This is a genomic window from Acinetobacter sp. JADD-222 (assembly GCF_049310645.1).
Map to the genome: position 1 here is coordinate 57,672 of NZ_JBMOWI010000002.1, position 57,671 is coordinate 115,342.

Below are 57,671 nucleotides of genomic sequence, written 5' to 3' on the forward strand. Positions count from 1 at the left end.
TAGTTGCTGATGCATACGAGTCTAAAGTTGGTGAGTTAATTTACGGTGAAGTGAAAAAACAAACCAAAGATGGCTTCATTATCGACTTAGGCGACAACGCAGAAGCTTATCTTGCACGCGAAGAGATGATTCCAAAAGAAATTCTTCGTCCAAAACAACGTGTAAACGCTATTTTATATAATGTTAACCGTGAAGGTCGTGGCGCTCAGTTGTTGTTATCACGCGCTAAGCCTGAAATGTTAATTGCTTTAATGAAAAAAGAAATTCCTGAAATTTCTGAAGAAATTATTGAAATTAAAGCAGCGGCACGTCAACCGGGCGTTCGTGCTAAAATTGCAGTGAAAACAAATGATCACCGTATTGACCCTGTAGGTGCATGTATTGGTATGCGTGGTACGCGTATTCAAGCTGTACAACAAGAGTTAAATGGTGAACGTATTGATGTAGTGGTCTGGTCTGATGATCCGGCTCAATACATTGCTAGTGCATTAGAACCAGCTGATGTTTCAGGCATCGTGCTTGATGAAGATGCAAGAAGTGCCGACATTATTTTTGCAACCAGCGATCAATTAGCTCGTGCGATTGGCTCTCAAGGTCAAAACGTTCGTTTAGCTTCTGATTTAACTGGCTACAAACTCGACATGATGCTTGAAGAAGAGTATCGTGCTCGTCAGCAAAATGAAGCTCAGCAATATCTCGACATGTTTGTATCACGTCTCGATATTGAAGAAGATTTAGCAATGGCATTGGTGGAAATGGGCTTCACTTCTTTAGAAGAGATTGCTTATGTTCCTGCTGAGACTTTTGACGAAATTGAGCTTGATGCTGAATTGGTTGAGTTATTGCAAAGTCGTGCAAAAGAAGCAGCCCTTACTGATGCTTTGAAACAGCAAGAAAATATTCAAGAACCGAGCGCAGACCTTCTCACTATGGAAGGCATGACTTCTGAGATCGCTTACTCGCTTGCCGCTCGCGGTATTATTACTGTCGACGATTTGGCAGATCAGGCTACTGACGATATCTCTGATATTGAAGGACTTGGTCATGAAAAAGCAGGTCAATTGATCATGAAAGCTCGCGAATCATGGTTTAACTAGGAGATGAAATATGACGGACAAGTCGATTAAAGAGTTAGCTCTCAGTGTAGGACGTCCTGTTGAGAAGCTCCTAGAACAGGCTCGTGAAGCAGGTTTGCCTCAACGTACAGCAGACGACATTATTACCACTGAACAACAGGATACTTTGGTCAATCACTTGAAAAAAGTTCATGGTCAGGAAAGTGGTAACACAGGAAAAATTGCGTTGAAACGTAAAACAACCAGTACCGCTAAAGTTGCAAGTACTTCAGGTAAAGCAAAAACGATTAACGTAGAAGTACGTAAAAAACAGGTTTTTGCTAAACCAAACCCTGAACAAATTGCAGCCGAAGCTAAAGCACGTGCAGAAGCAGAAGCGAAAGCACGTGTAGAACAGCAAACGCGTGAAACTGCCGAGCAAAAAGCGCGTCTTCAAACAGAGCAAAAAGCTAAAGCAACTTTAGATGCGATGCGTGCTGCTCATCAACAAGATAGTGCTGCACAGACAGCTCCAAAAGCTGCTGTTGTAGTGAAAAAGCGTGGTGGCGGTACAGTAAAACCTGCGCCAAAACCAGCTGAAACTCCAGAACAGAAAAGAGCTCGTGAAGAGCAGTCAGCTCAGTTAAAAGCAACTGAAGAAGCTGCACGTCGTAAAGCGGCTGAAGAAGCTCAGCAACGTACACTTGAACAAATGCGCAAAATGGCGTCTAAGTATTCAAATGACGATGCTACTACGACAATTCGTGTGATTGATGATTCTCCACTTGCTTCAGGTCTAGTTGGCCAAGCTTATGAAGATTCATTTAAGCAAGAAGACCGTGAAATTAAACGCGGTGGCGCAACCACTAACCCACGTGCTGGGAAGAAAGGTGGCCGTCGTGGTCAAGAAGAGCAAAGCTTTGTTAACCATAACAAACGTGGTTTAAAATCAAGCCAAGCGAATAAGCATGGATTTGAAAAGCCAGTTAAAAAGCAAGTTTATGATGTAGAAATCGGTTCAAGCATTGTTGTTGCCGATCTTGCTCAAAAAATGGCGATTAAAGTACGTGAAGTTATCAAAACACTTATGAAAATGGGTGAATTGGTTAATCAAGATCAAGCTATTGATCAAGACACAGCGGCACTTGTTGTAGAAGAAATGGGCCACAACCCTGTTTTAGTTTCTGATACACAAGCGGAAGATAACTTGCTTGAAGCAGCTGAAGAAGCTCGTGGTGAGCAAACAACTCGTCCGCCAGTTGTTACCATTATGGGTCACGTTGACCATGGTAAAACATCATTGCTTGACCGTATCCGTCGTTCGAAAGTGGCGGCTGGAGAAGCAGGTGGTATTACCCAGCATATTGGTGCATACCACGTTGAAACAGACAAAGGAATTATTACATTCCTTGATACACCGGGACATGCGGCATTTACTTCAATGCGTGCACGTGGTGCTAAAGCAACAGATATCGTTGTATTAGTTGTTGCTGCAGATGATGGTGTAATGCCACAAACTGCAGAAGCAATTGACCATGCTCGTGCAGCAGGTACTCCAATTATTGTTGCAATCAACAAAATGGATAAAGAATCTGCTGATCCAGACCGTGTGTTAAATGAATTAACAACGAAACAAATCGTTCCAGAAGAATGGGGTGGTGATGTTCCGATTGCTAAAGTTTCTGCACACAGCGGACAAGGTATTGATGAACTCCTTGATTTAATTCTTATTCAATCAGAATTGATGGAATTAAAAGCATCTGCTGAAGGTGCTGCGCAAGGTGTTGTTATTGAAGCACGTGTAGATAAAGGCCGTGGTGCAGTAACTTCGATTCTTGTTCAAAACGGTACATTAAACATTGGTGACCTTGTTCTTGCAGGTTCGTCTTATGGTCGTGTCCGTGCAATGTCTGATGAAAATGGTAAGCCGATTAAATCAGCAGGACCATCTATTCCAGTAGAAATTCTGGGTCTTCCAGATGCTCCAATGGCAGGTGATGAAGTTCTTGTTGTAAATGACGAGAAGAAAGCGCGTGAAGTTGCCGATGCTCGTGCTGACCGTGAGCGTCAAAAACGTATTGATCGTCAAAGTGCTATGCGCCTTGAAAATATCATGTCGTCAATGGGCAAAAAAGATGTTCCTACAGTGAACGTTGTTTTGAAAACAGACGTACGTGGTACTTTAGAAGCATTGAATGCTGCTCTACATGAATTATCTACTGACGAAGTAAAAGTTCGTGTAATTAGCTCAGGTGTTGGTGCGATTACTGAGTCTGATGTAATTCTTGCTGAATCTTCAGAAGCTGTATTGTTAGGCTTTAACGTCCGTGCCGATACGACTGCTCGTCAACGAAGTGACCAAGACGGTATTGATATTCGTTACTACAGCATCATCTATGAATTAATTGATGATGTGAAAGATGCCATGAGCGGTAAACTTGCTCCTGAACATCGTGAAACAATCTTGGGTGTTGCGGAAGTACGTGAAGTATTCCACTCAAGTAAGTTTGGTGCAGCAGCAGGCTGTATGGTACTTGAAGGCACATTACATCGTAATAAACCGATTCGCGTATTACGTGATGATGTTGTAATTTTCCAAGGTGAGCTTGAATCTCTTCGTCGTTATAAAGACGTTGTTGATGAAGTTCGTGCTGGTATGGAATGTGGCCTTGCGGTGAAAGGTTATAAAGACATCAAACCACAAGATAAGATCGAAGTGTATGATGTTCAATTGATTAAACGGAGTCTTTAATGGCGGGTAGCCAACGCTTAAAGCGCATGGCGGATTCAGTACAACGTGAGTTGTCTGAGCTAATCCGTCAAGAGCTTAAAGATCCTCGCTTAGGTGGTCTAGTGACCATCTCTGCGGTGAAAGTCAGTGCGGATATGGGTTATGCTGAAGTTTATGTCACCGTTATGGGACGTGAACTCGGCGATGAGCAAAGTGAAGCAGCAAATAAAGAAACTTTAGATGTATTAAATAAAGCTTCTGGTTTCTTGCGTCATGAATTGAGCCGTCGCATTAAGACTCGTATTACGCCTCGCTTACGTTTCCATTACGATAAGACGAATGCATATGGTAACTATATGTTTGGTCTAATCGAAAAAGCGGTACAAGATTTACCAGAACGTAAGTCAGATGACCAAGAGTAATTAAAACTCAAAATAAAAAAGCCACCTTCGGGTGGCTTTTTTATTGATTCAATTTCTTATTCTTTAGGAGGTTCCATTGGTGGTTTGTTTTGTGAAAAGCGTTGACCAATTTTGTACCGGTCCCAAGGGAGCGGGCGTTCAATGGCTTCAGGTACTTCACCACTCAGTGAGCGTAAACGTAAATGTAGCGCAGCTTGAGCAATCAAATTAGCCGAAACTGGTGCGGTAATGAAAGCTAAAAGGGTAATGAGTAGCTCGGCAAAACCGAAACGACCTTGGAAAGCAAAAAAGATCATTGAAGCGATCAGAAAGCTTCCTAAGCCGAGCGTACTCGATTTAGTTGGCGCATGTAAGCGCATGAATAAATCAGGTAAACGGACCATACCGATTGAGCCAACTAACATGAAGAAGGCGCCAAAAACCAGAAAGACCGAAACAATAATTTCCATTGTAAATTGCATTTGACCTCTCCTTAATCGATAACATGACCGGTTGTGAAGTAGCGTGCTAAGGCAGCTGTAGATACGAAACCTAACATCGCAACCAGCAGTGCTCCTTCAAATAGAGAAGTCGTCATCCAATAAATGCCTAACACAACAATGAGGCAAGTTGCATTGAGGAAAAGTGTATCGAGCGCTAAAAGGCGGTCTACAATTGATGGGCCCATAACCAATCTAAAAAGGCAAAGTAGCATCGAGATTGTAACGGCAATCAAACTAATACCTAGAGCATAGGGTAGGATTGTCATGCATTTGCCTCCGTTTTACTTTTTACATCAAAAATTTCCATAAGAGGAATTTCATAACGTTCTTTGATGTCTTGAATATCAGATTCGATATTATCTGTGCTTAAAGCATGAACCAGAATATCCCCGCGTTCCTGATCGATACCCGCAGAAACCGTACCTGGTGTTGTGGTAATGATCATTGCCAGTAAGGTGTTGACCTGCTCATGTTCTGTCTCTAAAGGTACGCGATACCATTTAGGGTGTAATTTTTTAGTAGGTCCCAAAACAAGTTTTGCGACCTTAAAGTTAGAAATAATAATATCCCAAAGAACAACAAAACATAGTTTAACAGCAGGTTTCCAGTGAATATGCGGTGTGCGGGTAATAAACGGTTTGACTAAACGAGGGATGATTAAGCCCAAAAGCATCGCAGTCAAAAGATCACTCGCATCAAGACTATGCGCCAGCATCAACCAAAATAAAACGATGAGAACCGAAACAAATGGATGTGGAAACCAGCGTTCAAGCAAATGAGTTAACTGCATTGTTATGGCTCCATAGGTTTCAATTGACTTTCATCAACAATGGTAGGCGTTTGGAGTTTGTCCTGTTGCTGAATTTGTCGTTGTTTATATTCAGAAATATGTTCGCCATTGAACGTATCTTTCGAAATAATATCTGGAACAAGATAAGCATTATGATCCTCAACTTCACCGCCGTACTTGGTTTCCGGTAAGTAAGCTGGATCATATGGTTGCACACTGATGACTTCACCGTTTTGATCTACTTTAAGAATAGAGTGTTGGTAAAGTGCATGGTCCTGAATTTGTTGTGCGGTGCTTAATGTGTAATGCTGAATTGGTGCAGCAAAGACAACATAAGCGATTAAACCAGCCAGTAATAAATAAATGACTTGATCATTACGTGGTGGTGCGCGTTCAGGCAAAGCACGATAAAGAATATAAGCTGGATGGATTGGATCTTCTTCTGGAGGTGATGCGCGCCAGAATAAGATAAAACCAACACGTGTGAGTGCAATAATACTTAATAGGCTCACAACAAGAACAACACCAATAATCCAGCCTTGATAGCTAGCTTCAACTGTCGCTTGTAAAATGAATACTTTTCCAAGAAAACCACTAAAAGGTGGTAATCCAGCCATCATCATCGCAATCAAGAAATAAGTCAGCATAGCCGCTTTTTCTTGTTTGATTCTTGGGGCAACTTTTAAATGATCTTTAAAATCTCCACGTTGTGAAGTGATCCATCCACAAAATAGATAAAAAGCTGCGCCGATCAATGTACTGTGCACTAAGTAATATAAAGCACCAGACCATGCCTGCGTATTAGACATGGCAATTGCTGTAAGCAAGGTACCAATTGAAGAAAGGACCATAAAGCCGACAAATCGACGTAAACGATCTGCTCCAATTGCTGCAATCACCCCATAAAGAGAAGTAATTAAGCCAATAGGCAATAACCAGTTTTTTAAGATTTCTTGACTAAGCGCATCGTCAAATACTGTTCCATTTACACGTAAAATAGAATAGATCCCGACTTTGGTCATGATAGTGAAAATTGCAGCTACAGGCGTACTTGCAACAGCATAGGTTTTTGGTAGCCAAAAACCGACAGGAAGCATTGCTGCTTTAATACCGAAAACGACAAAGAGAAGTAACGAACCAGCGACTGCTAATTTGTGTTGATCTGCTTCAAGTGTCGGTATAAGACGTGAGACATCCGCCATGTTGAGGCTACCCACGCTGCCATAAATCATACCAAGCCCAATTAAGAAGAGGGCAGAGGCTAAAAGATTGATAATGACATAGTGAACGCCAAGCTGAAAACGAGGTTTGCCTTGTCCATGTAGGAGCAACACATACGAAGCCATCAACAGGATTTCAAAAAAGACGAAAAGGTTAAATAAGTCGCCTGTTAGAAATGCTCCACAGATTCCCATTAATAGAAAATGTACCATGGCATGGAAATAGCGACCACGCGTATCCCAGTTATCACTTGCATACCATAAAACTGGTACTGCTAATGCATAAGTCAGTGCCAGCATAAAAGCAGAAAGACGATCGAGTACAAGCACAATACCAAATGGCGCTGACCATTCACTTAATTGGTAAACAGTAATTTGCCCCGTGCTGGCGTAACTAAGATAAACAATAGCGGTAATTAATCCGGCAATTGCTGAGATAAGGCTAATGCCACGACGCCAAGGTTGGCGCCAGTCATCTTTTAAAGCACCTGCCCCAGGGTTACCTAACAGTAATAAGATAAAAGCAGTAAATGCTGGGATGAGAATGCTAAAAATAGGCGTGTGTTGTTGCCAAAAAGATAAAAAATCAAACATCACGGCTCATCCTCACGTGGGTCGTATGTTGGGGAAGCATCTTCTTTAGCATCAACATGATCACTACCTGATTCATAACGGCTACGTAGCGCAAGTTGTACAATAAACGCTGTAGTTGCAAAACCGATCACGATGGCGGTTAACACCAACGCTTGAGGGAGTGGATCGGTTATTTTTGTTGTTTCAGTTAAAATTGCCGGTGAGCTGATTTGTAATCGACCCATAGCAAATAAAAATAAGTTTACTGCATAACCGATTACAGCCAATCCGAGCACAACAGGGAAAGTACGAGCACGTAAAATCAGATAAATACCTGTGGCAACAAGTAAACCAATAGCAGAAGCCAGTAAGAATTCTAAACTGATCATGATGATTCCTCCCGATGTGGTACAGGACCGGACATACTCGAATGACGAGAGTCGCCTAATACAGAGATGAGCAACATTGTCGCGCCTACAACGGTGATATAAACACCCAAGTCAAAACTTGCAGCTGAAGCTAGATGTAGTTTTCCTAGAATTGGTAATTCAACATAGACATGAGCACTTGTGAGGAACGGACGTAACCAGAACCATGCTGCTATACCAGTCAGACCTGCAATCGTTAATCCTGTTCCAATCCAGACTTCGTAAAGGCGGCCAGACTTCGCTTTTAACAGCTGTTCTGCTTGATCTTGACCTAGTGCAATATATTGAATGATTAGCGCCATTGAGGTGATTAGACCTGCAATGAAGCCACCGCCTGGATAGTTATGTCCTCGCAAAAAGATATAAACACTGACGACAAGCGCTAGAGGTAATACCCAAGAGGCCGTAATACGGAACATAAGCGGAGAAGGATTAAAACGGTAGGTAAGGCCTTGCGTCATGGTGGTGCCGTGTACACGCATACCATCCATTAAACATAGGGCACCAATCGCAGCAATGCCTAATACCGTAATTTCACCGAAGGTATCGAAGCCACGGAAGTCAACTAAAATGACATTTACAATATTTGAGCCACCACCAAGTGGTAAAGACTGTTGGGCAAAGAACCAAGAAATTGAATTATGATCACGGGTTAAAATCAGCCAAGTAATCCAGCCAATTCCTAGTCCTCCAATAATTGCTAAGGCAGCATCTCTCAAACGTCTAGAACGACGAGATTCATACGGCGTGAGCTGTGGAAGTAAAGATAAGCTCATCAATAAAAGAACAGTCGTTACAACGTCTACTGTAATTTGAGTCAGCGCTAAATCTGGTGCTGACATGGTGACGAAGACCATCGTTACCACTAGACCAATTGCACCACTAATAAGTACTGCCTTAATACGCTCATGGTGGAACCAGAGCATCATCCAACAGCCTGAGAACAACGTCAGCCAAAGAACTACAGCAATCCATGGAGCATGGGTGAGTTCACGTGTACCTGTGCTCAGCCCTTGATTGAGTAAAGGCAGAGTGACCATGATGATGCTAAAAGCAATGATCCAGAACAAATAACTTTGCAATGAACCATTTTCAGTTTTTTGTTTGATTTTTCGGCTTGTAAGCAGCAGATGTTTTAAAAATAAATCAAATAAGATGCGGCCTTGTAATTTGCCTAGACGTGGGTCAAGGTCAATTTTACGAATCATGCCGTCTTTTGCTAAGGCAAAGTAGAACAGCGTACCGCCTACTAAAGCAATAATACTCATCACAAGAGGAGCGTTGAATCCATGCCAAATTGCAAGGTGTGTACCCGCAAATTCTGGTTGCATTAAGCTTGCTCTAGTTACGCTATTGACCAGTGGTTCTACCAATAACGAAGGCAGAACGCCAACCAAGATACAGAGCACAGCAAGAAGAATGGCTGGAGCACGCATCCCGATAGGTGGTTCATGTGCGTCTTTATTTGGCACTTGTTTGCCAATTGGGCCGTCAAAGAAGACACCATGTACTAAGCGAATTGAATAACTTACTGCGAAGATACCAGCCAGAGTTGCAATGATGCTGGCAAAGATAACCGTTGAACCTGAAAGATTTGCCAATAGCTCGGTAAAGAACATCTCTTTTGAAATAAAGCCGTTGGTAAGTGGTACACCTGCCATAGAGGCAGCGGTGATCATGGTGAGTGTGGCAGTGAAAGGAAGTAATTGCCAAATACCACTGAGTTTTCGAAGATCACGTGTGCCAGTTTCATGATCAATAATCCCTGCAAGCATAAACAGCGCTGCTTTAAATGTTGCATGGTTAATAATATGGAAAATAGCAGCGGCAACCGCTAAAGGAGAACCGATCCCGAGTAAACAAACAATAAGTCCTAAATGACTAATGGTTGAATAGGCTAACAGTCCTTTTAAATCTTCTTTGAAAATAGCAAAACACGCTGCCATACAGAGCGTAAATAGGCCAACAAACGTAACGATATTGTGATAGATCGCAGCGCCTATAAAGATTGGAAGTAAGCGGGCAAGTAGGAAAATCCCGGCTTTTACCATGGTCGCAGAGTGCAGGTAAGCGGACACTGGTGTTGGTGCCGCCATTGCATTAGGTAACCAAAAATGAAATGGGAACTGAGCACTCTTTGTAAATGCGCCAAGCAAAATAAGCAATAACATCGGAATAAAAAGAGCGTGGGCTTGGATCGCATCTTTCATGCCCATGATTTCGCTAATTTCATAGGTCCCAGTGATTTGTCCTAATAGAACAAATCCACCTAGCATTGCTAAACCGCCCATTCCTGTAATGGTGAGTGCCATCCGAGAGCCACGTTGAGCAGCTTCATAGTGACTCCAATATCCCACTAACAAGAAAGATGAAATACTGGTGAGCTCCCAAAAGACTAATAAAATAATAAGATTATTAGAGAGCGAAATACCCAGCATTGCTGCCATAAACAGCATGAGTAACGTATAGAGTTTACTTAATGAATTTTTAGGGCCTAAATAATAATAGGCGTATATATAAATGAGTGTACCGATACCGGTAATAAGTAAAGAGAATAATAAACCAAGAGCATCGAGCCTGAAGCTCAGATTGATCCCTAATTGAGGTAGCCAATCCCAGCTTTGTTGAATGCTTGCACCACCAAGCACAGTTTTAGCTTGAGTCAGTAATAAACCAAAACTGGTTAAACTGACTCCAATTGCCCCTAAAGCCGTTACTCCACGCGAGAACCGTTGAAGCAATGAAACAAGGGTGGTGCCTAATATTAACGGTAATAAGATAATTATCGGTAGCACACTCGTATCCATATGTGATTTAGGTCGAAACCTAAAGGTGAAATTTTAATTTCAGAATAGATAGGAATTCAAAGAGAGTTCCAAAGCTTATTATTCCGAAAACCCAACCAAATTAGAAAATAAAGCGAGAAACAAGTTGTATTGCGCAACTTGAAGAATAAAAACGCAAAATGAAATTTATTGTACACTAAAAAAGCATTGAAAATCTGATGTTATTACATGTAGTAACAACATCTAGTTATTTTCGTGTTTAAAAAACCTTACTCCACCATATATTTTGTGAGTGTGGTTTTTTTGATTATAAAACTCAAACCGAAGGGCTTTCTTCCGGTGCGTCTCCCGCATGAATCATCCTTAATAATTCATTTTTTTGTTGCTCATTTAAACCCTGAATCTGCTGAAATAAAACCTCAATCGGTGCTGGTGTTGGGTCTATTAAACTCAAAGGCTGTGCTTCTATAGATGGTGTTAATGGCTCGCTTCTTTGAAGTAAGGTGTAGATATGTTCAAGCTGTTGTTTGGTGGTGTTTAAATCAAGATGGCTAACTTTACCGTGCTCTAATTTTAGACATTGATAGGTTGAAGCATGTTCGAGTAACTCTTCGCGACTTCCTGTTGCAATAATTTGTAGGCGTGGGAATGCTTGATGAAGTCGATTTAAGATCTCGGAGCAATGTGTTGAGTCGAGCTGTGTATCAATCTGGTCAATGAGTAAAACTCCATCCCCCTCAAGACAAGGGTTTAGGCTTAAAGGATTGAGCAAACATAGTCGGCGGGCTATATCACCTACTAAAGCAATCCAGGTTTTTGTTGTATTTGAAAGCTGCTGAAAAGGTAAGGTTTGATCTTCATAGTCGACCATGAGTTGCAGTCGAGGCTGATATTGTAGATATAGATCTTTAAGCTCAGGCAGAACTATACTTAATGCATTCTTGAGGGCGTAGAGATTGGGGGAAGTGAGCTGTTTAGGTTGCCCAGATAATTCTTTTTGAAGCTCATTTAATAATTCTGTGTGATCTTGCTGATCTGATTGTTTCGATTTAATCCGTTGTACTAGATATGCAGCTTGAGCATTTTCGATATCACTAATTTCTCGTAGCCATTCAAAAAAGCGTGTAAAAGTTGTAAACGGTAGTGGGCTAATGTCATAGGCTGAAATGGCTTGAGTAATACCGGGTAAATTTTTATTAAGCAGATTAATATCATTCACAAATCGCTCGGCTGGGTAGTAAGCGATTAAGGGAAGCCCCTGTAATGGATCTTTTTTTATGACTTGTTGATAAAGAGCCATGGTTTGGTCAAGTTGCTGAGTTTCAACTTGGCTCACTCCAATCCCACTTGCATTTATGGTTTTAAAAAGTTTCCAGCTACACAGCGAAGAATCTACCTGCTGAGCAGAAGTACTTTCTGGCAGATGACCTATTTCTGAAGGAACTTGAATGGTCACTTCAATTTTTGATTGTAGACGCGACTGAGTAATGTCTTGATCAGGCATGACAATACCGGGACTACGCAAATCTTTAAGGCGAGCAGGGAGCCAAGTTAAAGCATGATAAGTATGTTTGAGTAACATACTTTTACCAGTTGCCTGTTCACCTAAAATTAAGGTGATTGGCTGTTTTTCATAGTGAAAGTGTATTTTAAGGTCGTGAAACAGAGCAATATGTTTAAATTGGACAGATTCAAGTTTCATAGGCTCACCTAAATATGAGCGCTTCAACCAACCGACTGACGAAGACTTAAAGGCGCCCTTAGTTTTAATTGTTGTATCAGATCATAAAGATGATGGATATTTAGACTTACTTTAGCACGAGTACAGGCAACGTACAGTAGTCTTAATTCTTCATCGGTAATCTTGTGTTCTAACCCATTAATTTTAAATTGATAGTCATCTTCAATATGAACACGGTTCCATTCTAAGCCTTTCGCTTTATGGGCTGTAGAGATGACATAGTCAGCTTGCTCAAGTGGTGTAATCTTTGCAAGCGCTTTTTTTAGTGGGTCAGTGCCGTGGTCATCCACCAGTTTAACCAATGGTTTAATATCACTACCTTCATTGGTTTCACAGTATTCATGAACATCATGCCATGAATTGAACCATGCTAATTCAGGCACATCAGTAACCCGTTTTCCTTGTTTTAAGAGGCTTGCAGCATCTACAAAACGGTTTAGTTTTTGATGGTCAGCTTGCAAACTCACTTTATCGCCGTGAACTAAACCTGCTAATAGAAGTTCCATAGCCCGAGCATTGGTACGGCATAAAATCGCATCACGCATTTTGGTATGCGGTTTATTTACGACGCTCGATTTCTGATTTGGATTACCAAGCAAAGGAACAGTTTCATTTAATCCGCCCAGCAATGCATTGGCAACATCGGCAATCGTTTCACCAAAACGAAAAGAAGTGGTGAGGCGAGACTCTGGCAAGGGTAATTGTTGCATCGCATTGATTGCACCACGCCATGCATAAATTTGCTGATGTGCATCTCCTACATAGATGACCTGCGTACTTTTTTGGCGAAGTAAAATACCCAACATTAAAGGGTCGGCATCTTGTGCTTCATCAAATAGTACATAATCGGCTGGAATGTTAGGTTCAGACAAAGCCCAAAGTTTGAGATAAATATCGTGACCAATTCCTGCCTGATGATTTGGATCAATGGATTCTAACCAACGGCGCTCTACAGCAGGGTAAAGATGAGTTTGTAGCTCAGTAATATCATCTGGATGTAACCAGTTGGGTGCCTGAATATGTCGAGGAGCAGGGTATTGCGAGCTGGTCGAGCAAAAATAGCTGACAGCATTGGCGACAAGACTTGCGAGGCGACTTGGCATTAAGACGTATTTTTCATAACGTCCACCCATCATGCGTCGCAAAGTTATAGGTTGTAGTCGATATTCTTTTGCAATAAAACTTGGGCTTAAGCGAGGTAAGCGTAATTTATCAGTCACACCTCGTGGCACACTGCGAAAAGCGAGGGAGTGAAAAGTACGACAATCTACATTACGATGAAATTTGTTTTGTGCTTCGCCTGCAATTGCTTTGTTAAAAGCCAAATACATACCGCGCCGTTCAGGCATGGCATCACTAATCATTTGTAACGTAGTAGTTTTACCTGTACCCGCATAGGCAATCACTTTAAATGATTGCCCAAGACGTGCGTTATCTATGGCAATAGCTTGCTCATAGGTGGCTTTAGGTTTTTCGATATTCGACACTGAGTGATTTTAAACCTTGTTGCGGTTAGCTTTTTCAACTAAACCAGATAAACCCTGACGACGAGCTAATTCGTCAATAATAAGTTGTGGATTAAGATCGAAATAACCCAACATGACAATGCTATGGAACCACAAATCGGCAGTTTCATAAATCAAGTCATTTAAATTGCTTTCTGTATTTTGAGCAGCGTAGTCTTTCGCAGCAATAATAGTTTCTACGCTTTCTTCGCCGACTTTTTCCAAGATTTTATTGATGCCCTTTTTGTAGAGGCTTGCAACATATGACGTATCCGCTTCAGCTTGCTTACGCTCTTGCATCAATTGCCCTAAGTGAGCAAGTACATCAACTTGTTCTTTCGTGTGAGCATGATCGTGGCTTTCAGTTTTGGCTTTATCGCCATAAATTGCAGTAGGGTCTTTTAATTGTGCATCGACAATTTCCCAGCCCTGTGGGGTAAGTTTACGGTAGAAACAAGACTCACGACCTGTATGGCATGCAATACCGCCGTGTTGCTCAACTTGTAATATGATTACATCGCCATCGCAGTCTAAACGAATTTCATAAACTGTTTGGAAATGGCCTGATTCTTCACCCTTGTGCCAAAGTTTTTGGCGAGAGCGAGAGAAATACACAGCCTGATTTTTTTCTGCTGTGAGCGCAAGTGATTCACGGTTCATCCACGCCACCATCAAAATACGTCCGGTTTGATGATGTTGAGCAATGGCAGGGATAAGACCTTGTTCGTTAAATTTTACTTCATCGAGCCATTGCGTGTTATTCATGAGGAATCACCAAAGAAATATGAACTATAAATTGATTTCAATCTGATGCTAAAAATAGCTTGTATAGTGTACGGCATCAACGTCGCTTTGCGGAAAAATTCTTTGTCCTTTTTGTCTTTGTCAGCGTAATGAATAGCTTGTAACACTTACCAATCTGTATCTTATTCAAATGACTAAGGCGTGAGAATATTTGAAATCTCAATCAAATTTTGATCTGGGTCGCGAATATAAACTGAAAGAATAGGATGCATTGCACCAGTACGCTCAATCGGACCTTCTTCAATTTGAATATTTAATTGATTAAGGTGTGCAACCACTTCTGAAATGGGAGTGTCTGAAATAAAACACAAGTCGGCAGATCCGGGAGTCGGCTGTAATGCCTTCGGTTCAAACTCGTTGCCTTGCTGGTGTAAATTTATTTTTTGATTTCCAAACTTTAGAGCTTTTCTATTACCTTTAAACGTGATGACTTCAAACCCCAATATGGTTTGATAGAAATGACAGGTAGTTTCAATATTTGAGACGGTTAAAACAAGATGATCAAGATGGCTGATTTTCATGTGTTAATCACTATTATTTGGTGGGATTAATAGTCAGACAAAGATTGGCTTTCTAAATGAAATGCACTGTTTTCTTTAGGCAATTGAGCGACTTGATCATAATCAAGTTGTTGGAATGGCCCTGTTTTTAAGCCTGAAATTGTAATTGCCATTTCTTTTCGAAAATAAGGGATTTGATACATCCACGGAAAAACTAAATCTCTTAAACCTCCAGCCCACCAATGATCAGACTGATAAAGTGGTGTTAATAAGCGACTAAGGAATTGATAAAACTGGGTGGATGAACGGCGAAGCTGGTGGTAGTGCTGCCAGAGCAGGGACCAATCAATATTCTGGTTTTTTTGAGCATGTTGCAATGATTGAGAGAAAGCCCAAGCATCCAATAATGCCATATTTGCACCTTGACCTAACTGTGGACTCATTGCATGAGCGGCATCGCCAATCACCCCAATTCGACCTTGACCAAATTGAGTCATAACGACATCACGGTAGTTTGCAGATAGCCATTTGGGCTGAGTTTGGCTGTTATACAAAATTTCTTTCAGCCATTCTGCAACTTTGGGCCAACGTTCTGAGACTTGCTTTAACCAAGCTTGTTTAGCCTGCTCATCTTGTAAAAAGCTTTGTAATTTTGGAGTAGGTAAACTCCAAAAAACACTTGAAAGGCGCTGTTGAGGTTCTGTTGGAACTGCTCCTGTAGGGAGAATTCCCATCATAATTTTCGAGCGATCATAAAATTGATGCAGAATTTCAGAATCGAGCACTTGGCACTCAGGCACGATACTCCACGCCGCACCCCAAGGGTAGGCTTGGTCAACCTTTACCCATGCTTTAGGTCTTAATTGACTACGAGCACCGTTGGCAATAAGTAGGCCATCAAAGCAAGCATCAAACTTTTGATTTTGATGACTTCCGAATAGCTGAACTTCATCGTTATGTTCTTCAAAACTTTCAACAGAGTGGTTCATACGCCAAGTAATTTGGCTTGAATATTCACTAAGCTTTTGAGTGAGCACATGACATAAAGTAGCTCGGTGTATACCTAAACCATAGAGATGTGCTGATGCTTCATGATAGTGACTGTTAACTAAAAGACGCTTGTCTGGAAGTTGTCCTTCTAGACCTGTGACTCTTGCACCTAATGTTAAAGCTTTGTCGAGCACACCTAAGTGTTCAAATACAGCTAAGCCCGCAGGTTGTAGTAATAAACCGGCACCTACCGGAGATAACTCATCAACTTGTTCAAAAATAGTAACGTTATTGCCTTGGCGGGCGAGTAAAATCGCAGTCGCTAAACCTGCTGTACCTGCACCGATAATGGCAAAATGAGGTGTTTTCATTGTTTGTTCTTTTGAAGCATTTATAGCTTCAATTTAGCAATGAACGAATAGCTGATCTATAAATTTTTTAAAATATTAAATTTTTCTCATAAAAAATCCCTTGCACTGGCAAGGGATTTTGAACTTATTTCAATACACGCCAAAGCGCTAGTAAACTACTCAGCACAATTAGAATAATCGAAACAAACCAAGGGCTAATAATTGCAATAGTCAGCAAAATCAGCATGGTACTACCGAACATCCAACTGCGGCGTTGTTGGTGTTCCATTTGCAAACGAAGTTGCTGAATTTCGCGTAACTGACGGTCTTGCCAAGCTGACTGATTTTTTAAACCATTTAAGCTATCAATAATTAAGCTTGGGAAATCTTGAGCGCCTAAAAGCAGGTCAGGTAATTGCTGGCCAAGCTCTTTTACATTTTTGACTGGGTTCATGTTGGATTTGACCCATTCCGTCAAAATTGGTTTTGCCAATTTCCAGATGTCGAGCTGCGGATAAAGATCAGTACCTAAGCCTTCTACATGCACTAAAGTTTTGAGTAGCAGCATGAGCTGTGGTGGTATCTCAAGATGGAAGCGTCGAGCAATATCCATGACTTGAATTAAGATACCCGCAAAATCAAGTTGATCCATTGGTTTAGACACCATTGGCCCAACAGTGCGTCGCATTTCACGTGCTAAAGCGTCTTGGTCTGTACCTGGTGGAATCCAGCCAGCTTGATGCACAATTTGAATGAGCTGCATAAAGTTGCTGTTCATCACAGCAAGCAGCATGCGGGCAACCGTCATCTGGTCGTGTTTAGATAGCTCGCCCATAATCGCACAGTCCAGTGCAATAAAGCGTGGATTGCTTGGGTTGATGGTTTCTACAAAGACATTACCAGGGTGCATGTCTGCATGGAAAAAGTTATCGCGGAAGACTTGCGTAAAGAAAATAGTTAATCCTTTTTCTGCAAGTTGTGCGCGGTCCATGCCTAGACGGTCAAAGGTTGCTGTATCTGAAATAGGAACACCAGTAATGCGCTCAGCTACCATAACATCTTTGGTGTCCATGTAGACTTCTGGCACATACATCATGGTTGAGCCAGTAAAGTAATGGCGCATACGACGTGTATTATCTGCCTCAATACTCAAGTCCAGCTCATTTAAAATGATCTGGCGGTAGTCTTGAATAATTTCGGTGAGATGCAACGCACGAGCAGCTTCAAGGCGGCTTTCTAGCGTGTTGCCTAACCATGCCAAAATTTCAAAATCTTGTAAGATTTGATTGCGAATGTCAGGGCGAGTCACTTTAACCACAACTTCGCGACCATCATGCAATGCAGCAGTATGAACTTGGGCAATTGATGCGGCAGCTAATGGCTGGTCATCAAATCGTGCAAACAAGGTATTTACGTCAGCTTTTAACGATTCTTGAATACGTTGTTTGGCAACATTGCTATCAAAAGGTTTAACCTGATCTTGAAGTAAGACCAATTGAGCGAGTATTTCAGGTGGAATCAGGTCGCGTCGAGTAGACAGTAATTGCCCAAGCTTAATTGCAAGTGGCCCCATGTCTTCTAAAGCTTCTTTAAGCTTTAAAGGGTTTTTGCGTTCGCGACTCGACCATGCAGCTGGGTGCATCTTAATAATATTTAATGCACGTTGAGCTTTAACAGGTAATTCATCCGCAGGGAACAACGTATCGAGTCTATAGTGCGCTGCAATACGCCAAAGTTCGAGTAAACGTGAAACGTGCGGAATCATATACAGTCTTACCTAGTCTTGAGAGGGTTGTAGTTGTGCATTGAGTTGCTGCAATCTTGCTTCTAGACGGTCAATGTCTTGATTAAGCTTGCGCGTTGCTTGAGTTAAGTCATCCATTTCCCAGCGAGGGGCAAATAGGCCGCTATCCTCTTTTAATGCGTCTTCTGCGAAAAATAGATGGCTTTGCACGGAGCGTTTTAAATGTTTTGGTGCAAGTTGAATCTTGCCAATTTCATGAGCGAGTTGAGGACCCACCCATCTTGATAAATGCGCAGCTAAATCAGGTTCAGCTTGCTGCATAATCTTTTGAATATCCTGTAGGAGGTGATAATCACCTTGGAGCGGGATATTCCCAATCTGGTCTGGATCGCTGACCAATAATTTAATCAGTTCAACGACATCTTTAACATGCAAAGTTGCTGTTGCTTCAGAAATTTTGAATTGCGCATCAAAAGGACGCTGTTCAAAAATAGAAGGCTTTTCACTATGACCTGTTACGGTAGGTTCAAGACGTACTTTTTCTTGGTCAAAGAACACATCGACAGAAAGCTGCGGGCTATCAATCACAACACGCAACATTTTGCCCTGTAACTGATTAAGCTGAATGCGTGTAACCGCATCCAGATCGATCAGATGATGAATGATACGTTCGACTGCACCGAGTGCCAGAATCGACCACATATCGTTATCCTTTACAGTTTAAAGCCACGGTGAACAGCAACGATACCTGCAGTAAGGTTGTGATAGTCACAGTTCTGGAAGCCAGCATTTTCCATCATACCTTTTAAAGTACGTTGGTCTGGGTGCATACGGATTGATTCAGCCAAATATTTATAGCTTTCTGAGTCATTCGCAACCAATTTACCCATAATCGGTAAAGCGGTGAATGAATAGAGGTCATAAAGTTTTGAGAATGGCTCAAATACAGGTTTAGAAAACTCAAGAATCAGTAAACGGCCACCTGGTTTCAATACACGGAACATAGAAGCAAGTGCTGCATCTTTATCTGTCACGTTACGTAAACCAAAGCTAATTGTTACAAGGTCAAAGCTATTGTCTGCAAAAGGCTCTAAAGTTTCTGCATTGGCAAGAACGAAGTCAACATTGGTACAGCCTGCATCAATTAGACGGTCACGGCCAACATTGAGCATAGATTCGTTAATGTCTGAAAGTACAACATGACCTTGCGGACCAACTTCACGGCTAAATACTTTTGCTAAGTCGCCTGTACCGCCAGCAATGTCTAACACGTGTTGACCACGGCGAACACCAGACATGTTAATTGCAAAACGCTTCCACAAACGGTGAATACCAAATGACATCAAGTCATTCATCAAGTCATATTTGCTTGCAACTGAATGGAAAACTTCTGCAACTTTTTGTGCTTTATCTTCAGTTCTAACAGTTGAGTAACCAAAGTGTGTGGTTTCACCAACGTTGCCAGTATTACCAGCACCACGAGGTAAATTGTATTTAGGTACAGAACCATTCACAGGTGTGTCTGTTAAGGTTTGCTGTAAAGTTTGTTGTTGCCCTTGAGGAGTACCTTGAGGTAAAGGTGAGCTTAGGAATGGGCTAACTTTGTCTGAACTTTGTGCCTGCTCAGTTGGAGATGTTGGCTTTTGGTTTTCGTTAGACATATTGTCTCTCCTAGACTCAAACTCAAGTGAAACGGAATAAGTTCTGCATGATGACAGATTTTGTCTATTTTTACAGGCATCATCATGCAAATATAATGAATAAAATCTCAACTTCGTGAGGTTGAGTTTTTCTATGTGCCGACCTTATCACACTCTAAACGGATTCGGATGCCCTGAATGTACATTTTCAATAATCTGGCGTTCTTTTTCAGTAAAAGTCTTGATAAAGGTCTCGGCTGATTTTAACGGTTTCATCGCACTAAAACCATCTTGAATGAAATCATACATCAATTCGAAGTGATATTTTTGGGCAATACCTTTACACATTTTAAAAGCAGTAAACATCATAAATGAGCGCATGTATTTATCGAGTGCTGCACCTAAATCGTCAAGAAGAGCAAGTTGTTGATAACGAGCTTCGGCCTGATCCAGCTTGATTAAGGTTAAACGCATAATCTCATCAGTGAGTACGGTATCTGCCGGATAGTCCTCAAGAAGTTGCATTGCTACTTGCTCATCAAGTTGAGTTGCAAGTACAGCTAAACTTACCGATTTAGTGCCTGTTTTAATTGCATTTTCAGGTAAGACTTTTTCGGCTTTATGCGCATATTTCAATAGGCGTTCAATTTGAGCTGCTAAAGCATCAAACTCTGGACCGCCATATAAACGATTTAAAAAATACTCTGACATGAGCTTGTGCGCTGGCAAATTAAAAAAGTCGTGATGCGTATCTTTCATCCGCTCTTTTAGCCATGTTTGTACATCTTGCAAACGTTGGACAAGCACAGGATTATCGTGATAATTAAATGTTTTATATTGTTGTAAAAGATCATCAAAAGCAGCGAGTTTAGACATTTAAGGCTCTAATATTGGGCTATTTGCAAAAAATCATAAAAGGCATTGTAACCTTGTACTATGGCGAGTAGATGTAAAAAAAATGATTCATGCGTCAATTTTTAAACAGAATTTTGTCGCAATGACATAATTTGTATAGCAATTCATCATTTAACCGCATAAGTTAAAGATCATCGAAATTAAACAATAAAAGATTAGAGCCGTGGACTATGAGTGAACAACAACCAAAATTTGAGATTCGTGATGAAGAACAGCTTTCAGTCGATTTGATTGAAGCACAATATGCGTTAAAAGAAAGTCGGGGCAAACCCAACGCTAAAAGCACACTGATATTAATGAGTGGTATTGAACTGGCTGGAAAAGGCGAGGCCGTTAAGCAGCTTCGTGAGTGGCTAGATCCACGATATTTACGAGTCAAAGCAGACGCGCCACGTGTGCTGACAGACACAGAAGCATTTTGGCAATCTTACTCGGAGTTTATTCCGACTGAAGGTCAAATCGTGGTGATGTTTGGCAATTGGTATAGTGATTTGCTCGTCACCGCAACGCATGTTTCCGAGCCTTTAGATGATTCTCGCTTTGATGAATATGTTGAAAATATGCGGGCATTTGAACAAGATTTAAAAAATAACTATGTCGATGTGGTTAAAGTCTGGTTCGATCTATCATGGAAATCGCTGCAAAAACGTTTAGATAAAATAGATCCGTCAGAGCAACACTGGCATAAGCTGCATGGTCTAGACTGGCGTAATAAAAAACAATATGACACTTTGCAAAAGTTACGCCGTCGTTTTACCGATGATTGGTACATTATTGATGGCGAAGATGAAAAGCAGCGTGATCAATTTTTTGCTCAATACCTTTTACAACACATGCGTCAACTTCCAGAGCATGAAACTGAAGTTAAAGGAAAATGGCAGCAAGCTAAAATTCCAGAGAGTTTATTAAAACCTTCTAATGAACCACTTGAAAAAGCTGAATATAAAAAAGAGCTGGATAAGCTGAGTAAGAAAATTGCCGATGCCATGCGTTTTGATAAACGCAATGTCGTCATTGCTTTTGAAGGTATGGATGCAGCCGGTAAAGGCGGGGCCATTAAGCGAATTGTTAAAAACTTAGACCCACGTGAATATGATATTCATTGTATTGGTGCACCTGAACGCTTTGAAGCTCGACATCCTTACTTATGGCGCTTTTGGAACCGCATTAATGAAGCTGAAAAAATCACGATTTTTGATCGGACATGGTATGGACGTGTACTCGTTGAACGTGTCGAAGGTTTTGCTTCACCTTTAGAATGGCAGCGTGCCTATGATGAAATAAACCGCTTTGAAAAAGATTTATTTGATAGTCAAACGATTGTAGTAAAAATTTGGCTAGCGATTAGTAAAGATGAGCAAGAGCAGCGTTTTAAGGCCAGAGAAGAAACACCGCATAAACGTTTTAAAATTACCGCAGAAGATTGGCGTAATCGTGATAAGTGGGACGATTATTTAAAAGCAGCAGCCGATATGTTTGAGCGAACCAGTACTGAATATGCACCGTGGTATATCGTCGCAACTGATGATAAATATACGGCACGTCTGGAAGTATTGAAGGCCATTTTAAAACAGCTGAGAGCAGACTAAGCTCTCAGCTACAAGGCAAACATTAATTTACAATAGTGCCACGGCTTTTTTGCTGAATACGTTTTGCAAGGTTATAACTGTCATTCAGATGAGTTTCTGCTATTTTTTTCATCATGAAATAGCCTAAACTTGCTGCTACAATTTGTCCGCCTAGCGGTATAAATTTAGTCACCTGTTTTGTTACGATTTTGCCTAAAAAGCCGTTAAATGTTTTTTTAACGGTAGTACGTGCGACTACAAAACCTGAAAATTCAAAACCGCGTTTACGTAACTCATCCCAATGAATAGTTTTAGTTTTTGGGTCGTAAACGCTCACGTGCTCAGGTGCTAAACCGAAACGGGAATTGATATCTGGAATCAGGTGCGACAAAATTCCCAAATCTACCGCCACGTCAAAAAAAGGAATCGGTACAATTGCCGCTCCGGCTGAGACGTAAGCTCTTTTTTTGATGAGATCATGGCACTCATCGCGAATTTGTTCCAGATTTAGGCTAGGATCAATATAGTCAGGAATCTTGTCAATTTTCATAATGTCTACCTGTATAAGTTCTTGATGGCGTCATTCAAACCAAGTGTAAGTGACACCTTAAGTTAAATTATGCTGTGTTTAAACCAACGTGACATAGTCAGATTCAGTTGTATAGTAATGAATGTTTATGATTTTGTGCATAAATTATGCAAGCAGGAAATGAAATAAATGGGGATCCATGTTATTCAAAGTCAACGTATTGATGTGTTGTTGCAAGGTGTATTGGCGTCTACATCTCAAGCTTCAACGCATCCATTACAGGTTTTGAAAACCCAACATTTTATTGTTCCAAGTCCTGCGGTCGAGCAGTGGCTGATACAAAAACTTGCAGAACAGCAAGGCATGAGTGCCAATTACCAGTTTCACCAACGGGTACGAGGTTTCCAATGGTTTGCCTATCAGCAAGTTTTAACTGCGCATAAAGAGCAGGTTCGTAAAGCGAACATCCCGCGTTTGATTTTTAAATGGCGGGTGCATCAGGCTCTACACGAATTTATTCAACCTGACACGATGAGCATCGATACGTCGCATCCTTTACATTCTATTGTTCAGCGTATTTATGACAGTGCAGATCGACTCGAACAAGGCATAGATAAACAATTAAAAAAACAAAAAATGCTGTATTGGGTCGCTGAGCAGGTTGCCGATCTATTTAGCAACTATATGATTTATCGTGGACAGTGCCAGCGTGGTTGTGAAAATAGTTGTACCTGTCCGGAAAACTGGTTGTCTGCTTGGGGACAGGGCCGAGCACTCGATATTGAAAAATATATTGTGCAGAAAGATGAAGAAGTGACTGCTTTTGCATTACATCAAACTGAGGAGCTAGAGCGTTGGCAGCGTTGGTTGTGGCAGCAACATTTTCATGATGATTTTGTGCAAATGCAGCAAATTGACGCGTTGTTTTGGCAAGAGTTAGATCATCCAGACCGTGGTAAGCGTGCTATTTCAAGATTACCTAATCAAGTAGTGATTTTTACGTTATTAGATTTGCCGCCAAGTCAGTTACAGTTCTTGCGCCGTTTAGGCCAATATATTGATGTCTTGATTTTGCACTATAACCCTTCACAAGAATATTGGGCCGATAGTGTCGATCCACTCTGGAAACAGCGTTATGACTTAGGGGTAAAAGAGCGTTTTATTGCGAAAAATCCAAAGGCTACTGATGCTGAAATTAGTGATTTCTTTAATAAATTCACACTCAATTTTAATGCTGAAGCGCGTGAGTCTAGACATCCGCTTTTAACCAGATTGGGTAAACAAGCCCGCGACCACTTTTCTTTATTATCGAATTTATCTACGGGTGAAGAAGGTAAGTGGGTTGATGCTTTTGTGGATGATTTTCCTGAAAGTTTACTCGGTAAAGTTCAGTCAGATATTTTGCATTTAGTTGAACCTCAAGCTAAGCAATATGAGCTTGCCCCAGACGATGACTCGATTCAGATTCATGTTTGTCATTCGACTTTACGTCAGCTTGAAGTTCTAAAAGAGCAATTAATCTGTTGGTTGGCTAAACCACATGAGCAGCCGCGCCGACCAAACGATATTTTAGTTTTAGTTCCTAATTTGGCCGACATAGAACCTTTAATTCGAAGTGTATTTCCCGCTACTGCCACTGAGCAAGGTGTACATTTGCCAGTGAAAATTGCAGGTGTTGCATCACTTGATGCACTTAATGCTTGGCGTGCCGTAATTGGGCGTATTCAACTGATGCAGGGCCGTTTTAGCTTTGATGATTTTGCTGATTGGTTAAGCTTGCATGCTACCCAGCAACGTTACGAACTTGAGTATGTTCAGGTCGAGCGGATTTTAAATTTGCTTGCCGATGCGGGTTTTAAACGAGGGCTTGATGCAGAGCATCTCAAGCGCAGTTTATGTGACGGTGATGATGATTATCGATATAGCTTTAAATTTGCCTTAGAGCGATTGGCTCTTGGTATTGCTGTGCCTGTACATGCGACCTTTAATCAGGTGTTGAGTTATGCCAAAGTTCAACCGAGCGATTTCGAGTTGGTGGGTACACTCATTCAGATTTATCAGGATTTGAACGAGCGCCGTGATTGGCTGACTCTGCATGAACAAGGAAAAGTCTATACCGTTGAATATTGGCTTCAGGTACTAGGCAAAGATATTGTTGAATTTGAGCAGGTTGGTGTTGCTGCTTTAAAAGCTGTGCGGGAAATTGTTAAAAAACAAGAGCGAATGTTGACGCTCGCAAGCTATTACGCCGAGACAGAAACAGGAACTTTGCGCAAAATTACTTTGCCTCTGCCTTATATTATTGAAGAAATTCAACGGACATTAGAAAGCCAAAGTGCACAAGCTGAGCCGACAGGGCAAATTACCTTTGCCCAAATTGGACACATTCGACCGTTACCTTATCGTTTAATGGTTATGCTAAATCTTGATGCCGGACAATTTCCAAACCGTGATACACACGTTCCATTTGATTTGATGGATGCACTGCGCCAACAGTTAGGTGATCGCTCTCGACTTGAAGATGATCAAGGTGCTTTTTTAGATGCTTTATTATTAGCCCAAGAAAATTTATGGCTGTTTTATAACGGCTTTGATGTGAACGATGGTGAGGTGCGCGAACCTTCCAGTATTCTTCAAGAGTTCCGTGAACATCTTGCCCTGATTGTGAAAGCTGAAGATGGTATATCTGAAAGTGTCGTTATTGAAGGAATTGAGATTCCATCACAGTTAAAACAACTCTATCACTTACATGATTTACAGCCCTTTGACCCGAAAGGTTTCACTGTAGAAAAAAGTGTTATTCGTTATCAAGATCACTGGTTTAAGGTCGCTACACAAATTCAGCAAGTCTCAGGAAACCGTCAGCCTTGGGCGAACACGACCTATCCGCTACAAATATCTGACATACTGGTTTTAGAAAGCCAGCAGTGGATACAGGATGTGACATTCCCTGCACGATTATATTTGAAAACTTTAGGGGTAGAAAACTTAGGAAGTGTCGGAGTGCTCGACCAAAATGAACCTTTATTATTAGATGGTTTAGGGCGCTATGCGATTCGACATTTTTTACAACAATCTGAACAGCAAGCACAACCTGAAGTATTAATTGATCAGTTGCCTGTAGGTAAAGTCAAATATAGTGCATGGCAACAAGGTGTGTTTGAGCAAGAGTGTTTGATTGAACGCCTTCATCATTATGCACCAGCAGTGACGCAAACAACTCAGCGTATTTGGCGAATTGCTAAACAGCTGCATATGAATATTACGGTTCCGAAGTCTGAAACTCGGGACTGGGTGAGTATGGAGCCTTCAAGCGCTCGCGCAAAAAGACGCGCTAAAGTCTGGTTAGAATATCTGCTCTGGTTAGCTTATTTGAATGAGGGTAGTGCAGGAGCTGAAAAGCGCCGTATTGTGGTTTTTAGCGATCAAACTGTGATTTGTAGTGGGATTAGTTCTGAGCAAGCTCGGCAATATTTACAACCATGGTTTAAAATCTGGCGCCATGCACAGCAACAACCTTTAGTTCTACCAGCAGCCTTATTATTAAAGCCGTTAGAAAAAGCTAAAGCATATCAGTGGGAAACCACAAATCAGACAGAAAAAGCAAAACTGGATGAGAAGAGCTATGCTGAGCTGCTAAAATACTGGAATGAAACGGGGTCATTCACTACGATGGATATGACTCAAAATGAAGCTTGCAAGTTGCATCGAGACTGGAGCTTTATTTTACAAGAACAAGATGCTCAAGCTTTGCTTCAACATGCTTGTGATGAGTTTGCATATGATCTGTATCATCCGGTTTTTCAATTTCAACATTCGGAGTAAGGCATGAACTCAAGAGTACAGGTGTCTTATCAACCTATTATTGATATTGAATTTAGTGGCTTGCACTTAATTGAAGCTTCGGCAGGTACAGGAAAAACCTATACCTTATCAAGTTTGATGGTCCGTATCTTTCTTGAAAAATACTTGCCTAGACAAGTCATTGCGACCACGTTTACCCGTGCTGCTGCTGCTGAGTTAAAAAGCCGTATTCGTGCACGTTTGGTTGAAACGTACCGTTATTTAGATGCCAAGCGTAGTTTTACAGAACAAGAATTACTTACGCAGGCAGAGCAAGAACCTGACTTATTACTCCAGCATATTCTAAAGCATTTTGCGACGCGTATTGCCTATGCGTGTGAACGTTTAAAATTGGTTATAGATCAGTTAGACGAGTTATTTGTCGGAACACTCGATAGCTTTAGCCAAAAACTATTACGTGAGTTTGCCTTTGAGAGTGGCAAAATTGAACGCGCTCAAATTACCGATGATGCCAAAACTTATAGTCGGCAACTGATCCATGATGTACTGCGTGAATGGATACAGTCTCAACCTCAGACCGTGATTGATGCGTTGTATCTGGCGGGTGAATTAAAAAGTGTCGATAGTTTTGTCAAACTGGTCGAAGACTCACTTAACTTTAGTTCCGCTCATTTTAAACTTCCTGAAAAACCAACCATTCAATTTGAACAACTTGCACAGCTCAAACAGTTGGCGACAGAAATTGACTTAAGCCTTTTAGAGAACTATTACCAGCTTGATGGCGAGCACTATAAACATGTGAGCGGCACAGTATTTCGAAATGGTGCGTTTAACAAACTATTTAGTGAATGTTTACCGCAGTTATTACAAGTTTTAAAGCAAAGCGACATTATTTTAGTTTTTGATGGTTCGTTGGCCGCACAGAGAGAACTTGTTTTTAAGTTCTTAGGTCAACTTGCCGATCAGAAAGTTTTCAAAAAATGCCCTGCTGAAATTTCAGATGGTTTCTATCAGCATCCTTGTATTCAACAGATTCAGCAGTTATTTGGTGTGTTAAAAAACTACGCCGAGCAGTTCGACCAGCTTCATATTTTTTTAAAAGCCTATTTATGTGTAGAGGTGAAAAAACGTTTACCTCAGGTTTTGCAAAATAAAGGTGAAACTACTTTTTCTCAGCAAATTCGTACACTTTCAGAAGCTTTAAAAGGTGAGCAGGGGCAACGTTTTGCTGTATTTGTTCAGGCACGTTATCCCTTAATTTTGGTCGATGAATTTCAAGACACTAACCAAGATCAAGATGATATGCTCGCCAGTATTTGGCGCCATCCAGAGCGCTACCAAAAAGGTTGTATGATTATGGTGGGTGACCGTAAACAGGCGATTTACGGCTTCCGTGGTGGGGATATGCTCACCTTTTTAAATGCCTATAAAGATATTCAAGCCAAACATGGTCGTGAATATAAGTTAATTCATAACCATCGTTCTGTTGCTGATCTGGTTGATGTGGTCGACGCCTTATTTCAACGACAAATTGATTTTGGTGAAGAAGTTCAATATGACCCAATTCGAGCAGGCACTCGGCCTCATCCTGTACTGATTGAGCAGAATAATCATAATCCTCACCCTTTACGCTGGTTAATGCTCAAAGATAAAGAAACAGAGGCTCAGCAAGTTGCATGGAAGATTCGAGATCTACTTAACCAGTCACATGCTGGAAAACTATATTTTCAAAAAGATACTCAGACTCAAACCTTAAACGAAGATGATATTGCGGTATTGTCTCGTAATCATGATGGGCTGGATAAAGTTCAATTTGAGCTAGAGCGTTTAGGAATTCGGGTTAACAGACCATCAAAAAGAAGTGTTTTCGATTGCACGATTGCTCAAGACGTTGGTGCTTTGTTGACTGCCATACTTCATCCTTACGATGAGGCAAAAGTGAAGCGAGCTTTAATTAGCCGTCTATTTGCCATGGATTTAAAACAACTCTTGCAGCTTGAGCAGACAGCGGAAGGGTTAAGCCAGTTTATGACTGGTTTTGACACGATTAGAGAGTTGTGGTCCGCTCAAGGCTTTTTAGTGGCATGGCAACAATGCTTAATCCAGTTTGATATATGGCAAAATTTGGTTGCTACCCAAAGTAAAGATAATGAACGGGTTGTGGTGAACTTGCGTCATTTAACTGAAATTCTGAGTCAGCACAGTGAGAAATACTCAGGTGCTCAGAACCTTTATCACTGGTATCTCAAACAGTTGTGTTCTCCTCTTGACCGTGATTGGGAGCTAGAACGTAAATTGTCGAGTGAAGCTGGTGTTCAGCTCATGACAATTCACCAGTCAAAAGGGCTGGAATTTAAGATTGTATTTTTATTAGGTGCAGATAAGCCCTTTCGAGAAAATAATAAAACGCTCAATTTTTCGACCCAAGATATTGTCAAACCGGACTCAAACCAGACTTTGACTCAACGTGTCGTTGCGATTGCTGACAAGACTTATTTGAATGAAATAGAACTTAAGCAGCACGAAGAACGAGCGCTCGCTGAACAGAATCGACTTTGGTATGTCGCTTTAACGCGAGCAAGCCACCGCGTCTATGCTGTTCTACAAGATCTTGATGGTAAATCGGTATCAGGACTCGCATTTTGGAAAAATAGAGCTGAGCCTTTTCAACACCGCTGCTGTACGGATGAAATGGTTTTGGAACAGATTCCACAAGCAATTCATTTAACCAAGCAAACCAGTGTTATTGAAATACAAGCAAAACGGTTTCCGGAACAACGTTTTTATTCGAGAGGGAAAACCAGTTTCAGTTACTTGGCACAGCATTTAAAACATAAGGCTGGCACAGATTTATTGGCCAGCCAGAGCAATGATGCTGTATTGGCAGAAGATGAGTTGGACTTAATCAATACTGCTGAAGCAATCAGTGCTCAGCCGATTGACTGGATAAAGAATAACTTTCCTCGAGGAACGCTTGCCGGTAATTTCTTGCATGAAATATTTGAACATATTGATTTTCAATGTTCAGATGACTGGGTCATAGAAATACGTCGTCGTTTTAAAAATGACTATAGTAGCCTTTGGCAAGATTTACTTAATAAATATAACGAGAGCTTCCCAGAGCAAGAGGACGCCGAGAATCTGCTTTACCAGTCCGTTGCAGAGTGGTTAAAAGATATTTTGCGAACGCCACTTTATCAAGGTTTCCGACTAAATCAGCTTCAACAAGAGCAGTATTTGTCAGAGTTTCCTTTTTATTTAGCATTGTCAGATCGGGTTCTAGCGATGACACGTATTCAGCAGCTCTTCGCTGAGTATGGATTGAATATGCCGGAGTTACTTGAGGCTCGTTCAGCACGTTACCTCAATGGTTCTATAGATTTGGTTTATTTTGATGGGCAGCGTTACCACATTGCTGATTATAAAAGTAATTACTTAGGTGATGATCTTGCAGACTATCGTAGCGATAGCATTGCCCAAAGCATGTCTTTGGCAAGTTATTGGCTACAAGCAGGTTTATATCTCGTTGCGTTACATCGCTATTTGCAAGTCAAAATGCAGGATTACCAAATTGAGCAACATTTGGGTGGGGCAACTTATCTTTATTTACGTGGTATGAATGGTGAAGCAGAGCAGGGGTACTATTATTGGGAACCTAGCGTCGAGTTTATTCTTCGTCTTGATGCCATTTTGGGGTATTTTGCTGAGGATAAAATAGCATGAAAAATGCTGATAAAATGCGTAATTTGAAGATTAACAAATACTTGGCATGTGGATAAGCCTGTCTATAACCATGTGGACAAGCGTGTGGAAAACTAGGTGGATAAGTGTGTGGACAATCTAAACAGCCCTGAACAAGCCGATTTAAGCTGGTTAACAACGTGGAGTAACTTCTTAAATCAGGCTCCATTTACTGAACAATCGCAAGTGTCAGAAGCTACTTCTTACTTGCAGCAGCTTATTGAAGCGAGCTTACAAGGCGATAGTTGTATTGATATCAGTTCAGAGCAAATTGCAGCACTTGGTCAACTTGCTATATCTGCCGATCAAGCAAACTTAAAAGTTGCGCCGTGCGTCTACGATGAGCAGGGGTTGGCATTATACCGATATTGGCACCTAGAGCAACGACTTGCAGAACAAATTTGTCGATTAAAGCAACAATTAATTAAACCTGTCTCTTGTGATGGCTATTTAGACCTGCTTACCGATGCTCATCAACAGGCAGCTTTACAAATGGTTGCTCGGCAGAGCCTGAGTATTATTACGGGTGGGCCGGGTACAGGTAAGACTTATACGCTGGCACGTATTATTGCTGTGCTGAGTCAGGCAATTCCACATATTCGTGTAGCGATGGCTGCTCCAACAGGTAAAGCAGCACAGCGAATGCAAGAGGCTTTACAGAACTCATTTAACGATCCTAAATTGCTTGAGTCCGGATTAGTGAGTGAAGAGCTCAGAAATCAGGGAACACAAACGATTCACCGTTTGTTGGGGATGGGACATAGCCAGACACCACGGTTTAATCAAAAACAGCCTTTGCCTTATGACGTGATTGTCGTCGATGAAGCTTCCATGCTGGATTTAAATCTGGCTACTCTTCTATTTGAGGCGGTGCCTGAGTCTTGTCGAATTATTTTATTAGGAGATGCAAATCAGCTCGCTTCTGTCGATGTCGGTGCGGTTCTTGCAGATTTGCAGCAAATACAGGCGTTGGCTGATAACCGAGTACAATTACAAACCAGTCGTCGTTTTGCTGAAGGGGCATTGATTGGACAAGTGGCCAAATTTATTCAGGCACAAACCTATCAACAAGATCATGTAGAAGTTTTGCAGCAGTTTGAAATTGATATTGTTGAGGTTTCAGAATTAAAGCCTATAGTTTTACAAAGTGACATGCCAGATGTGGTTCAGCTTGAGTATTTACCAGAAGGAAATCACGCAGAAGTCGAAATTTATTATCAGAAGCTCATGCTAGGTTTCCAAGGATATGTAAAAAGCCTAAAAAATTATTTAAAAGAAGAACGCTCGATTGAACAGGTCCAAAACGTAGTAAAAGCATTTGATGACTACCGGATTTTAACCGCGGTTCGTCATGGTCCGTTTGGATTGCAGCAGTTAAACCAATATGCGCAGCGTTGGTTGCAGCAGCAACTTTCAATAGTGACTCTTGGTGGATGGTATGTCGGTCGTCCTGTAATGATGACTTATAACGATTATCAGCTCGGTATTTCAAATGGCGATATTGGTTTGTGCTTTGAGCACAGAACTCAGCCACAGCAGTTTGAAGTATATTTTCCAAGTTTGAACAAATGGGTTGCTGCAAATCGATTACCTAAAAGTATTCAAAGTGCATTCGCCTTAACAATTCATAAATCGCAAGGGTCTGAATTTACCCATACTGCTGTCGTTTTAGATCAGGCTGCCAAGAACTTATTAAGCCAAGAACTTATTTACACTGCGATTACACGAGCTAAGAAAGTAGTCAGTCTTTTAGTGCATCAAGAGGCTTTATTACAAGCATTTACAGTTCGTACTATACGAAAAAGTGGTTTAGTTCAAAAAGTTAATCGGTTAGTTCGTTAAGACAAACTTAATATTTTTACCCTTGTAAGAAAAAGCTTACATAGATTCGAGATATTTGCTGCTAGAGTACACCCCGTGTTTTTGAGATTATAAACGCACAACGAGCTTGGCACGGAATGTCGGGCAAAATCGCACAATAATAATAACTTAAGTCGAGAGACTGCGAACTTACAATGAAGTAGGTGTATAAAGAGGAAACTTACAGCCGCTAAGCCTTGTAGTTTTGGGAGAGACTACAGGGCTTTTTTATATTCTACTTTTCACCATGTTTCAAAAAGCATTCGAACATTTCGTTTTTAACACTATCTTCACTCTGTTTTTGTCTAAAGATTTAAATCAATAATATCAATATATTTATCTATAATATGATTTTAAAACAGGCATTTTTCCTGTGAATTGTTAAGTTATATGTTATACAGAACTGTACGTTAAAGGTAAAAAATGGCTATTTACCAAATATTATACAGACCTGTACGTTTTCACTTACATGATGATAAGAAAAATACTACTTTTCTTCATAATTGGATATGTCACAATACATCACATAAGGAAATAGAAACGAAAACATCGGAAGTGAGTTAAAACAACAAGAAGGATGTGACTAGCATCTCACCAACGACAATAAAAACAGTAATAACACGATAAACAAAAACTACAGCGCAAAAAACCCAAGCAGAAATGCTTGGGTTTTTTATTTGTTTCTACACTAAGTCAGTTTCATGAGAATCACTACCAAATAACGAACGGCGTTGATCTCTCGGTATACGTGGACATTGGGTTGAGATTTGATAGAGCACTTTAGCTAAAGCAGGTAGGTGAGTACCCACTACAGATTTACCAGTTGTTAATAAGGAAACACTGATATCTCTTTCAGGGTCGGCCCAACATAAAATGTTAGAGAATCCTAAATGACCAAATGCTTGTCCGGTCATTGGGCCAAAAAGACCTACAGGATTGCTACCTAACATTGGTCCTAAAGCATAGCGCATTGGAATCAGCAAAGTACGGTCAATGTTAACGCCTGTGGTTGGCAGTGTTGCTCTGAAAATTGTTTTCTCACTAAAGATTTGCTGACCGCCGTAGCTTCCTCCACTTAAAAGCATTTCAAAGAAGCGGCCGGCTTGTTCTGCACTGGTATAGATGTTTCCAGCTGGGCAAATGGTGTCCATAAAACGACTATCGTTAGTCACATCAACTGCAAGTTGTAAACCGCCACCTAACACATGATTCAGGTAGTGATCGGTACCAAGGCGAGGGTGCAGACCTGTTGCACAGTTTAAGGCGACTTCTGAACGGTATTCTGGTTTTAAGCCATAATTGAAATAAGGCATCCCCATTGGTTTTTCGATAGTTTGATGTACAAATTCACGTAAATCCTGCCCAGTCACCCGTTCAATGACTTCTCCTAAAATATAACCTGCCGTAACAGCATGATAGGCAAGGTGATTGCCAGCAGGAGACACAGGTCGGGCAGCATATAAACGTTTTAAAATTTCGTCTTTATCAAATAATAAATCTGGTGTGACATCGCCATCAATATAAGGAATGCCACCACGATGTGCTAATAAATGAAAGATCGTGGCACGACGCTTACCGTTGACTCCATATTCAGGAACATAATAGCTCACAGGATCAAGCAAATTGATTTCGCCTTTTTCATCTAATAGATGAATCAACATGGCTGTGATCATCTTTGATGCTGAAAATAGGCAAACAGGTGTATCAGGTGTTGCAATCATGGCATTTTCTTGAAGTCCTGCCGGAGAGTTTCCTTGAGCATATCCAATGCTTCGATTGAGTAAAATTTTACCTTGTCTGCGTAAACAAAAGGTAATGAGTGGATAGTTTCCGGTTTTATATAGTCCTTCTATACTTTTCCAGATTTTTTGAATCTGGTGATCACTCATTCCACCCTGTTCAGCAGCAACTTCATCTTTTTGTCGAATGACTTGCTCAATATTGTCCGGTACTGGACAAGTGTTGGTTGAAAAAATTTTCACACGTCCCTCGCGCTTCTTTCTTTTTATTCGAGGCTAGTGTGCAGGGTTAAGGTCCTCATGTCAGTGTCTAAAATGACAAGTTACTGAAAACTATTTTGCAATCCACCTATAGATACCTTAAAATAGGCGACTTGCTGTAGTGATGCACGGCAGTCAGTTGCCTCAACTGATTAATATCGTTTACTTTTTTAAGCATCTCGGAGAAATCGAATGGCTTTAACTAATGCAGACCGCGCAGAGATCATTGCTAAATTTGCTCGCGCTGAAAATGACACTGGTTCACCAGAAGTACAAGTAGCTTTATTGACTGCTCAAATCAATGATTTACAAGGTCACTTCAAAGCTCACAAACACGACCACCACAGCCGTCGTGGTTTGATCCGTATGGTTAACCAACGTCGTAAATTGCTCGACTACTTAAATGGTAAAGACCACGGTCGTTACACTGCTTTGATCGGTGCTTTAGGTTTACGTCGTTAATTCGATTTTCACTTTGTTTTCGCTATTTCGCATGTCGCAATGCTTTATCGCTGAAAAGAGAGTTTCACTTAATGTTAGGTTAAGTGATTTTTAGAAGGGGCGCTTGTGCGCTCCTTCTTTGCGTTTAACTTATTTTAAATAATTGATCTAGTGTGATGGCTTCTAAGCTTTGTCATTTATCTACCAATCGGTGTAGTCTGAATGCCAAACCTTAGGGGTCTCACTAGAATAAAATTAGGAAAATACAATACATGTCAATGTTTAATATCGTTCGTAAAGAATTCCAATTCGGTCAACATCAAGTCGTTTTAGAAACGGGTCGCGTTGCACGTCAAGCAAACACAGTTTTAATCACTATGGGTGGCGTAACTGTTTTAGTTGCAGTTGTTGCTCAACCTAAAGCAAAAGCGGGTCAAGACTTCTTCCCGTTAACAGTGAACTATCAAGAAAAACAATATGCAGCTGGTCGTATCCCTGGTGGTTACGGTAAGCGTGAAGGTCGTGCTTCTGAAGCTGAAACTTTAATTTCACGTCTTATTGACCGTCCAATTCGTCCGTTGTTCCCAGAAGGTTACTTCAACGAAATTCAAGTAACAGCAACAGTTGTTTCTTCTGACAAAACTATGGATGCTGACATTGCAGCAATGCTTGGTACATCTGCAGCATTGTCTATTGCTGGTACTCCTTTCCGTGGTCCAATTGGTGGCGCACGTGTTGGTTTAATCAACGGTGAATATGTTCTTAACCCGAACTTCGAACAGTTGAAAGAAAGTGACCTTGACCTTGTGGTTGCTGGTACAGAATCTGCTGTATTGATGGTTGAATCTGAAGCGAAAGAACTTTCAGAAGACCAAATGCTGGGTGCTGTGCTTTTCGGTCATGACGAAATGCAAATCGCAATTCAAGCGATTAAAGAATTTGCTGCCGCTGCTGGTGCTGTTGAGTCAACTTGGGTTGCTCCAACTAAAAACGAAGCTCTTCTTGAGCAATTAAAAGCAGCTTTCGAAGCTAAAATTTCTGAAGCATATACAATTGCGGTTAAACAAGATCGTTATGCAGCACTTGATGCACTTTATGCAGAAGCTGTAGCTCAGTTCGTTCCAGAAAATGACGAAACTGGTATTGCTGATGAAGTAAACGAATTATTCGAAGACCTTAAATACCGTACAGTACGTGACAACATCTTGTCAGGTAAGCCACGTATTGATGGTCGTGATACTAAAACTGTTCGTGCTATCGACGTTCAAGTTGGCGTATTAGATCGTGCACACGGTTCTGCATTGTTTACACGTGGTGAAACTCAAGCGTTAGTAACAACAACTTTGGGTAATACTCGTGATGCGTTAATGGTTGATACCCTTGCTGGTACTAAAACTGACAACTTCATGTTGCACTACAACTTCCCTGCATACTCTGTAGGTGAAACAGGCCGTGAATCTGGTCCTAAGCGTCGTGAAATTGGTCACGGTCGTTTAGCACGTCGTGGTGTTCAAGCAGTTCTTCCTGCTGCTGACCGCTTCCCGTATGTAATTCGTATTGTATCTGACATTACTGAATCTAACGGTTCATCTTCAATGGCTTCTGTATGTGGTGCTTCATTATCACTTATGGATGCAGGTGTTCCGCTTAAAGCACCAGTTGCGGGTATCGCAATGGGCTTAGTGAAAGAAGGCGAGCGTTTCGCAGTACTTTCTGACATCTTGGGTGATGAAGATCACTTAGGTGATATGGACTTTAAAGTAGCAGGTTCTGCAAACGGTATTACTGCGCTTCAAATGGACATCAAGATTGAAGGTATTACTGAAGAAATCATGGAAGTTGCATTAAACCAAGCATTTGCTGGTCGTATGCACATCCTAAACGAAATGAATAAAGTCATTTCACGTGCTCGTGCTGAAATCAGTGCTCATGCACCGACGTTTGAAGTGATTAACATTAACCCAGACAAGATCCGTGATGTTATTGGTAAAGGCGGCGCAACTATCCGTCAAATTACTGAAGAAACTAAAGCTGCAATTGATATCGAAGACAATGGTACAGTTCGCGTATTTGGTGAAACTAAAGCTGCTGCTAAATCTGCAATTGCTAAGATTCAAGCCATTACTGCTGAAGTTGAACCAGGTAAGATCTATGACGGTAAAGTAATCCGTATCGTAGAATTCGGTGCGTTTGTAAACATCATGCCGGGTACTGATGGTCTTCTTCACATTTCGCAAATTTCAAATGAACGTATTGCGAACGTAACTGATGTTCTTAAAGAAGGTCAGGAAGTGAAAGTACAAGTTGCTGATGTTGATAATCGTGGTCGTATTAAATTGACTATGAAAGACATTGAACAAGCATAATTGTTCTGGTGACATGAAAAAGTCCGCTTGATGCGGACTTTTTTTATGGCATGATGCAAGTAATACAAAAACAGATCATTGTGGTATGCAGGTTTATTACTTTTATCGCCATCAAGCTGACGGCTATGTCTTTTTAAGCCGTGAACGGCATAATGAACACATTCTGGAGTTTTTCTGGATTGATAGTGTCAGAGCTGATGTGGTGAACCATAACGAAGAATGGCAACAAAAGATTCAACAGCTTTCAGGCGTGGTTATTAATGAATTTCATATGCGGGATATTGCCAATATTGAGCATCCTTGTGCATTTGATACGCTTGAAGAATATGATTTGCTTATTTTTAGAAAGCTCGTTACACCTGATGATGAAATTAAAAATGGGGAATCCCATGAGAGTGTATTTGGCCTAGCAACTACGCCAATTAGCTTTATTTTTACTCCTAAAGTTCTGATTAGTGTTCGTGAGCAGGGCAATAAGTCGATTGAAAACTATATTCAACGTCTCGAAACTATTTTATGTAAAACTTTGGAAGAACAAAACAAAACCCGTAAGCTTCCTAATTCACCTGTAGATTTATGTTTACGACTGCTTAATAGTATGGTGGATGGCTACCTTGATATCCGTTCACCTTTGACTAGAAGGGTCGAGCATTGGCAACAGCAATTGCTGCAAGGTAATCGTCGTTTTAAACAATGGCATCAGTTGTTTCATGAAAACATGGCCTTTCAGCAAGTTGAAAATTTATGCGAAGAGCAAATCGAAACCTTACAAGAGTTTCGAGATGAAATTGTAGAAAACTATCATCATGTTATTGGTGAGAAGACGCATAGTTCTCAAGACCTTCTGTTAGTTCGTTTGAATGATTTAATGAGTCATGTCGAACGTATTCAAAAACATACTTTACGTTTACGTAGCGCTATTCAATCAGCGATTGATTTGCATTTCTCGGCAATTGCAAACCAGACCAATGAAAATATGCGTATTCTTGCCATTATTACTGCCGTATTTGCACCGCTTACGCTTTTAACGGGTATTTATGGAATGAACTTTGAGTTTATTCCAGGGCTTAAGTCACCAGTAGGTTTCTGGATTATGCTGGGTGTCATGCTGCTCAGTACTGTTTTATTGCTGTACTATTTTTATCGACAACATTTGGTCGGCCGCGGTGAAAAAAGTGTGATTGACTTATTGGCTCAACAACATCGCCAAGATCGGATGAATTTGTTCTGGTTTTTGGAATATGAACCGATTAAACAGACTTTGAAGGAAGTGGAAAAGATTACTCGGTTGAAATAATTCTTCAATTTTTATTGAATTTTTTCCAAATTTGCTTGAGCTAAGCGTCATCCACAACCTGAGCGAGAAAAAGCAAACATCGTTTGCTTCGAGCGCAAGACAAACGAAGTGCGTAGCTTGTGTTCAAATATAAATTTGATCTTAGTACGCACTTCAATATCTCTGGTTTTGGCCTTGCGTAGCTTCGCTACTCATGCCAAAACAAAAGTAACGTAATTAGCTGATGAAATAGATAGGGAGTGCCAGTAGGACTCCGTCGTGACTATCTAATCTAATGAAAATGCTTCAACTGTTTTCTAAGTTGTTGCACTTCATCAATCAAATCTAACATCACCGCAACTGCTGCTAAACTTGCGTCAAAGTCACGTTGTAGACGATACGCTTTACGTGCACGTGCGACATCTTCACCCATAAACTGATGTGCTTCAGGTGTGTTCTCGACTGATAAAATATCATATTCAATGAGCTGAAGAATCCAGTCAGGACTTTGGCCGCAAGCTTGGGCAAATTGTTGTAAATCAAATGTCGATTGTTCATCAACGACCTCTGCACTAAAGGTATGGCCGTCATATACAATTTCTCGATAGTGAATGGTTGTCATGATCTTGCTCCCTAATGAGATGATCGAGGTTCGAATGAAGCAAATGCTTCTGCCAGTTGCTGATACGCTTCTTTTTCTTTTTCAGAATTTGCAGGGGGGAATACAATATTTAAAATTAAATACAGATGCCCTGGCGTTTTATTTGGTATCCCTTTGTCTTTTAAACGTAGCTGTTGTCCTTGTTTTGCATTTTTAGGTAAATTAACATTTAAAGATCCTGCAGGTGTTTTCACTTCAATACCTTGGCCTAATGCTGCTTCCCATGGAGCTACATCTACAATCAAATACACATCACTGCCTTCGACATGAACACGGTCTGTATCTTTATACTGGATTTCAATATAAAGATCGCCGTTAGCACCACCATTAATCCCGCTTTGGCCTTGTCCACTTAAGCGGATTTGCTGACCTTCTTTCATGCCTTTTGGTATTTTTACCTGTAAGGTTTTGCGTTGAACTTCAGGCTCGCCATAAGCATTCATGGTTGGGATTTGCAGGGTAATCTGTTGGGTTGATCCGTGATAGGCAATATCAAGATCAACCTCTATGCTGGCATGTTGATCTTCACCGCGATAACTACGTTGTTGTCTTTGATATTGTTGTTGTCCACCGCCAAAGCCTGCACCAAAGCGACCAAATAAATCTTCAAAACCGCTAAAGTCTGCTTGTTCACCGCCTGTAAAACCTTGACGATAAAACTGTGCTCCATCAAAGCCCCCTTGTGCAGCACCTTGACCAAAGTTATTAAAACCTTGAGGATGATCTAACATTTGGTCATATTCGGCTTTTTTATCCGCATTGCTTAATGTGTCGTAGGCAACATTAATGGCCTGCATTTTTTCTTCTGCATCTTTTTCTTTGCTGATGTCGGGATGATATTTACGGGCTAATTTTCGATAAGCTTTTTTAATTTCATCAGCAGAGGCTTTGCGTGTAACCCCTAATTCTTCATAATAATTTTTTGCCATAATGTTTTATCACGATGGTGTTGTTTATTTCATTATGAAACGATTTTTAGAGTTTTCAATAAGCTAGATTGTATAAGAGTTGTTCTATTACGAAATGCAGAGGAACCTAAAGAGGTATAGAAAAATTAGACTATACCTCTCAGGATTTAGATGAAACTTTGATACAAGCCGTACAGAGCAATAAGTAGAAGTAATAAACCGCAGAGGCCTAATATTTTTGGGTATAAATGACTGTTAGAAAGGCGGCGGAAAAAGATATAAACCAAAGATAGTGTGAGGAAGTCTAAAACAATCCATGTCAGAGTAAGTAGGGTTAAACTTAAATTTAACTGAGGAGTAATAGAGACAAATTGCGGAAAGAAAGCCGAGAAAAAGATAATATCTTTTGGGTTTGAAATACCGACAAGAAAACCTTTTTTAAAGCCACCATTTTGTGCTGAAACTGTTTGTATCGCTTCTGGGTGGGGTGCCTGAATAACTTCTTTGAGAATACTAAAACCCAAATAACCAATATATAAGCACCCTAAAATACGAATGATATTGAGGTAACTATCATTAACACTCAGTACTCCTTTTAAAACCAGTACTGAAATAAAAATTAAAACAAGGGATGCTAGGTTTGTACCAAAAATAGTTTCTAGTGCTTTTTTATAGCCCCCTTTAAGTCCAGCGCTTGCAACTAAAATCATGACAGGGCCAGGGGTAGCAATCATAATAACTACGCTAAAAATAAAGAGAAAATAATCAAAATAATTCATGGTATTTAGGCGTCTTATTTATTAGGCTATAAAGTAGCCTTATATTATCCTATTTAAATTAACATGTTGAAAATTATCATCAAAAAATACAGGTAAATAAAAAGGCGGTATAACCGCCTTTTTATAAAGTTAAAATATTAACTTAAATGTTCACCAAATAACGCTAAAGCTTCTTCAGCGGTAAAGGTATATTGCGTATTACAGAACTGACAGTCCATACGAATCGGGTTCTGCTGTTCTAGAGTTTCATGAACAGCGTCTACACCAATTTGAATCAGGGCATTTGCACAGCGTTCTTTTGAACATGTACAGCCAAATTTTAATGCTTCAATTTCTGGTAAACGAACTTCTTCTTCGTTATATAAACGATATAAGATTTCGTTTGCATCTAAATTGGTAAGCTCTTCAGCTTTTAATGTTTCGGTCAACATCGTCAAACGTGGCCATAAATCTTCATCGACCAAGTTTTGCTCTTCTTCATCATGACGTGGTAAGAGTTGAATCAGTAAACCGCCAGAACGCTTATCTGTACTTGCCAACACAATACGAGTTGGTATTTGTGCAGATAAATCATAATATTGCATTAAGCAACCCGCTAAAGTCACTTGATCAAGCGGCACGATCCCTTGATAACGTTCACCAAATTCCGGTTCAATATTAATAAATAAAACCGGATTAACTAAAGCGCCAAGAACTGTGCTGCTGTCTGTTGCTTCAACAAAGCGAGGGTCGGTTTCATAGTCGGCTAAAGCACGAACCTCTCCTAAATGGTTACATTCAGCCATCGCCCATTTGAAGGTGCCGCTAGCCTGGATTTGCAAGCTGATACGGCCTTTGATTTTTAGTGTACTTGCAAGTAATGCAGTCGCATTCAACATTTCACCTAGCAGAATTTTAACCGCAGGCATATAGTCACGTTGAGCTAAGATAGTTTGTAGGGCTTCTTCTAGATGAACTACTTCTCCACGTACTGGAAAGTTCTCTATATAAAAGCGTTGGCGTAAATCAGACATAATATTCTCCAGGGCCCTAAGCAGAGTATAACTATTTCGTTTTAATCAAGCTCAGGAAATGCAGCTAAGCCGCAAGCCGGACAGGGGCAGCTTTGTGCCCATTGTCCAATTATTTAGGCAATGTGAATAAGTCCTTAATATAGCCATTTTCTGAAATCTCAAGTTATTCTAGATGATCTCTTGTAATGTCGATGCGATTTGGTTGTAAATGACGCTTTAAATTAACATCATGTTTTGATGTAGCCTGTTGCTGCGCATCACTTTCAAACAAATGTTCAAGCTCGGCTAAGGCATTACGATGTGTTTCAAAAATCTTCTGTTCATCAGTATAAATACTTTGCTGCTGTATGAGCAATTTCTCATCATAATCCCGAAAGATTTCGATATTGTTATAGGCTTGTTCATCAGAGATCCCAAGTTCTCGTAAAGCGCGATAAGCCATACCTAATGAAGATAAATACGTTTCACGCCAAATGTATTCCACGCCTAAATCTCTTAAAAGGTGGACATGGTGGCGGTCACGAGCACGGGCTAATAGCTTTAAGTTTGGATAATTTAATCTAAGATGACGCGCGACATTCATAGAGTCTTCAACATCATCAATCGCTAAAATAAATACTTTAGCTTTTTCAATACCGGCAGAACGCAGTAAATCGGGCTGGGTTACATCGCCATAATAGAGCTTGCCGCCGTAGCGACGAACAAAGTCCACTTGATAAAGATTGTTGTCGATTGCAGTAAAGCCTAAATGCTGTAGGCGGGCAATACGCGCGATGATTTGTCCAAATCGACCAAAGCCGGCAATGATAATCGGATTATCCTGCTGTGGAATTTCATCATACTCAGGTGGACGTTCTTTATTAAACAAAGGAATAACCTGAGTTGCCATAATCCAGTAAATTACTGGAGTAAGTACCATCGACAACGTCACGATCAGCGTCACGGGTTCTAATATAGCTTGAGTTAAAACCTTCTCACTTTTTGCAAGGCTCAAAATTACAAAAGCAAACTCTCCGCCTTGTGCCAAGCATGTACCTAAAAGCAAGCTGTTATTCCAACTGTATTTTTTATAGCGGGCAATAGCGGTCAATATCAGCGTTTTGATGAGTAATAAACTGACTGCACCACCAATAATAAGCAAAGGCATTTCAATGAGCAGTGACAGCTGTGTGGTCATGCCAACGGTCATAAAGAATAAGCCAAGCAATAAACCTTTAAATGGTGCAATACTCGCTTCAACTTCGTGGCGAAATTCTGAATCTGCTAATAATACACCTGTGAGGAATGCACCTAATGTGGTGCTAATTCCTAAAGTGTCCATAAGCAAGACAACAGCAAGAATAATAAATAATCCTACTGCTGTAATAAGTTCAGTCGCTCCACTTTTGGCAACAAAGCGGAAGAATGGACGCATCACATAGCGACTAAACAGAAATAGACCAGTAAACGTTGCAATGATAGCCGCAAAATAAGCCACCCCATGATGGGTTGATTCTGTTCCTGCCAATAATGGAATAATGGCAAGTAAGGGGATAGCCGCTATATCTTGGAAAAGTAAAATGGAAAAAGACTGCTGACCATAAGTCGTATTGAGTTGCTGCTTTTCGGTCAGAAGTTGTAATACAAAAGCTGTAGAAGAGAGCGCAAGGGCAAAACCAATCACAAAGCTGACAGAAAGCTGCTGTTGAAAGAGTAATAGTACGATCAGCATAAGAATAGCCCCACTAATGAGGACTTGTAGACTTCCCATTACAAAAATAGAGTCGCGCATTTCCCATAAACGTTGGGGGCGTAACTCTAAACCAATCAGGAACATTAATAAGATAACGCCAAATTCGGCAAGTTCCATAATCGCTTCAGGGTCATGTGCAATATTTAAAACACTAGGGCCCAGAAGTATTCCTGTAAATAAATAACCTAAAACTGTTGCTATCCCTAGGCGCTTGCCAAGAGGGACTAAAATCAGAGAAGCTCCAAGAAAAATTGTTGCTTGCAGTAAGAATGACATTCATTGCCTCGAATGTATTAGTCTCTTTTAAGTGTAAAGCCAAAAAGGCTTCTTCACACCATGATATTCAAATCATCTAATTAAATTCTTGCGGATCAACATCAATTGATAGCCGAAGTTGATGCTGCCGTGGTGCATGAACCAATTGTGACCACCATTGCCTTAAGTAAAAATGTAGGCGAGCACGGTCAGCAGATAAAATCACCATGTGGGCGCGGTAGCGCCCAGCTTTACGTTCCATCGGTGCTGGAATTGGACCCCAGATATCAACAATTTCACCTGCAATTTGGCGTAATTGTTCCGCCGCTTCATTTAAAAAATGTAAGGTATAGTCACGATCTTTAGATTCTGCACGTATCAGTACTGCATAACGATAAGGTGGCAGCAATGCGACTTTACGTTCCGCAAGAGTCTGTTTGGCAACCGCCCGATAATCTTTTTCGATGAGCGTGGTGAGTAAAGGGTGATCTGGTCTTAGGGTTTGTAAATAAACATGGCCTTTATGTTCACCACGGCCTGCACGACCCGCGACTTGTACAATTAACTGTGCAGTACGTTCTGGCGCACGAATGTCGACACTCAGTAACCCAGCATCAATATCTAAAATAGCAACCAAAGTCACGTGTGGGAAATGGTGACCTTTTGCCAACATTTGAGTACCAAGCAAAATTGTTGGTTTGTTTTGATGAATCCGATCATAGATTTTTTGCCAGCTACCGACACGACTGGTGCTGTCACGGTCAACCCGAATCACATCATAGTCTGGAAATAGTTCTTGTAAGTGCTCTTCAACCTTAGCTGTTCCAGCACCTAGGGTTTTTAGGCTTTTTTGCTGGCATTCAGGGCAGTGATCGGGTAAGCGATGAACAGTACCGCAGTGGTGGCAGTGTAAATAAGAATAAGGCTGAGTGTGCAACGTAAAATGTGCATCACAATGTGGACAATTTGCTTGCCACCCACAACTTTCACAGACCAGTACAGGTGCATAGCCACGACGGTTTAAAAAGATTAAAACCTGTTCTTTTCTTGCTAACGTATGCTTGATTTGCTCAATAAGAGGTTGGCTAATTCCATGTTGCTTTTTGACAATTTTAAGGTCAATCAAATGCATTTTAGGCAAAAGCGCATGGCCTGCACGTTGGTTAAGTTGCAGTGAGGTTAATTTGCCAGTTTCGACCAAATAATAACTATCGATGCTCGGTGTTGCTGAACCTAAAATAACAGGACAGTTTTGTAAGTGGCCTCGATAAAGAGCGACATCACGTGCATGGTAGCGGAAGCCTTCTTGCTGTTTATAAGAGAGGTCATGTTCTTCATCTAAAATGATTAAGCCCAAACGTGGCAGTGGCGTATAGATGGCAGAGCGTGTCCCTAAAATAATAGATGCTTTGCCAGTCTGGGCCTGTTGCCATGCCTGCAAGCGTTTGGAGTCATTTAAGCCCGAGTGTAATAGAGCAATATCACAGTTAAAACGAGACTTAAAACGAGAAATCGTTTGAGGGGTTAGACCAATTTCTGGGACTAACACCAGTACTTGCTTACCTTGCTTGAGCACTTCGTGCATGATGTGCAGATAAACTTCAGTTTTACCACTTCCTGTTAAACCATCTAACAAAAAAGCTTGGTATTGATGCTGTGCGTTTACGACGTGCTGAGTTGCTTTCTTTTGATCTTCATTTAGCGTGAGCGGCATTTGTGCCAATTGAACGGGCGATGGGCTAAAATCGTGTGGTTCAAGCGTACAGTCAACCAGTCCTTTCTTTTGAAGTGCTTTAAGCGTAGCCGTTTCTACACCACTTAAATTAAGAATATTCTCTGTAGTTCCGGCAGGGTGTAACTTTAAAATTTGATATGCGTCTTGTTGCTTAACAGAACGTTTAAGAAGTGCTTCAACATTATCACATGGTGTAATTTTCCAAAGATGGAACAAAACATCCATTGGTTTGCCCTGACGCAATAATGCGGGTAGGGCGGTTTGCATGACCTCGCCAATTGGAAATTGGTAATACTGAGCCGACCATGTCAATAAACTTAAAACTTGTTCATCTAAAATAGGCTGTTCGTCTAAAAGGTCAGAAATGGCTTTAAGCTGAAAGGTGCCTGTAAATGTTTCATTTGGGTCAACTTTTTCAGTAATGATGCCAATCAGATTTTGTCGTCCAAATGAAATAGCAACGCGTGAGCCTACGTGAGCCCGTTCATATTGTGCTTGGGTGAGTGTATAGTCAAAAGTGTCGTACAGATGTACAGGTACGGCTACACGCACACGATAAACAACTGAATCAGGCTTTGGCGTTATGGTCATAGAGGCTCATTTCGTCAATTTTAAAAAACGGCATAGCGTCGTGAAGAGGACTTGGGTATTCTACACAGGCTATAGAACGAATATGAATGATTGCGTAGCATAGATGCAACAGCAGCGACTATTATTTTTGGAAAATTAGAACATTACCATGCCTGCATATCAATTTACTGCCATTGATGCTTCAGGGAAGCAGCAAAAAGGGGTGCTTGAGGGAGACTCAGCGCGCCAGATTCGCCAACAATTACGCGATAAAGCATGGACTCCCATTAGTGTCGATCCTGTTGAACAAAAAGATAAACATCAGAGTCAGGGGTTATTCCAAAAAAAGTTCAGTGCTTACGATTTGGCGCTCATGACCAGACAACTTTCGGTTTTAGTTGCAGCTGCTATTCCACTTGAAGAAGCTTTGCGCGCCGTGAGTAGGCAAAGCGAAAAAACACATGTACAAAATCTTTTATTATCTGTGCGTTCTCGAGTCTTAGAAGGGCATTCACTCGCACAAGGTATGCAACAATCTGGACGTTTCCCTGACCTTTATATTGCAACGGTGGCTGCTGGTGAGCGTTCAGGACATTTAGATCTCATTTTAGATCAGCTTTCGGATTACACCGAAAACCGCTTTGCAATGCAAAAGAAAGTTCAGGGCGCCATGATTTATCCAATCATTTTAATGCTGATGTCTTTTGGTATTGTGATGGGTTTAATGACTTATGTTGTGCCAGAGATTGTAAAAACTTTTGATCAAAATAAAGATGCTTTACCGTGGATTACAGTCGCTTTAATGAAAGCCAGTGATTTTATTCGACATGCGTGGGTGTTTATTATTCTTTTTGCGGTGGTAGGTGTTATCGCATTCGTTCGGTTTTTAAAAACCACTGCTGGACATTATGCTTTTGATCGATTAACACTCAAATTGCCATTATTCGGTAAACTATCACGTGGTATTAATGCTGCACGATTTGCCAGTACCTTATCTATTTTGACCCGTTCAGGTGTCCCTTTGGTCGACGCCTTAAAAATCGGTGCGGCAGTGACCAACAACTGGGTTATTCGCGATTCAATTGCCCACGCAGCTGAGCGTGTGACCGAGGGCGGTAACTTGGGTACGCAACTGGAGCGCAGTGGTTATTTCCCACCAATGATGGTACAAATGATTCGAAGTGGAGAGGCATCAGGCGAGCTTGACAGAATGTTAGAACGAGCATCGACCATGCAAGACCGTGAGGTGACGACATTTATTTCAACCTTACTGGCATTACTTGAACCGCTTATGCTGGTTTTAATGGCAAGCATTGTACTGGTTATTGTAATCGCGGTTATGCTGCCAATCGTAAATATGAACAATATGATTTAATAACTTTGATATTAGAGATAATGATGAAAGTAAAAAATATTCAAAGCGAAACAGCGATGGAACAACATAGTGAATCTGCGGTTTCAAATCAGTTTGAGCCAACGTGCCATTCCGAGCATAGCTCTCTATCAGATGTTTGCTCCTCAAGCACAGCTTTCGGACTTGCGGCACGTTCGAACGGTGCTCGAATGAAACGTGCCTCAGGCTTTACGCTCATTGAAGTGATGGTTGTGATTGTAATTTTAGGCGTGTTAGCAGCTTTAATCGTACCAAATGTCATGGGACGTAGTGAAAAAGCCAAAATTGATACAACTCAAATTGCATTAAAGGGTGTAGCGGGTGCTTTAGATCAGTACAAGCTTGATAATGGCCATTTCCCAACCATGCAAGAAGGTGGGCTAGATGCTTTGGTTAACCAGCCAGCTACAGCGAAAAACTGGATGCCAGGTGGCTATGTAAAAGGTGGTTATCCTAAAGACAGCTGGAAAAATGATATTCAATATGTCATTCCTGGGGCAGACGGGCGAGCTTTTGATTTGTACTCATTTGGAGCAGATGGCAAAGAAGGTGGTGAAGGTAATGATGCAGATATTTATTATCAACCTTAATTAAAATGTAATGGAGATTATCAATTCAGTTAAACAGTTAAAATGATAATACGAATTGATAATCTCTCTCAATCAGAAAAATATAATAAATAATTGAAAATTATAAACTAAAATTAATATTGATATTTGAGATTTATAATAAGAATTATTCCCATATTTAATAGTTACAAGAAAGTTAAAATGTAGAGAAAAATAAGCTATATATTTAAATAAAACCTTTGCATAATAATTAAAAAGCACTTTATTCAATTAAAAGGAGAGATTAAATGAAAGCATTTCTCATATTAGATGAAATGACGCAGTTTCATTGGGTAATGCTCAAGTCTGTCCTATTGATTTTGGGTTTGTTGCCGATTGCTGAAGTTTCATTAAAGTTATGGCTGAGTACAGAGGGAAGTAGCCAAATTATGATTGGTTTCTTCGCATTAAGTATTGTGAGCGCATGGTTAATGGTGAGCTTCTTTACAGCATTAAAAGCGAGCGTCTGGCAAGCTAAACAAATATCAACTAAATATGAGCAATTTCTTTTTAAAGCTTACCGTTATGTACCTATGGTCTTTTTATCGAGTTTAGTTGCTTATTTATCTTTGCAATTATCAATCGCTTTTTAATAATATTTTAAAAACAAATTTTTAGATAAAACGTAGACTAAACATCTACGTTTTATTTTTTAACTGGACTTAAAAACAGGGTGTTTCTTCATTTGTACATATTATATGCTTCAAATCAGTAATTTAAGAACATGGGAAATATGAAATGGAACAAATCGAGTGGAATGATTTTTTAAAAGTAGAGCTTCGCGTTGGTAAAATTATTCAAGCTGAAGTTTTTGAAAAAGCGCGTAAACCTGCTTATATTTTGCATGTGGATTTTGGTGAGGAATTGGGTGTACGTAAATCAAGTGCACAGATTACAAAGCTTTATCAGCCACAAGATTTGATTGGTAAGTTAGTTGTTGCTGTAGTGAATTTTCCCAAAAAACAAATTGGTCCTATTCAGTCAGAATGTTTGGTGACAGGATTTCATAACGCAGATGGTGATGTAGCACTTTGTATCCCAGAGTTTGAAGTGCCTCTGGGTACAAAGTTATTATGATTTAGCGACGAGATTTAAAAGAAACGTCAACTTTACGTGGACGGTAAACCCAACCTAAAATCAGCAATAAGAGCGCAAATCCTAAAATTGGATAATCGCCTAAACGGTTATAAAGAGTTTGGCCTTGCATAGCAGGTAAATCCCCTCTCAAGACGAACTCTTTATCGATTGGTGCTTGTTCAGTGATATGACCATTTTGATCAATAAACGCTGTTACACCTGTGTTGGTTGCACGAATAAACCAGCGGCCATTTTCTTTCGCGCGCATCTGCACCATTTGTAAATGTTGCCAAGGCCCAGCAGTACCCGTAAACCAAGCATCATTCGATACAGTCACCAAGAAGTCGCTGTCTTCTGCATTACGTCTTGTCAGGTTTGGATAAGCCACTTCATAACAAATTGCAGCAGCAAGCGCATGCCCTTTAATTAAGAGTGGTTTCTGGTCGCTCTCACCACGTGTAAAACCGCTCATGCTCACATCATTTTGCATAGCGGGTAATACCCAAGAAAGTAACCCAGCAAGCGGGATATATTCGCCAAAAGGAACAAGACGCTGTTTTTTATAGAGACCGCTTGAATCGCTCCCCGAAGCCATAATACTGTTGTAATAAAGCGGACTGCCGACTTGATGTGATTTTGCAACATCCCAGTAAGGAATGCCGGTTACCCATGCAGTATGGTTCTTTTTAGCTTGTGCATCCATTGCATCCAAAAACGGTTCAATGTCGGTTTGGAAAAGCGGAATTGAAGACTCAGGCCATACAATGAGGTCACGGCCCCATTCAGATTGTGTCAAACCAGCATAAATTTCTAATGTTCTAACTTGGTATTCAGTCAGCCATTTTAAATCTTGTGGAATGTTACCTTGAATGAGCGAAACGCTAAGCGGCTTGGCATCTTTAGGTTTTACAAACTGTATATATGACGCTCCCCATGCACCCAAAACTAACAGAGCAGAAGGGATAACCCAGAAAATACGTTTACGCAGGACTTCGACTAAAGCACACGCTAATACAATGACGACGAAGGAAATTGCATAAATACCAAATAGCGGTGCATAACCATCGAGTAAGCGTTCAGTAAAAGCGTAACCTACAAATAACCATGGGAAACCTGTAAATACCCAAGTTTTCGCCCATTCAAAAACAATCCAGAGCGGGGCAAAAGTAAGTGGTGTTTCAGGAAAGAATCGTCGGTAAATCCATGTCTGAAATGCCGTAAATAAACCCATCACAAGGGCCATAATAGCAATCATACACACGCTTAGAAATGCATTGGTATCGCCATATACATGGATGGAAGTGTAGAGCCAGAAAGCGCCTACAAACCATAAGCCAAAGCCATAGCTCCAACCAATCGCAAAGGCTTGTTTAGCTGAGCGCTTATGTAATGTTGCATAGAGTAGGGCTGGAGATAAAATTGCCAACCACCACCAATAATAAGGTGCCAGTGAAAAACTGAACACGGCACCTGAAAATAAAGCAATGAGTAAAGGAAAAATTAAAGGAAGCTGTTTTTGTTGTTGCGAAGAATCTAACAGCTTTTCAAAGTATGCTCTCATTGACGTACAGCTCGAATCAGATGAATAGTGCGGGCATCTGCTTCAACGATTGTAAATAACCAATTTCCAAGCTCAACAGTTTGACCTTGTAAATCACTTACCAGACCAATCTCTTGAAGCAATAAACCGCCGACAGTTTCTACTTCATCGTCAGAAAAATCAGCATCTAAAACAGTATTGAAATGTTCGATTGGTGTAAGTGCTTGCACCATCCACGCATTTGCTACCGTATGGTCATTGTCAGGAATAATGTACTGAGCATCTTCATCGACCGTGTCGTGCTCATCTTCAATTTCGCCAACGATCTCTTCAAGAATATCTTCGAGCGTAACAAGACCTGCTGTTGAGCCATATTCATCAATCACAATCGCAATGTGAGTCTGAGTATGTTTTAACATGCGTAGTACTTGATCGGAACGTGCACTTTCAGGAACAAACAACGGTTGGCGCATAAGAACTCGAATATCAACTTTGGTATTCGGTTCAGTTAGAAACGGCAACAAATCTTTTGCGAGCAAAATCCCGACAACATTGTCTGGCTGATCGGCAGAGAAGACTGGAAAGCGTGAGTGAGCAGACTCAACCAGTACATCAAGAATATCAAGTAATTGATCATCTTCTTGTAAACTAATCATTGCTGTTCGTGGTGTCATGACTTCACGAATTTTTGTAGCTGGAAGGTCAAGAACGCCTTCAAGCATAGCAACAGTATCTGGTTCTAAAAAGCGGCGTGAATTTTGGACTAATTTTAATAATTCATCACGGGTTTCTGGCGCTGTACCTAACCATTTTCGTAAGCCTCGCATTCCCCACGACGGACTTGGTTCCTCTTGCATGATCTTTCCTAAAGACTCAATGTATCAAATGAATACACAGATCATACCGAAGAAAAGATGCTTATGCATCTATAAAACAAGCTAAAAGACAAAACGTATATTGTTATGTAAAAGCCAGTTACAGTTAACAGCTCAGTAATTTGTTTATGCTAAAATGTGAAAATTCTATTTGTTCGAGTTTGTTATGTCAGAGCAACCCATTTCACCTACTGTACAACTCAATACGCGTGGTTTACGTTGTCCGGAACCTGTCATGATGTTGCATCAAGCCATCCGCAAATCTAAGTCTGGGGATGTGGTTGAAGTCTTCGCAACAGATAATTCGACCTCGTGGGATATTCCTAAGTTTTGTATGCATTTAGGACATGAGTTATTGTTGCAAGAAGAACGCTTAGATGAAAATGGTCATAAAGAATTTCATTATTTAGTGAAGAAAGGTTAATAGAATAATAAGGCTTCTAATAAAGAAGATTAGAAGCCATGAATAATTTAACTTTAATTTGAAATGATAATTTTTTACAAATAAGAATCGTTATATAATTTATAAAATTAAGTATATAAATGACGTATAAAAATGAATGATTATTTTGTGAAACGAAGCTTATTAATCTGTCTTTGGTTTTTCACTATTGCTGGTTTATTACATTTAGAGATCACTTGGCTATCTGAAACTGTTGCTATCATTATTATATCTATTCTTATTATTTTAGGTTCAATTCTACTCGGTTATAGAAATACATATTTTGCTCCTGAACCAAAGATAAAGATGAGTTTGATCTTGCATACAAGGTTTCTCGGGCTGATGTTAATTCTTGATTTATTATTTGGTAAATCGGTTTGGTACTACGATTTAGCGCGGAACTTTGGTTTTCTTGGCTTATTTTTATTAGGCACATTTATTTTCTATAAAAAGAATTTTAATTTAAACGTAGCAAAAATACCGCCTTTTCAATAAGTGGATACTAATAAAAAAGCCCCGAATAATCGGGGCTTTTTTATTACATGTTAGGATAGTTTGGACCACCGCCGCCTTCAGGCGTTACCCACGTAATGTTTTGAGATGGGTCTTTAATATCACAGGTCTTACAGTGAACACAGTTCGCTGCGTTAATCTGAAAGCGTTTAGAACCATCATCATTTTCCATGATTTCGTAAACACCAGCTGGGCAGTAGCGCTGTGCAGGCTCATCCCATTTTGGTAAGTTCACATTCACTGGAATTGAAGGATCTGTAAGCTTCAAGTGAGCTGGCTGGTTTTCTTCATGTACAGTGTTTGAGATAAATACTGAAGATAGACGGTCAAATGTAAGTTTGCCATCCGGTTTTGGATAGTTTGGCTTAAAGCTTGTTGCATCAACAGTTTTCAATGCAGCAAAGTCTTGCTTCAAGTCATGTAAAGTGAATGGCACTTTAAAGACATTCTGGTCGATAAAGTTAAATGCACCACCCATCCATTGACCAAATTTATGCATCGCTGGGCCAAAGTTACGAGAGTTATAAAGCTCTTCTTTTAACCAGCTGTTGTTAAATTTGTCAGTGTATGAAGTCAATTCTTTAACGAATAAATCTTCGCCTTCAGTAACACGTGCAATCGCAAGATCACCGCCTTTTTCTACACCCGCAGCAATTGCTTCAAATACAGCTTCACCACATAACATGCCTGATTTCATGGCAGTGTGTGAGCCTTTGATTTTTGCAAAGTTTAAGAAACCTGCATCATCACCAATCAAGCAACCGCCCGGGAAAGTTAATTTAGGAAGAGAGTTGAAACCGCCTTTCACTACCGCACGTGCGCCGTAAGAAATACGTTTACCGCCTTCTAAATACTGTTTAATCAGTGGGTGAGTTTTCCAGCGCTGCATTTCCATAAATGGATACATGTGTGGATTTTCATAAGACAAGTCCACAATCATGCCCAAAGTAACTTGGTTGTTTTCAGCGTGGTATAACCACCAGCCACCTGAAGAAGCTGTTTCTGCTAAAGGCCAACCTGCACCGTGCATGACTAAGCCCGGTTTATGTTTTGCTGGGTCAATTTCCCAAAGCTCTTTAATCCCGATACCGTAGTGCTGAGGATCAGCATCTTTATCAAGGTTGTATTTCGCAATTAGGCGTTTTCCTAAGTGACCACGGCAACCTTCAGCGAAGAGGGTATATTTAGCGTGAAGCTCATAGCCTGGAGTAAAGTTATGCGTTGGTTCGCCATCTTTACCAATACCCATGTCGCCTGTTTGAATACCTTTTACAGTACCGTCTTCATGGTAAAGTACTTCAGATGCAGCAAAGCCAGGGAAGATAGAAACTTCTAGCTCTTCAGCTTTTTGCCCTAACCAGCGAACTACGTTACCTAAAGAGATCACATAGTTACCATCGTTATGCATGGTTTTAGGAACCATCCAGTGAGGTACTTCTTTAGAAGTGGTGTCTGAAAGTAAGAAGAAAGTTTTGTCTTCAGTTACAGGGACATTAAGAGGCGCGCCTTCATCTTTCCAGTTCGGGAAAAGTTCATTGATGGCACGTGGCTCAAGCACAGCACCAGACAAGATATGCGCACCTACTTCAGAGCCTTTTTCAACTACACAAACAGAAAGATCGGGTAAGTTTTTTTCAATCGCTAATTGACGGATCTTAATCGCAGCAGATAGACCTGCAGGTCCTGCACCTACGATGACAACGTCAAACTCCATCGATTCACGTTCGATGTGTTCCATGTAGGACTCCTCAATACTTAAAGGTGGCAACCGTCATATTCAGATAATTCGGTGCTGCCGTGAGTGTTTTAATCCATAGGCGCAAATATGCTATTGTGCCTTTTATCGTTTGGGCTAGTATAGTTTTAAACCATGATCTAGCCAATTGGCTGAGTCGTAACATTTTTTCGTCAGCAAGGCATAAACTATGGTAAATCAAAATAATTCACCATCGGATATGGGAAAAATACCGTTATCTGATGATAAAAACTTAATGAACATTGCACAATACTTAAAAGGTGTACAGCAAAGTCACAAAAGGTCAATTCCACCTTTAGAGCAGTGGCATCCAAAGCATTGCGGCAAAATGGATTTGACAGTGAAATCCAATGGAGAATGGTGGCACGAAGGTCAATTAATCAGGCGCCAAGCTCTATTAGATCTGTTTACCAAAGTCCTATGGAAAGAAGAAGGCAAATTCTACCTGAAAACCCCTGTAGAACAAATTGAAATCGAAGTTGAAGATGAACCTTTATTAGTCAATCAGGCAGATCAGGTCGAAATTTCAGGTGAGCAGTTTTTACAACTGACCACCACCAATCAAGATGTAATTTTGGTTGATGCAGAACATCCTATTTTTATGCGTGAATATGCAGGAGAGTTGCGTCCTTATGTGCATGTCCGTTTTGGGATTAATGCGCTGATTCAACGTCAGGCTTTCTATCATTTGGTGAGCTATGGAACACTAATTGAAAACGATAAAGGTGAAACCATTTTAGAGCTAAAAAGTGGTAATTTGCTCTTGCAATTAGGCACTTGAGGTTTAAGCTTTAGGGAGTGAAATTTTCTGACACTTCAGTACAGCTATGACCGCCATACAACCTTTATTTTCCGAGCTAGAACCTATGCCTAAAGCATCAGCAGATGCCCCAATTGGTATTTTTGATTCGGGAATTGGAGGGATGTCAGTTGCAGCAGAAATTGCCAAATATTTACCAAATGAACATATTGTGTATTATGCCGATACTGCTTACGTTCCTTATGGACCACGCTCGGATGAAGAAATCAGAGAACTCACGGCTCGAGCAGTCGATTGGCTATATCGTCAAGGTTGTAAAATTGCAGTCGTAGCCTGTAATACGGCTTCTGCATTTAGCCTTGATCATTTGCGTGAGCATTATGGTGAACACTTTCCAATTGTTGGATTGGTGCCAGCATTAAAACCTGCAGTATTACAGACACGTTCTAAAGTGGTTGCCGTCTTGGCAACGCCTGCTACTTTTCGCGGCCAGCTTATTAAAGATGTAGTCGAGAAGTTTGCTGTTCCAGCAGGCGTTAAGGTGATGACTTTAACTAGCCTTGAACTCGTTCCTTGTGTAGAGGCAGGTCAGCAAATGGGTGAGGTATGTTTAAAGGCATTAAAAGAAGTTTTACAGCCCGCTGCTGAGCAAGGTGCCGACTATTTAGTGCTCGGTTGCACGCATTATCCTTTCTTAAATCAAGCAATTCATCATCTTTTTGATAACCAATTCACACTGGTTGATTCTGGGTTGGCAGTTGCCCGACAAACAGCCCGTATTTTAATAAAAAATGAGTTATTATGTGACAAAATAGGTCAGAATGTTGCACGTATTGAATGTTATGTCAGCGGTAATAATGCTGAGGCACTGCAACCTGTTTTACAACATATGATTCCACAAGAGTTAACTTGGACACTTCATAATCTGAACTGATCTTTTAGCATCATTTAGAAAGCAGTGTTTTTTAGATTTATTATTTTATTTGGGGCGGTTCATGATCTTGGCTGATATTAAGTCACGGACAGATCATGGGGCGAAAGGGTATTGTTATGCTCGATACACGCTATCAGATTTTTATTTCAACATCCGGCCGCGACATGCAGCCAGAGCGGATGGTTCTGTCTCAAACCTTGGTAGGGATGGGTTTCTTTGCTTGGGGATTAGAACATCGAACCCCCCTCACCACTACGCTTGCACGTCGACAAATTGATGAATGTGATTATGTAATCCTACTTTTAGGTAGCCAGTATGGAGAGCAGTCGATTTCGGGTGTGAGTTATTTGTCTTTAGAATATGAATATGCGTTAAGTCAGGCTAAACCCATTATTGTGTTCATGCATGAGCAGCCCGAAAGTCGTGAAATACATTTACAAGAAACACATCCACAGCTTAAAGATAAATTTCTCGCATTTAGAAAAAAATTATTACTTGATGTAAATCATATTTTTTACTTTAAAACTCCACGTGAACTAGAGTTGGCTGTCCGTTTAAATATGCCTTTAATGGTTGAACAGCATATGGGACAAGGTTGGGTTCCTGCTCATCAGGCTCATCACTTAGAAGATGAAATTAAGCTATTAAAAAGTAAAATTTTACAGTTAGAACAGCAATTAACAGAGTCATCAGCTCAAGTAAACGAAGTTGCTCCTCAAGATGTTTTTGCATTTGAATATCAAATTCAAGCATTTCAGGATGGCAATTTTAAAGAGCTGAAACGACAACGACAAATGACTTGGTCGCAGTTGTTAAGCATATTGGCAAAGCAGTTTGAAACAGCGACACCAGAAGAGAATTTTGGGACATGTTTAAATGAATATTTAAATCAGGCTGGCCTAGAAGATGCTCGTCAGGAGTTACCTCGTGCTCATGCGGTCGCCTGCGCTCAGATTAACCATAAGGCATTGTTTCGGATAAAAAAGCAAATGCAGTCACAGGGCTGGATTGTTCCAACTCAGACTGAACAATCCTATAGCTTATGGAAAGTCACAGCTAAAGCTCAAAAGTTATTACTTAGCTATAAATGGAGCCATCGGGGCATTCGATTAAAAGCTTAGAGCAATTCAATTTATATATGACAATAAAAGCTGTTACATTAGTGACATAAGATGAATTGAAAGGCATTTACACATGTCGTTTGAACAAAAACCGAAAGTTACTGTCATTTTAGCGAATTTAGGTACACCGGATGAGGCCACTGTTCCTGCGGTTCGCCGTTTTCTAAAGCAGTTTTTATCTGATTCACGTGTAATTGAAATACCGAAATTCATTTGGTGGATTATTTTAAATCTGTTTGTTTTACCTTTTCGCCCAAAAAGGGTAGCACATGCCTATGCTTCGGTATGGTCAAAAGATTCGCCCATGCGTGAAATTGTGTTTGAGCAAACTCAACGTATTCAGGCTTATTTGCAGCGAGAAAATAATCAGTTTGATTTAACCGTGATACCGGCGATGACCTATGGTAATCCGGGTATTGATGCAGTTTTAGAAAAACTGGCCGCTAACCCGCAAGAGCATGTCATTCTATTGCCTTTATTTCCTCAATATTCAGCCACTTCTACAGCACCGCTATACGATGCATTTGCCAAGTGGATTCCAGCCCAGCGAAACTTGCCGGGTCTAACAATTATTAAAGACTACTATCAGCATCCAATGTTTATTCAGGCATTGGCAGAAAGTGTTTTAGCTTATCAAGAGCAACATGGTAAGCCTGAAAAACTGTTGATGTCATTTCATGGTATTCCACAGCCTTATGCAGACAAAGGCGACCCGTATGCAGACCGTTGTCGCATCAC

The 57,671-nt window shown here is 40.6% G+C and carries 46 protein-coding genes (2 of these 46 cut by a window edge); 20 read left to right on the forward strand and 26 right to left on the reverse strand.

The window, feature by feature from the left end:
* The 3 genes in view from nusA to ACO6UW_RS02310 are tightly spaced (at most 10 nt apart) and all read left to right on the forward strand, a layout consistent with a single transcriptional unit that may run on beyond the window.
* On the forward strand, nucleotides 1–1,097 hold the 3' portion of the coding sequence (nusA, locus tag ACO6UW_RS02300) for a transcription termination factor NusA (RefSeq protein WP_002115134.1). The gene continues 388 nt to the left of window position 1, outside the view; the window shows 1,097 of its 1,485 coding nt (coding positions 389–1,485); its start codon lies off the left edge, out of view; its stop codon occupies nucleotides 1,095–1,097.
* A gap of 10 nt (nucleotides 1,098–1,107) precedes the next feature.
* Nucleotides 1,108–3,807: a translation initiation factor IF-2 gene (gene infB / locus ACO6UW_RS02305; RefSeq protein WP_002114697.1), complete on the forward strand. Its 2,700-nt coding sequence runs from the start codon at nucleotides 1,108–1,110 to the stop codon at nucleotides 3,805–3,807.
* Entirely contained in the window at nucleotides 3,807–4,208 is a 402-nt protein-coding gene (locus ACO6UW_RS02310; protein WP_002114836.1) for a ribosome-binding factor A, read from the forward strand. The genes infB and ACO6UW_RS02310 overlap by 1 nt, the downstream gene beginning before the upstream one ends.
* Before the next feature lie 56 nt (nucleotides 4,209–4,264).
* Here ACO6UW_RS02310 and ACO6UW_RS02315 read toward each other — a convergent pair whose 3' ends face one another.
* From ACO6UW_RS02315 to ACO6UW_RS02385, 15 genes are all read right to left on the reverse strand, one after another.
* Complete coding sequence (locus ACO6UW_RS02315; RefSeq protein WP_005065884.1) at nucleotides 4,265–4,669, reverse strand: Na+/H+ antiporter subunit G; 405 nt, start codon at nucleotides 4,667–4,669, stop codon at nucleotides 4,265–4,267.
* 11 nt (nucleotides 4,670–4,680) lie between these two features.
* Nucleotides 4,681–4,956, reverse strand: a complete 276-nt coding sequence (locus ACO6UW_RS02320) for a monovalent cation/H+ antiporter subunit F (protein WP_005065886.1) — start codon at nucleotides 4,954–4,956, stop codon at nucleotides 4,681–4,683.
* Nucleotides 4,953–5,480 (reverse strand): Na+/H+ antiporter subunit E, encoded by a 528-nt coding sequence (locus tag ACO6UW_RS02325; protein ID WP_057077282.1) that lies wholly within the window; start codon nucleotides 5,478–5,480, stop codon nucleotides 4,953–4,955. The genes ACO6UW_RS02320 and ACO6UW_RS02325 overlap by 4 nt, the downstream gene beginning before the upstream one ends.
* 2 nt (nucleotides 5,481–5,482) lie before the next feature.
* Entirely contained in the window at nucleotides 5,483–7,294 is a 1,812-nt protein-coding gene (locus ACO6UW_RS02330) for a monovalent cation/H+ antiporter subunit D (protein ID WP_057077281.1), read from the reverse strand.
* On the reverse strand, nucleotides 7,294–7,662 hold the full coding sequence (locus ACO6UW_RS02335; RefSeq protein WP_002115033.1) for a Na+/H+ antiporter subunit C: 369 nt from the start codon (nucleotides 7,660–7,662) through the stop codon (nucleotides 7,294–7,296). Before ACO6UW_RS02335 ends, ACO6UW_RS02330 begins: the two co-directional genes overlap by 1 nt.
* Nucleotides 7,659–10,508: a monovalent cation/H+ antiporter subunit A gene (locus ACO6UW_RS02340; RefSeq protein ID WP_005804152.1), complete on the reverse strand. Its 2,850-nt coding sequence runs from the start codon at nucleotides 10,506–10,508 to the stop codon at nucleotides 7,659–7,661. The genes ACO6UW_RS02335 and ACO6UW_RS02340 overlap by 4 nt, the downstream gene beginning before the upstream one ends.
* 295 nt (nucleotides 10,509–10,803) lie before the next feature.
* Nucleotides 10,804–12,189 carry an AAA family ATPase gene (locus ACO6UW_RS02345; RefSeq protein WP_057077280.1) on the reverse strand — a complete coding sequence of 462 codons (1,386 nt, stop codon included), beginning with the start codon at nucleotides 12,187–12,189 and terminating at the stop codon, nucleotides 10,804–10,806.
* A gap of 23 nt (nucleotides 12,190–12,212) precedes the next feature.
* On the reverse strand, nucleotides 12,213–13,715 hold the full coding sequence (locus ACO6UW_RS02350) for a UvrD-helicase domain-containing protein (protein ID WP_057061695.1): 1,503 nt from the start codon (nucleotides 13,713–13,715) through the stop codon (nucleotides 12,213–12,215).
* 9 nt (nucleotides 13,716–13,724) lie between these two features.
* Nucleotides 13,725–14,498, reverse strand: a complete 774-nt coding sequence (hisIE, locus tag ACO6UW_RS02355) for a bifunctional phosphoribosyl-AMP cyclohydrolase/phosphoribosyl-ATP diphosphatase HisIE (protein WP_017385377.1) — start codon at nucleotides 14,496–14,498, stop codon at nucleotides 13,725–13,727.
* Nucleotides 14,499–14,671: 173 nt separating this feature from the next.
* A complete protein-coding gene (locus ACO6UW_RS02360; RefSeq protein WP_005079321.1) occupies nucleotides 14,672–15,058 on the reverse strand; it encodes a VOC family protein in 387 nt (128 codons plus the stop codon).
* A 26-nt stretch (nucleotides 15,059–15,084) separates the two neighbouring features.
* A complete protein-coding gene (locus tag ACO6UW_RS02365; protein ID WP_057077278.1) occupies nucleotides 15,085–16,398 on the reverse strand; it encodes an FAD-dependent oxidoreductase in 1,314 nt (437 codons plus the stop codon).
* Nucleotides 16,399–16,522: 124 nt separating this feature from the next.
* Entirely contained in the window at nucleotides 16,523–18,142 is a 1,620-nt protein-coding gene (locus ACO6UW_RS02370) for an ABC1 kinase family protein (RefSeq protein WP_057077277.1), read from the reverse strand.
* Between the two features lie 12 nt (nucleotides 18,143–18,154).
* Nucleotides 18,155–18,823 carry a ubiquinone biosynthesis accessory factor UbiJ gene (locus tag ACO6UW_RS02375; RefSeq protein ID WP_017481961.1) on the reverse strand — a complete coding sequence of 223 codons (669 nt, stop codon included), beginning with the start codon at nucleotides 18,821–18,823 and terminating at the stop codon, nucleotides 18,155–18,157.
* Between the two features lie 11 nt (nucleotides 18,824–18,834).
* On the reverse strand, nucleotides 18,835–19,782 hold the full coding sequence (gene ubiE / locus ACO6UW_RS02380; RefSeq protein WP_002114829.1) for a bifunctional demethylmenaquinone methyltransferase/2-methoxy-6-polyprenyl-1,4-benzoquinol methylase UbiE: 948 nt from the start codon (nucleotides 19,780–19,782) through the stop codon (nucleotides 18,835–18,837).
* Nucleotides 19,783–19,929: 147 nt separating this feature from the next.
* Nucleotides 19,930–20,637: an FFLEELY motif protein gene (locus ACO6UW_RS02385; RefSeq protein ID WP_032062869.1), complete on the reverse strand. Its 708-nt coding sequence runs from the start codon at nucleotides 20,635–20,637 to the stop codon at nucleotides 19,930–19,932.
* Nucleotides 20,638–20,846: 209 nt separating this feature from the next.
* Here ACO6UW_RS02385 and ACO6UW_RS02390 point away from each other — a divergent pair, with 209 nt between their 5' ends.
* Nucleotides 20,847–22,265, forward strand: a complete 1,419-nt coding sequence (locus ACO6UW_RS02390; RefSeq protein WP_005065911.1) for a polyphosphate--AMP phosphotransferase — start codon at nucleotides 20,847–20,849, stop codon at nucleotides 22,263–22,265.
* Nucleotides 22,266–22,287: 22 nt separating this feature from the next.
* Here ACO6UW_RS02390 and ACO6UW_RS02395 read toward each other — a convergent pair whose 3' ends face one another.
* Nucleotides 22,288–22,794: a hypothetical protein gene (locus ACO6UW_RS02395; RefSeq protein ID WP_016142355.1), complete on the reverse strand. Its 507-nt coding sequence runs from the start codon at nucleotides 22,792–22,794 to the stop codon at nucleotides 22,288–22,290.
* Between the two features lie 168 nt (nucleotides 22,795–22,962).
* Here ACO6UW_RS02395 and ACO6UW_RS02400 point away from each other — a divergent pair, with 168 nt between their 5' ends.
* From ACO6UW_RS02400 to recD, 3 genes are all read left to right on the forward strand, one after another.
* Nucleotides 22,963–26,598 carry an exodeoxyribonuclease V subunit gamma gene (locus tag ACO6UW_RS02400; protein WP_348891796.1) on the forward strand — a complete coding sequence of 1,212 codons (3,636 nt, stop codon included), beginning with the start codon at nucleotides 22,963–22,965 and terminating at the stop codon, nucleotides 26,596–26,598.
* 3 nt (nucleotides 26,599–26,601) lie between these two features.
* Nucleotides 26,602–30,300: a UvrD-helicase domain-containing protein gene (locus ACO6UW_RS02405; RefSeq protein ID WP_348891795.1), complete on the forward strand. Its 3,699-nt coding sequence runs from the start codon at nucleotides 26,602–26,604 to the stop codon at nucleotides 30,298–30,300.
* A gap of 108 nt (nucleotides 30,301–30,408) precedes the next feature.
* Entirely contained in the window at nucleotides 30,409–32,160 is a 1,752-nt protein-coding gene (gene recD, locus ACO6UW_RS02410; protein WP_348891794.1) for an exodeoxyribonuclease V subunit alpha, read from the forward strand.
* A gap of 701 nt (nucleotides 32,161–32,861) precedes the next feature.
* On the opposite strand, the gene ACO6UW_RS02415 is transcribed toward recD, so the two are convergent.
* Complete coding sequence (locus ACO6UW_RS02415; protein WP_250733706.1) at nucleotides 32,862–34,160, reverse strand: serine hydrolase domain-containing protein; 1,299 nt, start codon at nucleotides 34,158–34,160, stop codon at nucleotides 32,862–32,864.
* A gap of 210 nt (nucleotides 34,161–34,370) precedes the next feature.
* Here ACO6UW_RS02415 and rpsO point away from each other — a divergent pair, with 210 nt between their 5' ends.
* The 3 genes from rpsO (at nucleotide 34,371) to ACO6UW_RS02430 (ending at nucleotide 38,282) form a co-directional block, all read left to right on the forward strand.
* Nucleotides 34,371–34,640 carry a 30S ribosomal protein S15 gene (gene rpsO / locus ACO6UW_RS02420; RefSeq protein ID WP_002114951.1) on the forward strand — a complete coding sequence of 90 codons (270 nt, stop codon included), beginning with the start codon at nucleotides 34,371–34,373 and terminating at the stop codon, nucleotides 34,638–34,640.
* A 257-nt stretch (nucleotides 34,641–34,897) separates the two neighbouring features.
* Nucleotides 34,898–36,985, forward strand: coding sequence for a polyribonucleotide nucleotidyltransferase (pnp, locus tag ACO6UW_RS02425; RefSeq protein ID WP_348891799.1), 2,088 nt, complete (start codon nucleotides 34,898–34,900; stop codon nucleotides 36,983–36,985).
* Nucleotides 36,986–37,070: 85 nt separating this feature from the next.
* The gene (locus ACO6UW_RS02430; protein WP_250733720.1) at nucleotides 37,071–38,282 is read left to right on the forward strand and encodes a magnesium transporter CorA family protein; all 1,212 of its coding nucleotides are present in this window, start codon (nucleotides 37,071–37,073) and stop codon (nucleotides 38,280–38,282) included.
* Between the two features lie 271 nt (nucleotides 38,283–38,553).
* Here the strand turns inward: ACO6UW_RS02430 and ACO6UW_RS02435 are convergent, their stop codons facing one another.
* From ACO6UW_RS02435 to ACO6UW_RS02460, 6 genes are all read right to left on the reverse strand, one after another.
* Complete coding sequence (locus tag ACO6UW_RS02435) at nucleotides 38,554–38,883, reverse strand: chaperone modulator CbpM (RefSeq protein ID WP_002114963.1); 330 nt, start codon at nucleotides 38,881–38,883, stop codon at nucleotides 38,554–38,556.
* Nucleotides 38,884–38,894: 11 nt separating this feature from the next.
* Nucleotides 38,895–39,851, reverse strand: coding sequence for a DnaJ C-terminal domain-containing protein (locus tag ACO6UW_RS02440; protein ID WP_057077274.1), 957 nt, complete (start codon nucleotides 39,849–39,851; stop codon nucleotides 38,895–38,897).
* Nucleotides 39,852–39,997: 146 nt separating this feature from the next.
* The gene (locus ACO6UW_RS02445; protein WP_002115157.1) at nucleotides 39,998–40,609 is read right to left on the reverse strand and encodes a LysE family translocator; all 612 of its coding nucleotides are present in this window, start codon (nucleotides 40,607–40,609) and stop codon (nucleotides 39,998–40,000) included.
* Between the two features lie 137 nt (nucleotides 40,610–40,746).
* The gene (locus ACO6UW_RS02450) at nucleotides 40,747–41,622 is read right to left on the reverse strand and encodes an Hsp33 family molecular chaperone HslO (protein ID WP_348891793.1); all 876 of its coding nucleotides are present in this window, start codon (nucleotides 41,620–41,622) and stop codon (nucleotides 40,747–40,749) included.
* A 163-nt stretch (nucleotides 41,623–41,785) separates the two neighbouring features.
* Nucleotides 41,786–43,630, reverse strand: coding sequence for a monovalent cation:proton antiporter-2 (CPA2) family protein (locus ACO6UW_RS02455; protein WP_250733707.1), 1,845 nt, complete (start codon nucleotides 43,628–43,630; stop codon nucleotides 41,786–41,788).
* A 76-nt stretch (nucleotides 43,631–43,706) separates the two neighbouring features.
* On the reverse strand, nucleotides 43,707–45,935 hold the full coding sequence (locus ACO6UW_RS02460; RefSeq protein ID WP_250733710.1) for a primosomal protein N': 2,229 nt from the start codon (nucleotides 45,933–45,935) through the stop codon (nucleotides 43,707–43,709).
* A gap of 148 nt (nucleotides 45,936–46,083) precedes the next feature.
* Between ACO6UW_RS02460 and gspF the strand changes: the two genes are divergently transcribed.
* From gspF to ACO6UW_RS02480, 4 genes are all read left to right on the forward strand, one after another.
* Nucleotides 46,084–47,289 carry a type II secretion system inner membrane protein GspF gene (gene gspF, locus ACO6UW_RS02465; RefSeq protein WP_005065941.1) on the forward strand — a complete coding sequence of 402 codons (1,206 nt, stop codon included), beginning with the start codon at nucleotides 46,084–46,086 and terminating at the stop codon, nucleotides 47,287–47,289.
* Between the two features lie 23 nt (nucleotides 47,290–47,312).
* The gene (gspG, locus tag ACO6UW_RS02470) at nucleotides 47,313–47,897 is read left to right on the forward strand and encodes a type II secretion system major pseudopilin GspG (RefSeq protein WP_057077272.1); all 585 of its coding nucleotides are present in this window, start codon (nucleotides 47,313–47,315) and stop codon (nucleotides 47,895–47,897) included.
* Between the two features lie 266 nt (nucleotides 47,898–48,163).
* A complete protein-coding gene (locus ACO6UW_RS02475) occupies nucleotides 48,164–48,508 on the forward strand; it encodes a hypothetical protein (RefSeq protein ID WP_017481973.1) in 345 nt (114 codons plus the stop codon).
* A 145-nt stretch (nucleotides 48,509–48,653) separates the two neighbouring features.
* Complete coding sequence (locus ACO6UW_RS02480; RefSeq protein ID WP_000434938.1) at nucleotides 48,654–48,992, forward strand: tRNA-binding protein; 339 nt, start codon at nucleotides 48,654–48,656, stop codon at nucleotides 48,990–48,992.
* A gap of 1 nt (nucleotide 48,993) precedes the next feature.
* On the opposite strand, the gene lnt is transcribed toward ACO6UW_RS02480, so the two are convergent.
* Both lnt and ACO6UW_RS02490 read right to left on the reverse strand, forming a co-directional pair.
* Nucleotides 48,994–50,553, reverse strand: a complete 1,560-nt coding sequence (gene lnt / locus ACO6UW_RS02485; RefSeq protein ID WP_057077271.1) for an apolipoprotein N-acyltransferase — start codon at nucleotides 50,551–50,553, stop codon at nucleotides 48,994–48,996.
* Nucleotides 50,550–51,389, reverse strand: coding sequence for an HlyC/CorC family transporter (locus ACO6UW_RS02490; RefSeq protein WP_057077270.1), 840 nt, complete (start codon nucleotides 51,387–51,389; stop codon nucleotides 50,550–50,552). Before ACO6UW_RS02490 ends, lnt begins: the two co-directional genes overlap by 4 nt.
* A 184-nt stretch (nucleotides 51,390–51,573) precedes the next feature.
* Between ACO6UW_RS02490 and tusA the strand changes: the two genes are divergently transcribed.
* Nucleotides 51,574–51,831 carry a sulfurtransferase TusA gene (gene tusA, locus ACO6UW_RS02495; protein WP_002053527.1) on the forward strand — a complete coding sequence of 86 codons (258 nt, stop codon included), beginning with the start codon at nucleotides 51,574–51,576 and terminating at the stop codon, nucleotides 51,829–51,831.
* 132 nt (nucleotides 51,832–51,963) lie between these two features.
* Entirely contained in the window at nucleotides 51,964–52,344 is a 381-nt protein-coding gene (locus ACO6UW_RS02500; protein WP_005065951.1) for a hypothetical protein, read from the forward strand.
* A 43-nt stretch (nucleotides 52,345–52,387) separates the two neighbouring features.
* Here the strand turns inward: ACO6UW_RS02500 and ACO6UW_RS02505 are convergent, their stop codons facing one another.
* A complete protein-coding gene (locus tag ACO6UW_RS02505; protein WP_005804177.1) occupies nucleotides 52,388–54,100 on the reverse strand; it encodes an electron transfer flavoprotein-ubiquinone oxidoreductase in 1,713 nt (570 codons plus the stop codon).
* Nucleotides 54,101–54,287: 187 nt separating this feature from the next.
* Here ACO6UW_RS02505 and ACO6UW_RS02510 point away from each other — a divergent pair, with 187 nt between their 5' ends.
* From ACO6UW_RS02510 to hemH, 4 genes are all read left to right on the forward strand, one after another.
* Complete coding sequence (locus tag ACO6UW_RS02510; protein WP_057077269.1) at nucleotides 54,288–54,899, forward strand: DUF1285 domain-containing protein; 612 nt, start codon at nucleotides 54,288–54,290, stop codon at nucleotides 54,897–54,899.
* A gap of 46 nt (nucleotides 54,900–54,945) precedes the next feature.
* Nucleotides 54,946–55,812 carry a glutamate racemase gene (murI, locus tag ACO6UW_RS02515; RefSeq protein ID WP_057077268.1) on the forward strand — a complete coding sequence of 289 codons (867 nt, stop codon included), beginning with the start codon at nucleotides 54,946–54,948 and terminating at the stop codon, nucleotides 55,810–55,812.
* A 116-nt stretch (nucleotides 55,813–55,928) separates the two neighbouring features.
* A complete protein-coding gene (locus tag ACO6UW_RS02520) occupies nucleotides 55,929–56,933 on the forward strand; it encodes a DUF4062 domain-containing protein (protein WP_057077267.1) in 1,005 nt (334 codons plus the stop codon).
* A gap of 73 nt (nucleotides 56,934–57,006) precedes the next feature.
* Nucleotides 57,007–57,671, forward strand: partial view of a ferrochelatase gene (gene hemH, locus ACO6UW_RS02525; protein ID WP_005065964.1) — the 5' portion only. It continues 352 nt past the right edge of the window; only the first 665 of its 1,017 coding nucleotides appear in the window; the start codon lies at nucleotides 57,007–57,009; its stop codon lies off the right edge, out of view.

Coding starts and splice junctions, on each gene's coding strand:
- ACO6UW_RS02370 (WP_057077277.1), bottom strand. CDS start 18,142: ATGATTCCGCACGTTTCACGTTTACTCGAACTTTGGCGTATTGCAGCG.
- ACO6UW_RS02330 (WP_057077281.1), bottom strand. CDS start 7,294: ATGTTTGATTTTTTATCTTTTTGGCAACAACACACGCCTATTTTTAGC.
- rpsO (WP_002114951.1), top strand. CDS start 34,371: ATGGCTTTAACTAATGCAGACCGCGCAGAGATCATTGCTAAATTTGCT.
- ACO6UW_RS02400 (WP_348891796.1), top strand. CDS start 22,963: ATGGGGATCCATGTTATTCAAAGTCAACGTATTGATGTGTTGTTGCAA.
- ACO6UW_RS02335 (WP_002115033.1), bottom strand. CDS start 7,662: ATGATCAGTTTAGAATTCTTACTGGCTTCTGCTATTGGTTTACTTGTT.
- ACO6UW_RS02460 (WP_250733710.1), bottom strand. CDS start 45,935: ATGACCATAACGCCAAAGCCTGATTCAGTTGTTTATCGTGTGCGTGTA.
- pnp (WP_348891799.1), top strand. CDS start 34,898: ATGTTTAATATCGTTCGTAAAGAATTCCAATTCGGTCAACATCAAGTC.
- infB (WP_002114697.1), top strand. CDS start 1,108: ATGACGGACAAGTCGATTAAAGAGTTAGCTCTCAGTGTAGGACGTCCT.
- ACO6UW_RS02340 (WP_005804152.1), bottom strand. CDS start 10,508: ATGGATACGAGTGTGCTACCGATAATTATCTTATTACCGTTAATATTA.
- ACO6UW_RS02520 (WP_057077267.1), top strand. CDS start 55,929: ATGCTCGATACACGCTATCAGATTTTTATTTCAACATCCGGCCGCGAC.
- ACO6UW_RS02385 (WP_032062869.1), bottom strand. CDS start 20,637: ATGTCTAAACTCGCTGCTTTTGATGATCTTTTACAACAATATAAAACA.
- ACO6UW_RS02345 (WP_057077280.1), bottom strand. CDS start 12,189: ATGAAACTTGAATCTGTCCAATTTAAACATATTGCTCTGTTTCACGAC.
- ACO6UW_RS02445 (WP_002115157.1), bottom strand. CDS start 40,609: ATGAATTATTTTGATTATTTTCTCTTTATTTTTAGCGTAGTTATTATG.
- ACO6UW_RS02365 (WP_057077278.1), bottom strand. CDS start 16,398: ATGAAAACACCTCATTTTGCCATTATCGGTGCAGGTACAGCAGGTTTA.
- ACO6UW_RS02390 (WP_005065911.1), top strand. CDS start 20,847: ATGAGTGAACAACAACCAAAATTTGAGATTCGTGATGAAGAACAGCTT.
- tusA (WP_002053527.1), top strand. CDS start 51,574: ATGTCAGAGCAACCCATTTCACCTACTGTACAACTCAATACGCGTGGT.
- ACO6UW_RS02405 (WP_348891795.1), top strand. CDS start 26,602: ATGAACTCAAGAGTACAGGTGTCTTATCAACCTATTATTGATATTGAA.
- ACO6UW_RS02315 (WP_005065884.1), bottom strand. CDS start 4,669: ATGCAATTTACAATGGAAATTATTGTTTCGGTCTTTCTGGTTTTTGGC.
- lnt (WP_057077271.1), bottom strand. CDS start 50,553: ATGAGAGCATACTTTGAAAAGCTGTTAGATTCTTCGCAACAACAAAAA.
- ACO6UW_RS02375 (WP_017481961.1), bottom strand. CDS start 18,823: ATGTGGTCGATTCTGGCACTCGGTGCAGTCGAACGTATCATTCATCAT.
- ACO6UW_RS02395 (WP_016142355.1), bottom strand. CDS start 22,794: ATGAAAATTGACAAGATTCCTGACTATATTGATCCTAGCCTAAATCTG.
- murI (WP_057077268.1), top strand. CDS start 54,946: ATGACCGCCATACAACCTTTATTTTCCGAGCTAGAACCTATGCCTAAA.
- ACO6UW_RS02325 (WP_057077282.1), bottom strand. CDS start 5,480: ATGCAGTTAACTCATTTGCTTGAACGCTGGTTTCCACATCCATTTGTT.
- ACO6UW_RS02320 (WP_005065886.1), bottom strand. CDS start 4,956: ATGACAATCCTACCCTATGCTCTAGGTATTAGTTTGATTGCCGTTACA.
- ACO6UW_RS02435 (WP_002114963.1), bottom strand. CDS start 38,883: ATGACAACCATTCACTATCGAGAAATTGTATATGACGGCCATACCTTT.
- ACO6UW_RS02440 (WP_057077274.1), bottom strand. CDS start 39,851: ATGGCAAAAAATTATTATGAAGAATTAGGGGTTACACGCAAAGCCTCT.
- hisIE (WP_017385377.1), bottom strand. CDS start 14,498: ATGAATAACACGCAATGGCTCGATGAAGTAAAATTTAACGAACAAGGT.
- ACO6UW_RS02505 (WP_005804177.1), bottom strand. CDS start 54,100: ATGGAACACATCGAACGTGAATCGATGGAGTTTGACGTTGTCATCGTA.
- ACO6UW_RS02455 (WP_250733707.1), bottom strand. CDS start 43,630: ATGTCATTCTTACTGCAAGCAACAATTTTTCTTGGAGCTTCTCTGATT.
- ACO6UW_RS02360 (WP_005079321.1), bottom strand. CDS start 15,058: ATGAAAATCAGCCATCTTGATCATCTTGTTTTAACCGTCTCAAATATT.
- ACO6UW_RS02480 (WP_000434938.1), top strand. CDS start 48,654: ATGGAACAAATCGAGTGGAATGATTTTTTAAAAGTAGAGCTTCGCGTT.
- ACO6UW_RS02450 (WP_348891793.1), bottom strand. CDS start 41,622: ATGTCTGATTTACGCCAACGCTTTTATATAGAGAACTTTCCAGTACGT.
- ACO6UW_RS02510 (WP_057077269.1), top strand. CDS start 54,288: ATGGTAAATCAAAATAATTCACCATCGGATATGGGAAAAATACCGTTA.
- ACO6UW_RS02475 (WP_017481973.1), top strand. CDS start 48,164: ATGAAAGCATTTCTCATATTAGATGAAATGACGCAGTTTCATTGGGTA.
- ACO6UW_RS02430 (WP_250733720.1), top strand. CDS start 37,071: ATGCAGGTTTATTACTTTTATCGCCATCAAGCTGACGGCTATGTCTTT.
- ACO6UW_RS02490 (WP_057077270.1), bottom strand. CDS start 51,389: ATGCAAGAGGAACCAAGTCCGTCGTGGGGAATGCGAGGCTTACGAAAA.
- ACO6UW_RS02310 (WP_002114836.1), top strand. CDS start 3,807: ATGGCGGGTAGCCAACGCTTAAAGCGCATGGCGGATTCAGTACAACGT.
- ACO6UW_RS02500 (WP_005065951.1), top strand. CDS start 51,964: ATGAATGATTATTTTGTGAAACGAAGCTTATTAATCTGTCTTTGGTTT.
- gspF (WP_005065941.1), top strand. CDS start 46,084: ATGCCTGCATATCAATTTACTGCCATTGATGCTTCAGGGAAGCAGCAA.
- ubiE (WP_002114829.1), bottom strand. CDS start 19,782: ATGTCTAACGAAAACCAAAAGCCAACATCTCCAACTGAGCAGGCACAA.
- gspG (WP_057077272.1), top strand. CDS start 47,313: ATGAAAGTAAAAAATATTCAAAGCGAAACAGCGATGGAACAACATAGT.